The following is a 56020-nucleotide window of genomic DNA, read 5'->3' as shown; positions in this document are numbered from 1 at the left end:
GAACCGCGAGCAGGCGATGCGGATCCTGCGGGCCCGGCTGCTCGCGGCGGCCCAGGAGCAGGCCGACGCGGCGGCCTCGGACGCCCGCAAGGCGCAGGTCCGGACGGTGGACCGCTCGGAACGGATCCGCACCTACAACTTCCCGCAGAACCGGATCACCGACCACCGGATCGGCTACACCGCGTACAACCTCGACCTGGCGCTGGCCGGCGAGCTGGACGGGGTGCTCGACGCGCTGGCCGAGGCGGACCGGGCGGCCCGGCTGGCCGGCGACAGCGAGCTGTCCCGCCGCTGAGTCAGGAGGCCGCGCGGGGACGGGTCTTGGCCCGGAGCATCTCCCGGTCGGCGATCTCGAACGCGGTGCCCAGGGCGTCCCGCAGCGCGGCGCCGCTGCCGGTGACCTCGGCGAAGCCGACGCTGACCCCGACCGGGGTGTCGGGCACCAGCGACTCCCAGTCCTCGTCCCGCACCGCCTGGGTGATCCGGCGGGTGACCTCGGCCGCCTCGGGCATTCCGGCGCCGGGCAGCACGACGACGAACTCGTCCCCGCCGTACCGGGCGACGAAGTCGCCCCGCCGCATCACCCGGTTGATCACCCCGGCGACCCGCTGCAGCACCAGGTCGCCCGAGTGGTGCCCGTGCGTGGTGTTGACCGCCTTGAACCCGTCGAGGTCGCAGACGCCGACCACGGCCCGCTGACCCCGGCTGACCATCATGGTGATGTACCGCTCCAGGCTGCGCCGGTTGGGCAGGCCGGTGAGCGGGTCGGTGAGCGCCTCGCCCTCGAACCGGGCCGCCTCCCGACGCAGTTCCTCGTGGTCGATCCGGGCGGCGATGCCGTCCACGTAGACGTCCCGCAACCGGTCGTTGCGCTGCGCGGCGAGCCGGAAGGCGTACCGGTCGGTCCGGTGCGCGGCGGCGTGGTCGCCGGCCCGGGCCAGGGCCAGGCTGCGCAGTCGGGCGGCCTCGGCGGCGCCCAGCGTCTCGGCGGCGACCCGGGCGGTGTCCAGCCGGGTGATCGCCTCGATCGGCCGGTTCGCCGCGATGGCCAGGCAGACCTCGCCGAGCTGGCGCATGTCCCGGGCCCGCGCGCTGTCGCCGCCCTCGGCGAGCAGGGCCCGCGGGTCGGCGCCGGGCACCGGGTCGGACGTCTCACCCAGGGCCGCGCGGCGGGCCAGGGCATAGCCGTACGCGGTGAGGCCGCTCGGCCGCAGCCGGGTGATACCGCCACCGCGCAGGAAGCGGTTGAGGTCTCCGTCGATGTCCCGCAGCACCCGCAGGCAGCCGTCGCTGTCACCGTTGTGGTCGAGCGCCACCGCGTTGCGCAGCCGGATCCCGGGAGCGGCGAACGTCTCCTCCGGGATGCCCGCGTCGGCGGCGAGCTGCCGGGCCCGCTCCAGCGCGCTCAGCGCGTAGCCGTGGAAGCTGAGGTAGGAGTACGCCATCGCCAGGTCGTGCCAGCCCCAGGCGGTCTCCCGGTCCGGGTCCTCGACGGCGCTCAGCGCGCGGGCCGAGCGGACCAGGTGGCTGACGCACCGGTCCAGCGCGCCCTGGTCGTGGGCGGCCAACGCGGCGAGGGCGTGCAGGTGGCCGTGCAGGTACGGCTCGGCCAGGTCGCGGGCCGCGTCGAAGGCCCGCTCGACGGCGTCGGTGTACTCGGCGGTACGGCCGAGGTTGATCACCGCGGAGACGCGCTGCAACAGGGCGTCGGCGCGCGAATACGGGTCGCCGGTCTCCGCGAGGACCTGTTCGAGCACCGCGTACGCCTCGGCGGACCGGCTGTGCTCCAGGAGGTCGCGAGCGTGCATGAGGAGATCGGCCCGGTCCCTGACCCGGTCGAGCCAGCTCACCCATTACCTCCATCCGCGGCGTTCTGTCGCCGGTGACGCACCCGGGCCGCGCCGGGTGGGGGCGACCCTCATGATTATTGCGTGGCAGATTTTCCTCGACACCCAACCGAAGGGCCAGATCGGCTCCGGGCGTCGGTCGCGGTCGCCCGCGCGGCGACCCGACTGGCCACGGCCGGCATCGGCCCGGCCCGGGCCGAGGCGGAGCAACTCGCGGCGTACGTGCTGGGGGTTTCCCGTGGTCGGCTGGCGCTGGTCGACGGGTTCGGGGCGGCCCAGCTGCACCGGTTCGAGGAGCTGGTGGCCCGGCGGGCCCGCCGGGAGCCGCTGCAGCACCTGCTCGGTTCGGCGGCGTTCCGGCAGCTGGAACTGGCGGTCGGTCCGGGGGTCTTCGTGCCCCGGCCGGAGACCGAGCTGCTCGCCGGCTGGGCGATCGAGGCGGCCCGCGCGGCCACGCCCGACCCGGCGGCCGGTGGCCGCCCGTCCGGATCCGGGGTGACGGTGGTCGATCTGTGCAGCGGTTCCGGGGCGATCGCGCTCGCGGTGGCCGACGAGCTGCCGACCGCGACCGTGCTGGCCGTCGAACGGTCCCCGGCGGCGTTGGCCTGGCTGCGCCGCAACGCCGCCGAGCGGGCCGGCGCGGGGGACCGGCCGATCGAGGTACGCGCGGGGGACGTCACCGACCCCGGCCTGCTGACCGAGCTGTCCGGCCGGGTCGACGTGCTGGTCTGCAACCCGCCGTACGTCCCGGTGGGCACCGAGGTGGGTCCGGAGGTGGCGGACGACCCGGCCGAGGCGGTGTTCGGCGGCGCCGACGGGCTGGCGGTGATCCGGCCGCTGGTCGACCGGGCGGCGCGACTGCTGCGGCCCGGCGGGATGCTCGGCGTGGAACACGACGACACGCAGGGGGAGACGGTGCCGGCGCTGCTCGCCGCGGACGGCCGGTTCGATCGGATCGTCGGTCACGAGGATCTGACCGGCCGGCCCCGGTTCGTCACCGCCCGGCGGGTGGCCGGTCCGTCGTGAGTCCGTGGCAGACTGGCTCACCGTGATGCTCTACGACTGCCGGTCGCTGGCCGAACGGGACCGGGGCGTGGCCGCGGCCGTGGAAGCGGTCAAGAACGGCGAACTCGTGGTCCTGCCCACCGACACCGTCTACGGGATCGGTTGCGACGCCTTCACCCCGTACGCGGTGAAGGCGCTGCTGGCGGCCCGGGACGCGGGGCAGACCGCGCCCGGGGTCCTGGTCGGCTCCCGGCACACCCTGGACGGCCTGGTCTACAGCCTGCCGCAGTCGGCCCGGGACCTGGTGGAGGCGTACTGGCCGGGCCCGTTGACCGTGGTGGTGGAGCACTCGCCGAGCCTGCAGTGGGACCTGGGGGAGACCGGCGGGCGGATCCTGGTCCGGATGCCGCTGCACCCGCTCGCGCTGGAGGTGCTGCGGGAGACCGGTCCGATGGCGCTCTCCTCCGCGAACAAGGTCAATCAACCCGCCGCGCGGGACGCCGAGACCGCCCGCGACCAGTTCGGCTACGCCGTGCGGGCCTACCTGGACGCCGGCCCGTGCGGCAGCTCGTTGACCAGCACCATCGTCGACGTCACCGGCCCGACCCCGCAGGTGCTGCGGGAGGGCGCGCTCAGTTTCGACCAGGTACGTGAGGTGCTGCCGGATGCGGTCCGGGCCTGACGTCCGGCGGGTGAGAGACTTCTGACTCGTGATGTTCTTCGATTGCGGCCGACCGGATGACCGGGAGCGCGGTCTCGCCGCGGCGGTGACGGCGGTCCGGGACGGCGAGCTGGTCGTCCTGCCCACCGACACCGTGTACGGGCTCGGCGCGGACGCCTTCGCACCCGGCGCGGCCCAGCGGCTGCTGGACGCCAAGGGCCGGGGTCGGCACATGCCGCCGCCGGTGCTGGTGGACTCCTGGACGGCCCTGGGCCGGCTCGCGTTGACCCTGCCGGACAGCGCCCGGGACCTGGCCGACGCGTTCTGGCCCGGTGCGCTCACGCTGGTGCTGCGGCACGACCCGGCGGTGCCGCTCGACCTCGGCGACTTCGGCGGCACGGTGGCGGTCCGGATGCCGCAGCACCCGCTCGCGCTGGAGCTGCTCCGGCGGACCGGCCCGATGGCGGTCTCGTCGGCGAACCTGACCGGCCAGCCGTCCGCGACCACCGCGGCGCAGGCCCGTGACCAGCTCGGCGCGGCGGTCCGGGTCTACCTGGAGGCGGGGCCCGCCCCGGATCCGGTGCCGAGCACGATCGTCGACCTGACCGGCGAACGGCCCCGGATGTTGCGGGCCGGGGCCGTACCGTTGGAGAAGCTGGGCGACGTGGTGCCCGCCCTGCTCCGGCCTGATGAGGTGTCCTGAGTGCCGCCGTTCACGGTCCTGCACGTGTGCATGGGCAACATCTGCCGTTCGCCGATGGCCGAGCGGCTGCTGACTCTGGCCGCCCGGCGGCGGCTGGAGCGGCTGCCGGACGCCGATCCCGGGCTGCTCGACGAGCTGCTGCACAGCCACAGCGCCGGCACCGGCGGTTGGCACGCCGGCGAGGAGATGAACCCGCCGGCGGCCCGCCAGGTCCGCACCCGGGGCGGGGACGTCGACGGGTTCGCCGCCCGCAAGCTGCGCTCCGACCAGATCGACGCGGCGGACCTGGTCCTCACCGCCACCGCCGACCAGCAGGAGTACGTGACGGCGCTGCGTCCCGACGCGACCGCCCGGACGTTCGTCCTGGGCGAGTTCGGCCGGTTGTTGCCCACCGTCGACCTGGCCGGCCTGCCACCGGCCGGGGTTGCTCCGGACCTGGTGTACACCCGCGGGACCGCCCTGGTCCGGGCGGTCGACCAGGCTCGCGCCGGTGCGGTGCCGCTGGCCGCCGACGACCTGGACGACCCGTGGGGTCGGGGCGACCAGTGCTTCGGCCGGGTGGCGGACGAGATCGAGGAGACCGTCGAGCCGCTGGCCGCCGCGCTGCTGCCGTAGCCGGCCGGGCGATTGTCGCCCGTCGAGGGAAATTCACGAAATCGGTCCCTTATAGGGCGAAAGCAGGGTGAAAAACCCGAAGACTGGTCATTCTTGACGGGTTCCCGCAGGTGCCGACCGGTCACGCGAGGTGAGCCCGATGATCCACTCCCGACTCGGCAAGCTGTTCACCGTGTTGTTGGCGGGGGTGCTCGGCGGCCTGCTGCTGGCCCTGGCGGCCCTGCCGGCGATGACCCTCTACGGCTTCGGCCTCAACGCGCTCACCGCGCCGTACGGGGGGATGTCCGGCGACCTGCCGACCCCGCCGCCGGCCCAGCGCTCGACGCTGTACGCGGCCGACGGCCGTACCGTGATCACGACCTTCTACGAGGAGGACCGCACGGACGTCCCGCTGTCGGCGGTGGCGCCGGTGATGCGGCAGGCCATGGTCGCCGCCGAGGACACCCGCTTCTACGCCCACCACGGGGTCGACCTGCGGGGGGTGCTCCGGGCGTTCGTCGCCAACCGGCTGGGCGGTGACGACCGGCAGGGCGCCTCGACGTTGACCATGCAGTACGTCCGCAACGTGCGGAAGTCGGACCCGAACCTGACCGAGGCCCAGCGGGCCGCGGCGACCGAGACCACGGTGGGCCGCAAGCTCCAGGAGATGCGGTACGCCGTGGAACTGGAACGGAAGCTGTCCAAGGACGAGATCCTCGGCCGCTACCTCAACATCGCCTACTTCGGGGCCGGGGCGTACGGCATCGCCGCGGCCAGCTACCGCTACTTCGGCAAGAGGGCGTCGGAGCTGACCCTGGCCGAGGCGGCGCTGCTGGCCGGGCTGGTCCGGGCGCCGGACTACTACGACCCGATCAACGGCGACGCCGCGGCCGCGGTGCAGCGGCGCGGCTACGTCCTGGACCAGATGGTCGCGATGGGGGTGCTCGCACCGGCCGACGCGGCCCGGGCGCGGGGCGAACGGTTGGCGCTGCGGCCGCGCAGCACCACCGGTGAGTGCGTCTCGGCCAAGCCCGAGGACTGGGGTTTCTTCTGCGACTGGTTCCGGCAGTGGTGGAGCACCCAGCCGGCCTTCGGCGCCACCCCCGCCGACCGGTTGGCCGCGTTGCGCCGGGGCGGCTACCGGATCACCGCCAGCATCGACCCGGACATCCAGGCCACCGCCGTGAAATACGCCAACTGGGTCTACGACCAGGACAACCCGCGGGCCCTGCCGATCGCGGTGGTGCAACCGGGCACCGGGCGGGTGCTGGCCCTGGCCGTGAACCGGCACTACCAGGCCGGCGGGAACCCGGCCGGGCAGGAGAACTACCCGAACACCGTCAACCAGCTCGTGGCCGGGGGCGGCGACATCGAGGGCTACCAGGCCGGCTCGACGTTCAAGTTGTTCACCATGCTGGCCGCGCTGGAGCAGGGGATGCCGCTGGCCAGTGGCTTCAACGCGCCGGCCTGGCTGATGACGAACTACCCGGTGACCGGCCGGTCCAGCTGCGGCGGCTACTGGTGCCCGGTCAACTCCAACCCGGAGTGGATGGATGGCTACCGCACCATGTGGAGCGCCTTCGGCCGCTCGGTGAACACGTACTTCGCGCACCTCATCGAGCGGGTGGGCGCCGACCAGGTGGTGGCGATGGCGCAGCGGCTGGGCATCCAGTTCCGCGCCGCGAACGACGCCACCATGGCCCGGACCGGCGCCAAGGCGTGGGGTCCGTTCACCTTCGGGGTCGCCTCGACCACCCCGCTGGACCTGGCCAACGCGTACGCGACGGTGGCCGCGGAGGGGATGTACTGCGCGCCCCGGCCGGTGGTCTCGATCATCGACCCGGCGGGTCGCCGGATCGCCGCCGCCGACCCGGACTGCCGGCGGGCGCTCAGCACCGAGGTGGCCCGGGCGGCCACCGACGCGGCCCGCTGCCCGGTGGGCGACCAGTCCGCGTACCAGCGGTGCGACGGGGGGACCGGTCTGCAACTGCACGCGATCATGGAAGGCCGGCCGGTGGCCGGCAAGACCGGCAGCGCCGAGGACTACGCGACGGAGACCGCGGTCGCCTACACCCCGCAGGTGGCGGCCGCCGCCATCGCCGCCAATCCGGACGACCCGCGCGACCTGGTCGGCAAGGACGTGCAGGCCAAGGTCGTCGTCGCGGTGGCCCGGACGATGCAGACGGCGCTGCGGGACAAGCCGGTGCTGCCGTTCACCCCGCCCAACGTCCGGACCGCGTTCGGCGACACCAACCCGTACGCCGTCCCGCCGGCGGGCTCGTACGGCAGCCCGACCGACCCGTACCGCCGCTATCCGACCGACCCGTACGGCTACCCGACCGACCCGTACGGCGGCGCGCCAGCCGGCACGTCCGCCGGCGTCGCCGGCCCGCCGGCCGGCGTCGACGACCGCTCCCCGCTGGACTGAGCGGCCGGCCTCTGAGCCCTCGCGGGCTCGGCGGAGCGTCGCCGGGCGGTGCCGCTTTCGGCGGACGGCCTACCGGGTCCGGGTGCCGGGATAAGAGCCGGCGAGGCGTTCGGCGCCGGCGGCGATGTTGCGGGCCATCCCGCCGAAGACCAGCGTGTGGAACGGGCTCACCGCCGCCCAGTAGGCGTGCCCGGCCAACCCGCGCGGCACGAAGACGGCCCGCTGCGAGTAGCGGCTGGCCCGGTCGCCGTCCGGCTCGGCGCGCAACTCCAGCCAGGCGCGGCCGGGCACCCGCATCTCGGCGCGCAGCCGCAGCAGCTCGCCCGGCACGATCTCCTCCACCCGCCAGAAGTCGAGCGCCTCGCCGACCAGCAGGCGGTGCGGGTGCCGCCGGCCGCGGCGCAGGCCCACCCCGCCGGTCAGCCGGTCCAGCCAACCGCGCACCGACCAGGCGAGCGGGAACGAGTACCAGCCGTTCTCCCCACCCACACCCTCGATGATCCGCCACAGCGCATCCGCCGGCGCGGCGACCCGGGCCTGCCGTACGTCGGTGTAGACCGAGCCGCCGGACCAGTTCGGGTCGCTGGGCAGCGGTTCGGCCGCCGCCTGGTCCGGTCCGCTCGCGGTCGACCACCGGGTCTCCACGTCGAAGTCGCGGATTTTGGTCAGCGCCAGCTCGACCGCCCGGTCGAAGCCGGTCAGCCCGCCCGGCGGGTCGGGCAGGTACCCGGCGATGTCGTGTTCCCGGGCCACCGCCTCCTGCACCAGGCTCTCCACCAGCGGCCGGGCGATGGCGTTCGGCACCGGGGTGATCAGGCCGACCCAGTACGAGGAGAGACCGGGGCTGAGCACCCGGGTGGGCAGGACGACCCGGTGGGACAGGCCGGCCACGGCGGCGTACCGGCGCATCATCTCCAGGAAGGTCAGCACGTCCGGGCCGGCGATGTCGAAGCCGCGGTTGACCCGGTCCGGCAGGGTGGCGCAGCCGACCAGGTACCGCAGCACGTCCCGGACGGCGATCGGTTGGATCCGGTTGTGCACCCAGCGCGGGGTGACCATGGCCGGCAGCCGCTCGGTGAGGTAGCGCAGCATCTCGAAGGAGGCGGAACCGGAACCGATGATCACGGCGGCCCGCAGCACCACGGTCGGTACGCCGCTGTCCAGCAGGATCCGCCCGACCTCGGCCCGGGACCGCAGGTGCGCCGAGGCGTGCCGCTCCCCGGTCGGTGGCACCGGCCCGCCGAGGTAGACGATCCGGCGTACGCCGGCGGCCCGGGCCGCCGCGGCGAAGTGGGTCGCGGCGGCCCGGTCGGTGGCCTCGAAGCCGGCCTGGCCGAGCGAGTGGACCAGGTAGTAGGCGATCTCGATCCCGGCCAGCGCGGCCGGCAGGGTCTCCGGCCGGCTCAGGTCGCCCTCGGTCACCTCGACCTCGCCGGCCCACGGCACGTCCCGCAGCCGGCCCGCGGACCGGGTCAGGCAGCGCACCGCGTGCCCGTCGGCCAGCAGGCGCGGCACCAACCGGCCGCCGATGTAGCCGGTGGCGCCGGTGACCAGGCATCTCATGGGCCTCATTCTGCGGCCGAATACACTCGGCCGCATGAGCATCCGGACCGGAGTACGGGTATGAGCGGGCAGGCCGAGTTCTGGGGGCCCGACCTCGCCGAGCTGCGAGCCACCGACCCGGAGATCGCCGAGGTGGTGCTCGGCGAGCTGGACCGGCTGCGGACCGGCCTGCAACTGATCGCCAGCGAGAACCTGACCTCGCCGGCGGTGCTGGCCGCGCTCGGCTCGACGTTGACCAACAAGTACGCCGAGGGCTACCCCGGGCGGCGGTACTACGGCGGCTGCGCCCAGGTGGACCGGGCCGAGGAGATCGGCGTCGCCCGGGCGAAGGAGCTGTTCGGCGCCGAGCACGCCAACCTGCAGCCGCACTCCGGCGCCAGCGCCAACCTGGCCGCGTACGCGGCGCTGCTGCAGCCGGGCGACACCGTGCTGGCGATGGACCTGCCGCACGGCGGGCACCTGACCCACGGCAGCCGGGTCAACTTCTCCGGCAGGTGGTTCCGGACGGTCGGCTACACCGTCCGGGCGGACACCGAGCTGATCGACTACGACGAGGTACGCGACCTCGCCCGGACCCATCGGCCGAAAATGATCATCTGTGGCGCGACCGCCTATCCGCGCCTGATCGACTTCGCCCGGTTCCGGGAGATCGCCGACGAGGTCGAGGCGTACCTGATGGTGGACGCCGCGCACTTCATCGGCCTGGTCGCCGGCCGGGCCGTCCCGTCCCCGGTGCCGTACGCGGACGTCGTCTGCGCCACCACGCACAAGGTGCTGCGCGGCCCGCGCGGCGGCATGATCCTGTGCCGCGGGGCGCTGGCCGAGCGGATCGACAAGGCGGTCTTCCCGTTCACCCAGGGCGGCCCGCTGATGCACGCCGTCGCGGCCAAGGCGGTCGCGCTGCGCGAGGCCGCCCAGCCGGAATACCAGGCGTACGCCGCCCAGGTGGTGCGCAACGCGCAGGCGCTCGCCGCCGGCCTGGCCGCGGAGGGGATGCGGCCGGTCTCCGGCGGCACCGACACCCATCTGGCCCTGATCGACCTGCGGGAGACCGGGGTGACCGGGCGGGCGGCCGAGGAGCGCTGCGACGCCGCGACCATCACCCTGAACAAGAACGCCATCCCGTACGACCCGCAGAAGCCGATGGTCGCCTCCGGCATCCGGGTCGGCACCCCGAGCGTCACCACGCAGGGCATGCGGGAGGGGCAGATGCGGCAGATCGCCGGCCTGATCGCCGACGCGGTCCGCACCGACCCGGCCGCCGCTGGCGGCGCCGACCGGTTGGCCCGGATCGCCGGTGCGGTCGCCGAGCTGGCCCGCGAGTTCCCGGCGTACCCCCGTGGCTGAGCCGGCCGGCGCGGACCGGGCCGGCGCGGCGGGTGGCGGCGCGGCGGTGACCGCGCCGGACGACCGCCGGTGGCGGGTCGCGCACCTGCCGGCGCTGGTCGTGGTCTCGGTGGTGGCGATCGGCCTGGCCGCCGCGGTCGGCTGGTGGCTGGCCGGCGGTACGGGAGCGGCGGGCGCGGCGGCCGGTGTCGCCGTGGTGACCGTGAGTTACGTGTTGTCCACCCTGGTGGTGGCCTGGGCCGACTCGGTGCACCCCAGGCTGGTGCTGCCGTTCGGCCTCGGCGTCTACGCGGCGAAGATCGCCTTGTTGGGCACCCTGATGATCGCGGTGGCCACGTCCGGCTGGGCCGGGCTGCTGCCGTTCAGCTACGGCATCGCGGCCGGCGTGGTGGCCTGGACCGGCGCGCACATCTGGTGGATCAGCACCGTGCACGCGGCCCGGGTGCGCTCCGGCGAGATCCGCGCGACTGACCGCGCCGACGACTGACCGCGCCGACCGTCCCCAGCGGACGGCCGGCTGTCCTTACCCGATGGTGTGGCCACGCGGGCGGTTTTCGGCAAACGCGAGGTTTTTCCCGGCCGGACCCGCAGGATTCAGGGTGAGCGCCCGATCCGGTGGGGACCCGGGACCCGGCCGGAGAGCGGCGCGACAAAAACTGTCCGTGATCGGTCATTGCGCACCGGCGTGAGCGGAGTAGCGTGCCCAGTTACGAACTCTGCTTCCCGGTACGCCCACACGACCAGGTTGTGCGGGGGGTGACGCACAGCCTCATCCACCCGGCTGATATCGTTCGGCGCGTCATGACCGGTGACCAGACCCCTCCCCCCGCAGGCGATCCAGGCGACCACCGCCCGGATGCCGGCCAGGGTTGGACCGCGCTCAGCTATCTGATCGCGGGCATGGCGGTCTGGGGTTTCGCCGGTTGGCTGGTCGACAAATGGCTCGACACCGGCGGCGTCGCCACCGGGGTGGGCATCGTGCTCGGCATGGCCGGAGGGATTCTCCTGGTCGTCCGCCGAATGGGCACACCGAGCTAGGGGAAGGGACGCGGTGTTCGGACAGACGGTCGCGCTCGCGCAGAGCGAACTTCCGTGGCCACCCAGCGTGGAGGACTTCTTCCTCCCGAGCATCCTGCCGTGGGGCGAGCACAACAACTACTGGTTCACCAAGATCACGCTGATGGTCTGGTTGGCCGTCGGCTTCCTGATCATCTACTTCCTGCTCAGCTATCGTAAGCCGAAGCTGGTGCCGACCAAGAAGCAGTGGATCGCCGAGTCGGTCTACGGCTTCGTCCGGAACAACGTGGCGGTCGAGATGATCGGCCACCGCGGGGTGGCGTTCGCGCCGTACTTCACCACGCTGTTCTGCTTCATCCTGGTGACGAACATCTTCGGCATCATCCCCTTCCTGCAGTTGTCCCCCAACTCGCACATCGCGTTCCCGGCCTTCATGGCGGTGATCAGCTACGTGATGTTCATCTGGGTGGGCATCCGGCACCACGGGTTCGGCAAGTACGTCAAGGCCTCGCTGATCCCCCCGGCGCCGTGGTACATCCTGCCGATCCTGGTCCCGATCGAGTTCGCCTCGACGTTCCTGTTCCGGCCGATCACCCTGGCCCTGCGGTTGTTCGCCAACATGTTCGCGGGTCACATCATCCTGCTGGTGTTCACGGTCGGCGGCTTCGTCCTGCTGAACGCGGAGAGCATCTTCATCAAGCCCGCCTCGGTGATCTCCTGGATCATGGCTATCGCGCTGACCTTCCTGGAAGCGCTGATCGCCGTGCTGCAGGCGTACATCTTCGTCGTGCTGACCGCGAGCTACGTGCAGGGCTCGCTCGCCGACGAGCACTGATCGTCACAACCGCACAGCCCGTCAGTCGTCCCGCGTGAACATCTCACGCGAGATAACCAGGAGGAATCCCGTAATGAACCTCGCAGCCGTCAACATCGTCGGCAACCTGAGCGCCATCGGCTACGGCCTCGCGGCCATCGGCCCGGGCATCGGCGTGGGCCTGATCTTCGCCTCGTACATCCAGTCGACCGCGCGGCAGCCCGAGTCGTCCCGGCTGACCCTGCCGTACGTCTGGATCGGCTTCGCCGTGGTCGAGGCGCTCGCCCTGCTGGGCATCGCGTTCGGTTACGCGTTCAGCGCCTCCTGATCGAACCCCCTCGAACCGGAGGTTTGCCGTGTTCCCACTCGCTGCCGAGGGCGCGCACAACCCGATCCTGCCGATCTGGCAGGAGATCGTGGTCGGGCTGATCGCCTTCGTCCTGCTCTACGTCGTGTTGGCGAAGTTCGTCTTCCCGCGCATGGAGCAGACCTTCCAGGCCCGGGTCGACGCGATCGAGGGCGGCATCAAGCGCGCCGAGGACGCTCAGGCCGAGGCCAACCAACTGCTGGAGCAGTACAAGGCCCAGCTCGCCGAGGCGCGTACCGAGGCGGCCCGGATCCGGGACGACGCCCGGGCCGACGCCGAGGGCATCCGCAACGACGTGCTGGCCAAGGCGCGCGAGGAGGCCGACCGGGTCATCACGGCCGGCAAGGAGCAACTCGCCGCCGAGCGGCAGACCATCGTGCGCGAGCTGCGCACCGAGATGGGTGGCCTGGCGGTCGACCTGGCCAGCAAGATCGTCGGTGAGTCGCTGGCCGACGAGGCGCGTCGCAAGGGCACGGTCGAGCGGTTCCTGGCCGGGCTCGAGACGGCCGGCTCCGGCAACGGCTCCGCCGTAAGGACGAGCTGATGCAGGCCGCCAGCCGGGAGTCCTACGCCGCCGCGGCGGAGCGCCTCGACGCGTACGCGCGGGGCGCCGAGCCGGCGGCGTTGGCCGCCGTCGCCGACGGCCTGCTCGCGGTCGCGGGGCTGCTGCGTGAGCAGCCCCGGCTGCGTCGGGCGCTGAGCGACCCGGCCCGTCCGGGTGCCGACCGGGCGGGTCTGCTGACCGGCCTGGTCCAGGGCAAGATCGACGCGGACGCGGTCGAGCTGGCCGGCGCGCTGGCCGGCGGCCGTTGGTCGGCACCGTCCGAGCTGCTGGAGGCCGCCGAGCGGCTCGGCGTGGAGGCGCTGCTGGCCGGCGCCGACCGGGCCGGCGACCTCGGTGAGGTCGAGGACGAGCTGTTCCGCTTCGGCCAGGTGGTCGCCGCGGACGCCGACCTGAGCAACACGCTGTCCGACCCGATCGCGCCGGTCGCCCAGCGGGCCGAGCTGACCCGCGCTCTGCTCGAGGGCAAGGCGAAGCCGACCACCGTGCGGCTGGTCGAGGTGGCGCTCGCCGGCTTCGGCGGACGCTCCGTCAGCGGCGCGCTGACCCGCCTGGTCGAACTCGCCGCCGACCGGCGGGACCGCCAGGTGGCGTACGTGACCGTGGCGGCCCCGCTCGCCGAGGACGAGGAGCACCGGTTGGGCAGCAGGCTCACCGAGCTATACGGTCGGGAGGTCAGCGTCAAGCAGACGGTGGACCCCGAGATCCTCGGCGGGATGAGCGTGCAGATCGGTGCCGACCTCTACGACGGCACCGTGCTCCGGCGGCTCATCGAAACCCGCAACGCGCTCGCCAAGCGCTGAGCAGCCCCGCGAAGCGTCGCAAGAACTGACAGCCGTACCGACCCGCCGCTCTGAGTTAACTCCGGGCCCCGAATAGAGGAAGCAGAGGATGGCCGAGCTGACCATCTCGACGGAGGAGATCCGCGGCGCCCTGGAGCGCTACGTCTCCTCCTACTCGCCCGACGTCTCCCGCGAGGAGGTCGGCACCGTCGCCGACGCCGGTGACGGCATCGCCCACGTCGAGGGCCTGCCCTCGACCATGACCAACGAACTGCTGGAGTTCGAGGACGGCACGCTCGGCGTGGCGTTGAACCTCGACGTCCGTGAGATCGGTGTCGTCGTCCTGGGCGACTTCGCCGGCCTCGAGGAGGGCCAGCGGGTCAAGCGGACCGGCCGGGTGCTCTCCGTGCCGGTCGGCGACGCCTTCCTGGGCCGCGTGGTCGACCCGCTCGGCGCGCCGATCGACGGCCTCGGCGACATCGCCAACGAGGGCTTCCGCGAGCTGGAGCTGCAGGCCCCGAACGTGATGTCCCGGCAGTCGGTCTCCGAGCCGCTGCAGACCGGCATCAAGGCCATCGACGCGATGACCCCGATCGGTCGCGGCCAGCGGCAGCTGATCATCGGTGACCGGCAGACCGGCAAGACCACGGTCGCGGTGGACACGATCATCAACCAGCTCGACAACTGGCGCTCCGGTGACCCGGCGAAGCAGGTCCGCTGCATCTACGTGGCGGTCGGCCAGAAGGGCTCCACCATCGCGTCCATCAAGGGCACGCTGGAGGAGGCCGGCGCGATGGAGTACACCACCATCGTCGCCTCCCCGGCCTCCGACCCGGCCGGCTTCAAGTACCTCGCCCCGTACACCGGCTCGGCCATCGGCCAGCACTGGATGTACGGCGGCAAGCACGTCCTGATCGTCTTCGACGACCTGAGCAAGCAGGCCGAGGCGTACCGCGCGGTGTCGCTGCTGCTGCGCCGCCCGCCGGGCCGCGAGGCGTACCCCGGTGACGTCTTCTACCTGCACTCGCGGCTGCTGGAGCGGTGCGCGAAGCTCTCCGACGAGATGGGCGGCGGCTCGATGACCGGCCTGCCGATCATCGAGACGAAGGCCAACGACATCTCGGCCTTCATCCCGACCAACGTCATCTCGATCACCGACGGCCAGATCTTCCTGGAGACCGACCTGTTCAACCAGGGCGTCCGGCCGGCCATCAACGTCGGTACCTCGGTCTCCCGGGTCGGCGGTGCCGCCCAGGTGAAGCCGATGCGGAAGGTCGCCGGTTCGCTGCGGCTGAACCTGGCCCAGTACCGCGAGCTGGAGGCGTTCGCCGCGTTCGCCTCCGACCTGGACAAGGCCTCCCAGGACCAGCTGAACCGCGGTGCCCGGCTGGTCGAGCTGCTCAAGCAGTCGAACTACTCGCCGTACCCGGTGCAGGACGAGGTCGTCTCGGTCTGGGCCGGCACCGAGGGCAAGCTGGACGACATCCCGGTGGGTGAGGTCCGGCGGTTCGAGTCGGAGTTCCTGGAGTACCTGCGCCACCAGCACCAGGGCGTGCTCGCCTCGATCGGCGACGGCAAGTGGGACGACGACCTGATCTCGTCGCTCGACGACGCGGTCGCCCGGTTCAAGCAGATGTTCCTCGGCAAGGAGGACGAGCGCCGGGTGAACGAGGCGCCGGCGAAGGCGCTCGAGGGCGACCAGGCCCGGGAGACGGTGACCCGGTTCCGGGACGGCAGCACCGACCGTCCGGTGGAGTCCTCCGGCGCCAACGCCCCGGCCGAGAAGCAGTAGGGCTGATCGATGGCCGCCCAGGTACGCGTTCTTCGCCAGCGGATCCGCTCGGCGAAGGGGATGAAGAAGATCACCAAGGCGATGGAGCTCGTGGCGACGAGCCGGATCGCCAAGGCCCAGGCGCGGGTGACGGCGTCCCTGCCGTACGCCCAGGCCATCACCGGGGTGCTCACCGCCCTGGCGTCCAACGCGCGCATCGATCACCCCCTGCTCACCCCGCGCGAGCGGGTCCGTCGGGCCGGCGTGCTGCTGATCACCTCGGACCGCGGTCTGGCCGGTGGCTACAGCTCCAACGCCATCCGGCAGGCCGAGTCGCTGATCGCCCGGCTCAGGGCGGACGGCAAGGAACCGGTGCTGTACGTCATCGGCCGCAAGGGCGTGACGTACTACAAGTTCCGGGACCGGCCGGTCGAGGCGAGCTGGACCGGCTTCTCCGAGCAGCCGGACTTCGCCAACGCCCGGGAGGTGGGTGAGACGCTGATCAAGGCGTTCACCCACGGCGCGGACGACACCGACGAGCACGGCGGAGTGGACGGGGTGCGCGGCGTGGACGAGCTGCACATCGTCTTCACCGAGTTCAAGTCGCTGATGACGCAGACCCCGGTGACCCGGATCCTCGGCCCGATGCAGGTCGAGAACCGGCCGCGGTCGGAGGCGCCGAAGACCCTGCTGCCGTCGTACGAGTTCGAGCCGGAGGCCGAGGCGCTGCTGGACGCGCTGCTGCCGAAGTACATCAACACGCGGATCTACGCGGCGTTGCTGGAGTCGGCGGCGAGCGAGTCGGCGGCCCGCCGGCGGGCGATGAAGAGCGCGACGGACAACGCCGAAGAGATGATCGAGAAGTACACGCGTGAGATGAACTCGGCCCGCCAGGCCGGGATCACCCAGGAGATCAGCGAGATCGTCGGCGGCGCGAACGCGCTGGCCGCGTCGGGAAGTGAAGTGTGATGACTGTATCCGCAACCGCCGGCGGACCGGCGGAGACCAAGACGGCCACCGGTCGGGTGGTCCGGGTCATCGGCCCGGTCGTCGACGCCGAGTTCCCGCGCGACGGCATGCCCGACCTGTTCAACGCCCTGCACGTGAACGTGACCCTGTCCGGCGGCGAGAAGACGCTGACCCTGGAGGTCGCCCAGCACCTGGGTGACAACGTGATCCGGGCCATCTCGATGCAGCCCACCGACGGCCTGGTCCGCGGCACCGAGGTCCGGGACACCGGCTCGCCGATCACCGTGCCGGTCGGCGACGGGGTCAAGGGCCACGTGTTCAACGCCATCGGCGAGTGCCTGAACCTGCGTGAGGGCGAGCGGCTGGAGGTTTCCGACCGCTGGCAGATCCACCGCAAGGCCCCGGCCTTCGCGGACTTGGAGCCGAAGACCGAGATGCTGGAGACCGGCATCAAGGTCATCGACCTGCTCGCCCCGTACGTCAAGGGCGGCAAGATCGGCCTGTTCGGCGGCGCCGGCGTGGGCAAGACGGTGCTGATCCAGGAGATGATCACCCGGGTCGCGAACAACTTCGGTGGTACGTCGGTGTTCGCCGGCGTCGGTGAGCGCACCCGTGAGGGCAACGACCTCATCGCCGAGATGACCGAGTCCGGCGTCATCGACAAGACCGCGCTGGTCTACGGCCAGATGGATGAGCCGCCGGGCACCCGGCTGCGGGTGGCGCTGTCCGCGCTGACCATGGCGGAGTACTTCCGGGACGTGCAGAAGCAGGAGGTGCTGCTCTTCATCGACAACATCTTCCGCTTCACCCAGGCCGGTTCCGAGGTCTCCACCCTGCTCGGCCGGATGCCCTCGGCGGTGGGTTACCAGCCCACCCTGGCCGACGAGATGGGCGAGCTGCAGGAGCGGATCACCTCGGTCCGGGGTCAGGCGATCACCTCGATGCAGGCGATCTACGTGCCCGCCGACGACTACACCGACCCGGCGCCGGCGACCACCTTCGCTCACCTGGACGCGACCACCAACCTGGAGCGGTCGATCTCCGACAAGGGCATCTACCCGGCGGTGGACCCGCTGGCGTCCTACTCCCGGATCCTGTCCGCCCAGTACGTCGGCGCCGAGCACTTCGCGGTGGCCTCCGAGGTGAAGCGGATCCTGCAGCGGTACAAGGACCTGCAGGACATCATCGCCATCCTCGGCATCGAGGAGCTGTCCGAGGAGGACAAGCTCACGGTGACCCGGGCCCGCCGGATCGAGCGCTTCCTGTCGCAGAACACCTACGCGGCGGAGCAGTTCACCGGCGTACCGGGCTCGACGGTTCCGATCAAGGAGACCATCGAGGCGTTCAAGAAGATCAGCGAGGGCGAGTTCGACCACTTCCCCGAGCAGGCCTTCTTCATGTGCGGTGGCCTGGACGACCTGGAGCGCAAGGCCAAGGAGCTGATGAAGGAGAGCTGAGCCTCTCCGAGGGGTCCACGAAGGACCGCGCCGGCGCAGAGCCGACGCGGTCCTTCGTGCATGGGCACCCGAACGGGATCTTCACACCCGCGAGGTAGCCTCATATCAACGCGCGTCACCGGCCTCCCGCGGTGGTGCCGGCGCCCACCCGGCCGCAGGGCGTGACGAACGGAGAGCTTCGTTGGCAAGCAAGGGCAAGCGGAAAAAGGCCATGCCCAGGGCCAAGGCCGCACCCCGGGCCGAGGCCGGTGCCGACGCCGTACCCGCGGAGCCCACGGTCGCCGACGCCGGGGCCCGGCCCGCGGGCCGACCGGCGGCCACCCGCAGGTCGCCCCGGGCTCCCCGCTGGGCCTGGCTGTGCACGATCTCGGGCGCGTTGCTGATGCTGTTCAGCGGGGGCGTCCTGGTCGGCTCCGAGGTGCTGCTGGCCCGCTACCAGGGCGCGGTCGCCCAGGGAGACCTCTTCGGCGACGAGGCGTTGGGCGCCACGCCGCCGCCGAAGCGCAGTTCCATCCAGGGGCCGCTGAACCTGCTGCTGGTCGGGATCGACCCGCGGCAGGGCCAGGAGAACGAACCGCCCCGGTCGGACTCGGTCATGGTGATGCACGTGACCGAGGGGCTCGACCGGGCGTACCTGTTCTCCATGCCCCGGGACCTGGTGGTCGACATCCCGGCCTTCCCGAAGGCCGGCTTCGGTGGCTCCACCGAGAAGCTGAACGCCGCGATGGCGTACGGCAGCCGGGTGCCCGGCCAGGTCAGGCCCGATCCGGTACGCGGGTTCGAACTGCTCGCCCTGACCGTGAGCAACTACACCGGGATCAAGCGGTTCGACGCCGGTGCGATCATCAACTTCAGCGGTTTCCAGAAGATCGTGGACGCGATCGGCGGGGTCGACATGTACATCGACACCGACGTCAAGTCCGAGCACCGCAGGCCGGACGGCTCGTACCGCGAGGGGAAGAAGTGGGGCGAGGGCTACGTCGGGCCGCAGGCCACGTACACGGTCGGTCCGGCGCACCTGAAGGGCTGGCAGGCGTTGGACTACGTACGGCAGCGCTACGGCCTGCCGAACGGCGACTACGACCGGCAGCGGCACCAGCAGCAGTTCGTCAAGGCGATGGTCGAGCAGGCCTTCAGCCGGGACGTGGTGACCAACCCGCTCAAGCTCGACTCGGTGCTGCGGGCCGCCGGTGAGTCGCTGATCTTCAACGGCCGGGGCAGCAGCGTCGCCGACTTCGGGTTCGCGCTGCGCAACCTGCGGTCGGAATCGATCGAGATGGTCAGGTTCCCGGGCGGCGGGATCGGCGTCGGCGCGAACTACCGCGGCGAGGCGCTGGAACCGGTCGCGAAGCAGTTCTTCGCCGCTATGCTCGCCGGAACGGCGGACGATTTCCTGGCCGGCCACCCGGAACTGGTCAACAAGGACAAGTAGGCAGGATCGGCGACGACCCGCCGCCGGCCGGCGCCCGGTCCCGGGCCGCCCGGCACCCGCCTCGGACGGCGACCCGGGTCGGGACTAGAATTTCCATGTTCCCGTCGGCGCGCAAAGGAGACAGCGTGGCAAAGCAGCTTCACGTCGAGGTCGTGTCCGTCGAGGAGAAGCTCTGGACCGGCGAGGCCGAGATGGTCGTCGCCCGGACGACCGAGGGCGAACTCGGCGTGCTGCCCGGCCACGCCCCGCTGCTCGGCCTGCTGAAGGAGCCGAGCCAGGTACGCATCAAGCGGGCCGGTGGCGAGCAGATCGCCTACGAGGTGTCCGGCGGATTCCTCTCGGTGACCGGTGAGGGCGTCACGGTGCTCGCGGAGAGCGCCACCCCCGCCACCGCTTCGAACCGCTGACCGGGCCACGGCCATGGAGGTTCTGGAAGGGGCAGGGTTAGGGATCCTCTTCCTGGTCGTCGTGACCGTGGCGCTGTTCGTCCGGCGGGCGCTGTTCAGCCGCCGCGGCGGCATCATCCGGCTCAGCGTACGGGTGACCACCCTGCTCGACGGGCGTGGCTGGTCGCCCGGCTTCGGCCGGTTCCGCGACGACGAACTGCGCTGGTACCGGATGTTCAGCCTGGCCCTGCGCCCCAAGCGGGTGCTGTCCCGTCAGGGCCTGGTGGTGGAACGGCGGCGACTGCCCGAGGGGCAGGAACGGCTCTCCATGCCGGCCGACTGGATCATTCTCCGCTGTACCAGCTATCAGGCACCGGTCGAGATCGCCATGGCGCGCTCCACCGTCACCGGATTCTCCTCCTGGCTCGAGGCCGCCCCACCCGGGGCGGCCTCGCCGCGCTTGGCCTCCCAGGACTGGCCCGCGGCCTGACCGGCTCGCGGCCCTCCGCCCAGCCGCCGACCGGGCCGGGCCAGTAACCGGGCCGGCCAGTAACCGGGCCGGGCCAGGTTCCGCCCCGGCCAGGTCGGGTAACCGGTCCCGGTCAGCGGTTGCCGCCGGGGACCCAGAGCACGTCCCCGTCCGGGTTGGCGGTTCTTGCCAGGATGAAAAGTAAATCGGATAGCCGATTGAGATACTTTGCCGGAAGTGGGCCGGTTCGTTCGGGTTCGACGGCGATCAGCGCCCAAGCCGAGCGCTCCGCCCGCCGCGCGACCGTACGGGCCGCGTGCAGCAGGGCCGCCCCCGGGGTTCCCCCCGGCAGGATGAAGGAGTCGAGGTTGGCCAGCCGTGCGTTGAACTCGTCGCACCAGCCTTCGAGGCGGTTCACGTACTCCTCGGTGACCCGCAGCGGCGGGTACGCCGGGTCCGGCTCGACCGGGTTCGCCAGGTCGGCACCCACGTCGAAGAGGTCGTTCTGGACGCTGCTCAGGACGGGTCGCAGTTCGTCGGGCAACTGGCCGAGCGCCAGGGCGACCCCGATCGCCGCGTTGCACTCGTCGACGTCGGCGTACGCGGTGATCCGGGGGTCCGTCTTCGGGACCTGTTCGTTGTTGCTCAGCCTGGTCGTGCCGGCATCGCCGGCTCTGGTGTAGATGCGGGTGAGGTGGACGGCCATGACGCACAGCGTACGGACGACCGGTGCCCGAGTCGCGGAGCGGTGGCCGACCACGGCCGGCGCGCCGGCCGGGTCGGCCGACCCTACGCTGGCCGACGTGGATGTGATCAGAGTGAGCGGCGGGGCCCGGCTGGCCGGTGAGGTGCACGTGGTCGGCGCCAAGAACTCGGCGCTGAAGTTGATGGCAGCGGCCCTGCTCGCCCCCGGCCGCAGCGTGATCACCAACGTTCCCCGGATCACCGACATCGCGATCATGGGTGAGGTGCTGCGCAGGCTGGGTTGCGAGGTCACCTTCTGCGACGACGAGTCCTCGGCGGTGGACCCGGTCAGCATGCCGGTCGACGGGCTGGGCCTGCCGGTCCGGGTGCCGGACCCGGGTGCCGCCGACATCGCGGTCGCCCCGGCCGCCGACGTCGCCGCCTCCGCCGTACGCGATATCGAGGCCGGTGTGGCCGGTGACCTCGCCGCCGCCGCGCCCACCCCGCCCCGGTCCCGCTCGGTGATCATCGACGTGCCGGCGGCGCCCGGCACCGAGGCGGACTCCGACCTGGTCCGTCGGCTGCGCGCGTCGATCTGCATCCTCGGTCCGCTGCTGGCCCGGCGCGGCCACGTCCGGGTGGCCCAGCCCGGCGGCGACGCGATCGGGTCGCGCGGCCTGGACATGCACATCTCCGGCCTGGCCCGGATGGGCGCGGAGATTTCCGGTGAGCACGGCTGCGTGGTCGCCTCGGCGCCGCGGGGACTGCGCGGCGCCGACATCGCGCTGGACTTCCCGAGCGTCGGCGCCACCGAGAACCTGGTGATGGCGGCGGTGCTGGCGCACGGGGTGACCGAGATCGACAACGCCGCCCGGGAACCGGAGATCGTGGACATCTGCACGATGCTGTCGGCCATGGGCGCCCGGATCGACGGCGTCGGCACGTCGACGCTGCGGATCGAGGGCGTGCCCGAGCTGCGGCCGGTGCGGCACGCCACGGTGGGGGACCGGATCGTCGCCGGCACCTGGGCGTTCGCCGCGGCGATGACCCGGGGCGACGTCACGGTGACCGGGGTCGACCCGGCGTTCCTGGAGATCGCCCTGGACAAGGTCGTCTCGGCCGGCGGCCTGGTGGAGACCCAGGCGGACACCTTCCGGGTGCAGATGGACCGCCGGCCCAGCGCGGTCGACGTGGTGACCCTGCCGTTCCCGGGCTTCGCCACCGACCTGCTGCCGATGGCCATCGGCCTCGCCTCGGTCAGCGAGGGGGCCTCCATGATCACCGAGAACATCTTCGACGGGCGGTTCATGTTCGTCAGCGAGCTGACCCGGCTGGGCGCCGAGATCAAGACCGACGGTCACCACGCCGTGGTCCGCGGCCGGGAGCGGTTGACCGGCGCCACCGTCGAGGCGACCGACATCCGGGCCGGTGCCGGCCTGGTGATCGCCGGGCTCTGCGCCGAGGGGATCACCGAGGTCTCCCAGGTGCACCACATCGACCGCGGGTACCCGGACTTCGTGGCCGACCTGCGGGCCCTGGGCGTCCACGTCGAGCGGGCGCTCGCCCCCGAGGAACCCGCCTTCGCCATCTGAGCCGCCCCGCCGCCGGACGCCCGCCGGCACCGTTGGGCGCCCGCCGGCACCGTTGGGCGCCCGCCGGCACCGCCTGACCGGTCGTTCAGGGCGGCCGGTTAGGGTGCTGGCAGAGCTGGCGGTTCCAAGGCGAGGGAGAAGCAGATGGCGGGTCGTCTCGCGGTGATCGGCGCGGGTCTGATGGGTTCGGGCATCGCCCAGGTGGCGGCCCAGGCGGGTTGGCAGGTGACCCTGCGCGACCTGGACGACGCGGCCACCCGGCGGGGCCTGGACGGGATCCGGACGTCGCTGTCGAAGTTCGCCGCCAAGGGCAAGCTGGACCCGGCGGACGTGGACGCCACCCTGGCCCGGATCACTCCGACCACCGAGCTGGAGGCCGCGGCCGACGCCGACATCGTGGTCGAGGCGGTGTTCGAGCGGCTCGACGTGAAGCACGAGGTGTTCCGCGCGCTGGACAAGATCTGCGCCCCGGGAGCCGTGCTGGCCACCAACACGTCGGCGATCCCGGTCACCCAGATCGCCGCGGTGACCGGGCGACCCGAATCGGTGGTCGGCACCCACTTCTTCTCGCCGGTGCCGATGATGAAGCTGTGCGAGCTGGTCCGGGGGTACAAGACCAGCGACGAGACGCTGGCCACCGTACGGGCCTTCGCCGAGGAGATCGGCAAGACCGTGGTGGTGGTCAACCGGGACATCGCCGGTTTCGTCACCACCCGGCTGATCGCCGCGCTGGTGGTCGAGGCGGTCAAGCTGGTCGAGTCCGGCGTGGTCTCGGCGGAGGACCTGGACACCGCCTGCAAGCTGGGCTTCGGGCACGCCATGGGACCGCTGGCCACCACCGACCTGACCGGCGCCGACGTGCTGCTGCACGCCGCGAAGAACATCTACACCGACACCGGCGACGAGAAGTTCTTCCCGCCGGAACTGCTCCAGCGCATGGTCACCGCGGGTGACCTGGGTCGCAAGACCGGCCAGGGCTTCTACTCGTACTGACCGGGGCACGCGAGGAGCAGGGCCCCGGCCGGTGCCCTGCTCCTCGCCGTCAGCCGTCGCGCTTGGTGGTCCACCGGAACGTGGTCAGGCACAACACCAGGCCGATGACGCACCACAGGCCCAGCACCAGGGCCACCTTGCCGAGCTCGAACGACCCGCCCGGTTCCTGCGCCCCGAACGACGCGGGCAGGAACACCGACCGCAGGCCCTGGCACATCCACTTCAGCGGGAAGATCGCCGCCAGCTGCTGCATCCAGCTGGGCAGGCTGGTGAAGACGAAGAACACCCCGGAGACGAACTGCAGCACCAGCGCCACCGGGGTGACCGTGGCCGGGGCGCCCCGACCCGTGCGGGCCAGCGACGAGAAGGCGATGCCGCACAGCGTGCAGGCGGTGATGCCGAGCGCGCCGACCCAGCCGAAGGTGAGCCACTTGCCGGCGGTGTCCGGAAGCTTCAGGTCGAACAGCAGAGCGGCCACGACCAGCAGCAGGGCCGTCTCGGCCACCCCGATCACCGCGACCATGACCACCTTGCCGGCGAAGTAGACCCACTTCGGCATCGGCGTACCGCGCAGCCGCTTGAGCACGCCGCGGTCCCGTTCGATCGGGATCTGGATGGCCAGGCTCTGGAAGCCCACGGTGAGCAGGCCGGTGGCGATCATGCCGGTCACGAAGTACTGGGTGAACTTCACCCCGCCGCCGATGTCGCCCGTGAAGATCGAGGCGAAGATCAGGATCATCACCACCGGGAAGAGCATGGTGAAGACCACCGACTCCCGGCTGCGCAGGAACTGCCGGATCTCCAGCCGGCCCTGGCGCAGGCCGAGCGCCACCGGCCCGACCCGCCGCCGTACCGGCGTGGTCGTGGCCCCGGGCGGGGCCGACGTCACAACTCGCTCGCTCATCGGTGTCCGATCATCCGCAGGTAGACGTCTTCCAGGGTGGGGCGGGTGACGGTCAGGCCCGGCACCTCGCCGTCACCGCCGGTCGACCGGGCCCGCGCGGCCAGCTCGGCCACCAGCGCCGCCGGCGTCGCGGTCCGCTCCTGCCGCGGCGTTCCCTCCGGGGTACGCCAGGAGACCGTCGCCAGGGCGTTCTCCCGGTCGCCCAGCCGGGCCGGCGTGTCCACCTCGATCAACCGACCGCCGGCGATCACGCCCACCCGGTCGGCCAGCGCCTCGGCCTCGTCGAGATAGTGCGTGGTCAGCACGATGGTGGTGCCGGCGGCGGCCAGGTCCCGGATCAGCTCCCAGAACTCGCGGCGCGCCTCCGGGTCGAAGCCGGTGGTCGGCTCGTCCAGGAACAGCAGTTCCGGCCGCCCGATGATGCCCAGGGCGACGTCCAGCCGGCGCTTCTGCCCGCCGGAGAGGGTGTGCGTCCGGGCCCTGGTCTTTCCGGCCAGCCCGACCCGGGCGATCACCTCCGTCGGGTCGTCCGCCGCCGGGTAGAAGGCGGCGAAGTGGTGGACCACCTCGGCGACGGTCAGCTCGTCGAACTCGCCGGTGCCCTGCAGCACGATGCCCACCCGGGCGCGCCAGCCGGCGCTCGGGTGGGCCGGGTCCTCGCCGAGCACCCGTACCTCGCCCGCGTCGGCGTGCCGGTAGCCCTCCAGGATCTCGACCGTGGTGGTCTTGCCGGCGCCGTTCGGACCGAGCAGGGCGAACACCTCGCCCCGGCGGACGTCCAGATCGAGACCGCCGACCGCGACGGTGTCGCCGTACGCCTTGCGCAACCCCCGGACGGAGATCGCGAGTTGGTCATCCATGCCGTCAACTATGCGACCCGCCCTCGGGGCGCCGGTCGCGGGGGTGTGCGGGCCCACATCCCGCTGTGCGCTTTGTCACCGAATGGCGGGCCGACGTGGTCCGGGTCTCCACCCCCAAGGACTTCACCCGCACCGGCATCGTCGACGACCTGGTCACGGTCATCCGGGAGGCTCAGCGCGGGCGGTAGGTGAGGCAGTCGGCGGCGTCGACGTCCGGCCCGATGGTGATGGTGGGGGCGTGGCAGAAGAGCGCGTCGTTGTGCTGGCAGTCGGCCCGCTTGCAGGCACCGACCTGGGCCACCATCCCGCCGTCGCCGACCTTGGTCGGCTGCTCCACGAACGTCTCGCAGTGCGCCCGCGCACTGCTGCCGACCGTGATCGCGAACGCGTGACACCCGTCGTGGTTGTACGAGCAGGACGGGACGCCGCAGGCGCGGACCTGCGGCATCTGGGTCTCCCCGGCCATCGCGCGGCCCCCTTCACGTCGACGCGGACGGTCGGGTGGACGGTAGCAACGCCGACGGCGGGCCCGAGCCGATTCGCGGCCGGCCGCCCCGATCGGCGTACCCGGTCCGACCCGGTCGTGGCCCTGCGTCGCGCGGCGCCGGGGCCCGGACGGCGGGCGGCCCGTCGCCGGTCGGGGGAGCGACCGGCGACGGGCCGGGTCTGCGGCCGGCCCGGGTCAGACCCGGAAGCCGGCGGCGCGGGCGGCCTGACGCTCCCGCCGGCGGTCCTTGCGGCGGCGCACGAACCAGAAGGTGAACCACACCATCCCGAGCAGGAACGCCAGGACCAGGACCGGCAGCAGGATCGCCACCAGCGACATCAGCACGCTGGTGACGTCCTCGACGGTGCTGGCCACCGGCGCGCCGATCCCGGCGGTGGTCGCGTTGATCACCGGTCGGGCGGCGGCCTTGACCCCGTGTACGCCGAAGGCCAGCACGATGCCGGCCACCACGGGCACCCACTGGTGCGAGGTGAAGAACTGACCCGGGTCGCTGACCGTCACCGTGTCCGAACCGGATCCGGCGCCGAAGGCGAGCCCACCGGCGGTGGGCCGGACCACGGTCTGCACCATGTCGTTGACGTGGTCGACCACCGGCACCTTGTCGGCGACCACCTCGACCACCAGCAGCACCGCCAGGATGAGCAGCACCCAACCGTTGGACAACCACTGCGAGCCGGCGGGCAGGTGGAGCAGGTCGGTGTAGCGGCCCAGCAGGCCCATAACGAGCAGGGGTATGTAGGCGTTGAGCCCCGCCGATGCGGCGAGCCCGGTTCCGGTGAGTACTTCAAGCACGGTTCCCAATATCGCACCGGCGCGCCACCCGCGCCCGACTCGCGCCGACCGACGGCTCGGCTACCCTCGTCGGGTGCGGTTGGTGATAGCGCGATGCTCGGTGGACTACGTCGGACGACTCTCGGCGCACCTGCCGCCGGCGACCCGGTTGCTGATGGTGAAGGCCGACGGCTCGGTCTCCATCCACGCCGACGACCGGGCCTACAAGCCGCTGAACTGGATGAGCCCGCCGTGCCGGCTGCACGAGGCGCCCGGCGTGTGGAAGGTCGTCAACAAGGCCGGTGAGGAACTGCGGATCACCCTGGAGGAGATCTTCCAGGACATCTCGTACGACCTCGGGGTCGATCCCGGCCTGCGCAAGGACGGCGTCGAGGCGCACCTGCAGGAGTTGCTGGCCGCCAACCCGGCCACCTTCGGTGACGGCTTCACGCTGGTCCGCCGGGAGTACATGACCGCGATCGGACCGGTCGACCTGCTCTGCCGGGACGGCGCCGCGGCCACGGTCGCGGTGGAGGTCAAGCGGCGCGGCGAGATCGACGGCGTCGAGCAGCTCACCCGCTACCTGGAGTTGCTCAACCGGGATCCGCTGCTGGCCCCGGTGACCGGCATCTTCGCCGCCCAGGAGATCAAGCCGCAGGCCCGGGTGCTGGCCACCGACCGGGGCATCCGCTGCGTGGTGGTCGACTACGACCGGCTGCGCGGCATCGAACGCGACGAACTCACCCTGTTCTGACCCGACCCACTCAACGGCGCGGGCTGCGGCGAGCCGATCGGTTGACCGGACACTTCGGGGTCACTGCCAGGGCACACAGGGTAATTTCGCCTGCTGACAATCTATGGGCACAGCGCAGACATGCCTGCCCTGCCTCGGTACGTTCATAGGGACGTTTCCAGTCCACATCGGAGCGAGGCGAAGAATGAACGACACTCTGCGCGTAGCAATGTCGAATGCAGGCGAAACCTGCGAATCGTTGGCTGAGAAGATCCGGGTTGATCCGAAGACGGTCGCCCGATGGCTGAGCCCGGGACGCGTGCCGCACCCTCGGCATCGCAAGATGGCTGCCGACATCCTGCGCCAGGACGTTCAGAAGCTGTGGCCCAACCGCCGCCGGGAGATGCTCTGGTTCCGGCCATGGCGGGACGTGGAACGAGAGGCCATCTCGCTCCGCTCGTACGAACCGCTGGTGATCCCCGGCCTGCTGCAGACCCCGGCGTACGCCAGGGCGGTGCTCGCCGGCGCCGGGCTGATCGGCCCGGAGGACGTTGACGGACATGTGATCAGCCGGATCGAGCGGCAGGTCATCCTGGAGCGCACTACGCCACCGGTGCTCACCGCCGTGCTCGACGAAGGCGCATTGCGTCGAGGGGTTGGCAGCCCGGATGTGATGCGGGAGCAACTGCTGCACCTGGTCGACGTGGCCGCCGAGCGCCCGCACGTGCGGGTGCACATCGTGCCGTTCTCGGCAGGGGTCTACGCCGGGATCAACGGACCGTTTGTCCTGGCTGACCTGGCGGGACCGCGGGTCGTGGCCCACTTGGACAATCAACTGTCGGGTCAGACAGTCAGCGATGCGGCAGATGTCGCGCGACTGGTCTCGTCGTGGGAGTCTTGTCGCAGCGAGGCACTGCCGCACCGGCAGTCCATCGAGTTGATCAGGGAGTTCGCGGGGACATGGAACTGACCGGAGCCATGTGGCGCAAGAGCACCAGGAGCAGCGGGAACGGCGGCAACTGCGTGGAGATCGCCGACAACCTGCCCGGTCTGGTCGCGGTCCGGGACAGCAAAGACCCGGCCGGACCGACGCTGGTGTTCGGGCCGCGAGTGTGGCGAGCCTTTGTTGCCCAAGTAACGGAACGGTGATCCGATCCCGGTGAATCACCCGGGTTGGTGCGAGGTCCAACCGTCGGCTGGCCGTCAGTCGCCGAGGTGTTCGATCAGGAATTCGCCGGCGTCCGAGAGTGACTTGGCCTGGTTGTCGCGACGGAGGAGGCCGTGGCCTTCGTTGTGGAAGATTTCGTACCGCACCTGCACGCCGCGAGACCGCAGCCGGTTCACGATCTGATCGCTTTCGTGCTGGGGCACCCGAGGAAGACGCCGATCCCCTGTGCGAGTAGGTGCTGGTAGAAGCCGTCGTACATGTAGACCGGTCGCTCCTGCCAGGCCGGACCACCGTGAACCGTGATGAGGATTCCGGCCGGCTCCCGCCGCTTCGGGCGGTAGAGGTATCCGGGGATCTGACGGCCGTCCCTGCCCGGATAGCGGATCAGCGTCGGCTCGACGAAGGTGGTGGGGTCGGCCGCGACCGGCCGGGCGTCACTGAGCCACCTGAGTTCCCCGGTCTCAAGTTCGATCAGGAGAATGTTCCACGGCCGGGTCGCCGTGGAGAGCCGCAGCACGACGAAGCGTCCGTCGGCCGAGACCGTGAGGCCGGTCGCTGCACCGCCAGGCAGTTGCGGCATGTGGATGTCCGCCCCGGTGGCGAGGTCGCGCGCCCGCAACTGGCAGAAGCCGTCTACGTTGACGTTCCACACCAGAACCCGCCCGGTGCCGGACAAGGCGACTTCCTCAACGTCCCATTCCGGGGTATCGAGCCAGGTCAGGGCGCCGGTGTCCGCGTCCATCACCGCTAGACCGGTAAACTCCCGGTCGACGTTCGACATGACCAGGAACCCGCTGCCATCCGGTAGCCACGGGCCCAGCCAATAGGTCGCCACACCGTTTCGCGGGGTCAGCAGACGTGGCTCGGTGCCGTCGAGGGATGCGACGTATACGAGATGATCACTGTTGGTCGTCCGCCACTCGGCGACGGTGATCCTCGTACCGTCGGGAGACCAGTGGCCGGGGTACGCCCTGCCGCCGCCGGCGTACACACGGTGTGTCTCACCGGCCGACAGGTCGTATATCAGTACATCCTGATCGGCCGGAGTCCGATCGTTTCCGCAATATGCGATGAACCGGCCGTCGGGAGAGAACGGATCGCCTTCGGCTGCCGAGAACTGCACGTCCGGTGTGTCGGTCAGTCGCACCGGGGTTCCGCCGCTGGCGGCGATCCGGTGCAGTTGTGTGTTCTCGTCCCCGTTGTCATCGGCGAGGAACAACAGCCATTCGCCGCTGGGGTGCCAGGCGACCCGACGGACTGCGGAATTGCTGCCGGCGGTCAACCGATGCGCGCTGCCATCGGACAACGATTGCGTGACTAGGGTGAACTGGCCGCTTCCGTCGCCGTCGTCGACGTAGGCGATCCGGTCACCGTCGGGGGCGATGACCAGTGTCGGCAGGAATCTCAGGCCTGGCTGGAAGTCGCGGTATCCGGTCATGTAGGGATTCTAGGCAATCGATGCCTGCGGCCTTCGGTTGATGGGAGCCAGGTTAGCGGTTAGGTGGATGGGTAAGCGCGCGGCACGGAAGGGCAGGCAGCACGTCAGACTCTTTCGGATTTCGGTGGTCGAGGGAGGAACGGGGATGGACAGGACTCCGGTGAGTCGGACCTCGGCCGACACCATCGTGCTGATCCACGGCCTGTGGCTGAGTTCGCGCAGCTGGGAGCGCTGGATCGACCACTACCAGGCGGCCGGGTTCCGGGTGCTGGCGCCGGCCTGGCCGGGGATGGACCGGTCGGTCGAGGAACTGCGGGCCGACCCGGCGCCGATCGCCGCGCTGACCGTGCGGAAGATCGTCGACCACTACGACCGGATCGTCCGGGAGCTGCCCAGGCCGCCGATCATCATGGGCCACTCGTTCGGCGGGTCGATCACCCAGGTGCTGATCGACCGGGGACTCGGCGCGGCCGGGGTGGCGATCGACTCCGCCCCGGTGAAGGGCGTGGTGCGGGTGGCGCCGGCCGAACTGCGGTCGGTGTTCCCGGTGCTGCGCAATCCGGCGAACCGCCACCGGGCGGTGCCGCTGACCTTCCGGCAGTTCCACTACGCGTTCACCAACACTCTCGACGAGGGGCAGGCGCGCCCGCTCTACGAGCGGTACCACGTGCCGGCCGCCGGGCACGTCCTCTTCGAGGGTGTGCTGGCGAACCTGGACCCGCACAGCGCGCTGGACGTCAGCTTCGGCAACAACCACCGGCCGCCGTTGCTGCTCACCGCCGGCACCGCCGACCACGTGGTGCCGTTCTCGGTGACCCGGTCCAACGCCCTGCACCACCGCAGGTCGAGCGCATTGACCGGTTTCCGGCAGTTCCCCGGCCGCAGCCACTTCCTGGTCGGCGAGCAGGGCTGGGCGGAGATCGCCGACTACGCCCTGGAGTGGGCGATCGAGGCCACCTCGCCGCACCTCACGCTCAGCGGGTGACCGGTCACCAGTGCGAGGTCGCCGGCCGGCGGGCCGGGACCGGTGCGCCGGCCGGTCGCGGGGCCGGCACCCCGCCGCGGACGGCGATCAGTGACTTCGGCAGGCCGGCCAGCCGTTCGACCCGGATGGCCGAGCGCGGGAAGTAGTCCCGCATCTGCGTGAGGCCGAGCAACTCGGTCCACCGCACCGCGCCGGCCGGGTCCGCCCGGTCCGGCTGGCTGAGGGCGGCCGGTGGCCAGTGCCGGGCCACCGCGATCCGGGCCGGCAACGGCAGGAACTGCAGCCCCGGGGCCGCCCAGTGCGGTTCGATCGGGAAGTACCGGTACGGCGTCTGGATCCAGTGCGCGCGAGCCAGCGCGTGGACGTTCTCGGCGAACCGCAGCCGTCGTTCGTGGCCGCCGAGGTGCTCGATGACGGAGTCGGAGAAGACCAGGTCGTACCGGCGGACAGCGATGTGGGCGGGCAGCTCGCAGACGTCAGCCTGCTCCACCTCGGCCCAGTCGGGCACCTCGGCCGGCGCCGGTTCGAGGGTGATCACGTGGACGTGCCGGGGGCGTACCGGGGCGCGTCGCCAGTCGTCCAGCCGGCCGCCGAGGTCGACCACCGACATCTCGGCCAGGTCCGGGAACGCCTGGCGGAGCCAGCGGGCTCGCCGCGCGCGCCGCCGGGCTCCCCAGGAGTTCACCTCGTCCACCAGCAGGAATCGCAGCGCGCGCAGGTTCATCTGACCGAGGGTAATGAAGGGTTATGTCCGTCGGTATGCCGATTTGGCGGACATGTGAGGCCGGACGGTCAGGCCCGCCTCACCGTCCGTACATTTTTTTAACGATCTTGGCGATCCGCGTCACCTGCTCCGGCGTGCGCTCGAACGTCATGGCGGGCAGCAGCGACGGGCCGCGCCGTCGGGTGACCGCCTTCGCCCGGCCGAACTCGCGCAGGCCGTCGTCGCCGTGGATCCGGCCGAAGCCGGAGTCGCCGACCCCGCCGAACGGCAGGGTGGACATCCCGACGAAGGTGAGCGTCGAGTTGATCGCCGCCATCCCGGAGCGCAGCCGGCGGGCGACGGCCACCGCCCGCCGCCTGCCGAAGACCGAACCGCCCAACCCGTACGGCACCGCGTTGGCCAGCGCGACCGCCTCGTCGGCGTCCCGCACCCGGCGTACGGTCAGGGTCGGTCCGAAGGTCTCCTCGCGGACCGCGGCGGCGTCCTCCGGCACGTCGACCAGGATCGTCGGCCGGACGAACGGCGGTTGCACCGCGTCCGGTCCGCCCAGCACGGCCCGCCCGCCGGCGGCGACGGCGTCGGTGATGTGCCGCCGGATCACCGCTATCTGGGCCGGCATGGTGATCGGCCCGATGTCGGCGCCGTCGCCGGCACCCACGGTGAGCCGACCCGCCTTCTCGACCAGCTTGCCGAGGAACGCGTCGTAGACCGGCTCCACCACGTAGGCCCGCTCGATCCCGATGCAGGTCTGCCCGGCGTTGGTCAGCGCGCCCCAGACGCAGGCCTGGGCGGCCGCGTCCAGGTCGGCGTCCTCGTCGACGATCATCGCGTCCTTGCCGCCCGCCTCCAGCAACACCGGCGTCAGCGACTCGGCGCAGGCGGCCATCACCTTCTTGGCGGTCGCGGTGGACCCGGTGAAGGCCACCTTGTTCACGCCGGACCGGCACAGTGCGGCGCCCACCTCGCCCAGCCCGTGCACGGCCGAGAAGACCGGCTGCTCCGGCACCACCTCGGCGAACGTGTCGACCAGCCACTGCCCGACCACCGGGGTGTACTCGCTCGGCTTGAGCACCACCGCGTTGCCGGCGGCCAGCGCGTAGGCGGCGGAGCTGACCGGGGTCAGCACCGGGTAGTTCCACGGGCCGATCACCCCGACCACCCCGTACGGCTGGTACTCCAGGTGCGCGGCGAACTCGGCGACGACCAGTCGGGACCGGACCCGGCGGTGACCGAGCACCCGACGGGCGTTACGGGCGGCCCAGTCGATGTGCTCGACGGCCGACGCGATCTCCACGATCGCGTCGGCCACCGGCTTGCCGCCCTCCAGGTGGGCCAGCTCGGCGAGTTCGGTCAGCCGGTTGGCCAGCACCGCCCGCCACCGCAGCAGCCGGGCCCTGCGGCCGGCGAAGCCGAGTCCGGCCCACCAGTCGGCGGCGACCCGGGCGCGGTCGACGGTGGCTCGCACGGCTGCCGGATCGGACACCCGCAACCGGCCGGCCTCGACCCCGGTGGCGGGATTGGTGGAGATCAACTCGCCGTTTTCAACCCGCGGAACGCCGGGCGTGTGCACAGCCGTCATGGCGGGAGTCTAGACCCGTGATTACCCGTCAGTAAGATCTCGCCGCACATCAATCGACATCCACCGATTGAATGGGTGGGTCGACCCGTTCGGTCGATGGGGACATCAGGCCGACAATCCCTGATCGGATGGCGGACAGCTAGCCATGTTTCGCCGAATCGGCCAAGGGGCGTCGGCCGACAGACCGGTCAACGCGAACCGTGGGGTCGTGGAGTTGATCGCCGACGTTTGTCACTCTGTGCGAGGGGATCGGGACGTCTAGTCGCGTTGGGGTGGGAGCAGCCATGTCGGAGGCACCGAACTTGTCGCCGTTGTTGAACGTGATCGGCGGCCCGTCACGGGGGACCGGTTTCCGGCTCTCCACCGGAACCAGCGTCATCGGCCGCGAGGAGGGGGTGGACATCCTGCTCGCGGACATCAAGGTGAGCCGGCAACACGCCACAGTGGAGCTGACCGGCGGCCGGACCGTGCTCACCGACCTGCGGTCGACGAACGGGACCTGGGTCAACGACGAGCGGATCAGCGGATCGCGGGAGCTGCGCGAGGGCGACCGGATCCGGCTCGGGCAGGTGCTGCTGCGGTTCCACGACCCGGCCTCCGCGCCCACCGACCCGATCGGCACGCCGGCGTTCGTCGTGCTCCAGCACGCCCGGGTACGCGGCGGGGACGCCCCGCCCGCGCGACCGGCCATCCCGGCGCAGCCGTCGACCGCGCTGTCCGCGCTGTCCGGGCCGACCTCGGCCGTCCGCACGTTCCGGGCCCGGCCGGCCCGCACCCTGCTGCTGGTGATCGGTGGCTGTGTCGCGCTGGCGAGCTGGGTGGCCTGGACGTACCAGTGGTTGCAGTGACCCGTCGGCCGGGGACATGTGTGGCGCGTACCCCTGGTGGTGCCGGTGGTGCCCTGGCAGGATCCCCCGGATGGAAACCGAGGAGATCACCCGCACGGTACGGGGAATCTCGCACCACGTACTGGTGGCCGGCCCGACGGACGGCGTCCCGGTGCTGCTGGTGCACGGCAACTGCTCGTCGGCGGCGTACTGGCAGCCGTTGATCCGTCAGTTGCCGGCCACCCTCCGGGTGGTCGCCCCCGACCTGCGCGGCTACGGGCGGACGCAGCCGGCACCGGTGGACGCCCGGCGCGGGCTGCGGGACTTCTCCGACGACCTGGCCGCCCTGCTCGACGAGCCGGCGCTGTTCGGCGGCCCGGCCGCCCGGCCGGTGGTGGTCGGGCACTCGCTGGGTGGCGGGGTGGCGATGTCGCTGCTGGTCGACCGGCCCGACCGGGTCGCCGGTCTGCTGCTGGAGTCCCCGGTGTCGCCGTACGGCTACGGCGGCACCCGGGACCTCGACGGCACGCCGACCACGCCCGACTTCGCCGGGACCGGCGCCGGCACGGCCAACGCGGACTTCGTCGAGCGGCTGGCCGCCGGGGACCGGTCCGCCGACGCGCCGACCAGCCCCCGTTCGGTGCTGCGGGCCAGTTACGTGGCCGATCCGGCCTCCCTCGGCGCCGACGAGGACCTGCTGCTGGAGACCGTGCTGTCCACAGTGGTCGGCCCGGACAACTACCCCGGCGACGCCGTCGACTCGCCGCACTGGCCGGGCGTGGCCGCCGGTGACCGGGGCGTGCTCAACGCGCTGGCGCCCCGGCACTTCCGGCTCGCCGACCAGTTGCCCGCCGTACCGGACAAACCGCCGGTCACCTGGGTACGCGGCGACGCCGACGTGATCGTCTCGGACACCGCGCTGATGGACCTGGCCTACCTGGGTTCGCTCGGGCTGGTGCCCGGTTGGCCGGGGGAGCGGGACTGCCCGCCGCAACCGATGGTCGGGCAGACCCGGGCGGTGCTGGAGCGGTACGCCGCGGCCGGCGGCAGCTACCGGGAGGTCGTCTACCCGGGCTGCGGACACAGCCCGCACATCGAGCGGACCGGCCGGTTCGTCGCCGACCTGCTGGCGCTGACCACGCTGGCCGGCGGGTGAGTTACCCCACGCCGTCTCGACACCGCATCGTCACATGGCAGACTCGCCCGCATAACCTTAGTGGCCGTTCACCCGGCCGTCCGGAGGATGTGGGAGGACCGGTCGTGGCACGCGAGTTCACCAGCATCGGCGTCGTCGGGCTGGGCACGATGGGCGCCGGCATCGTCGAGGTCTTCGCCCGCAACGGCCTGGACGTGATCGCGGTGGAGATCTCCGAGGGCGCCCTGGAGCGTGGCCGGGCCACCCTCACCCGCTCCACGGACCGGGCGGTTGCCAAGGGCAAGCTCGCCGCCGCCGACCGGGACGCGCTGCTGTCCCGGGTCACCTTCGCGGTCGGGCTGGAGGCGCTGCACTCGGTCGACCTGGTGATCGAGGCGGTCCCCGAGCACCTGGACCTCAAACAGCGGATCTTCGGCGCGCTGGACCGGATCTGCAAGCCCGAAGCGATCATGGCGACCAACACCTCTTCGCTGAGCGTCACCGAGATCTCGGTGGCCACCTCCCGGCCGCACCAGGTCATCGGCGTCCACTTCTTCAACCCGGCGCCGGTCATGAAGCTGGTCGAGGTGGTCCGGACCGTGGTCACCGCGCCCGAGGTCGTCGCCGACGTCGAGGCGCTCTGCGCCCGGCTCGGCAAGGTGGACGTCACGATCAACGACCGGGCCGGCTTCATCGCCAACGCCCTGCTCTTCGGCTACCTCAACCACGCCGTCGGGATGTACGAGGCCCGCTACGCGACCCGCGAGGACATCGACGCGGCGATGAAGCTGGGCTGCGGTCTGCCGATGGGCCCGCTGGCCCTGATGGATCTGATCGGCCTGGACACCGCGTACGAGATCCTGGACACCATGTACCGGCGCGGCGGACGGGACCGTCGGCACGCGCCGGCACCGCTGATCAAGCAGATGGTCACCGCCGGGCTGCTCGGCCGCAAGTCCGGCCGCGGCTTCTACACGTACGAGCGGCCGGGCTCACCGGTGGTCGTACCGGACGACCAGACCCCGGCCCCGGCGGAGCCGGCCGCCGGCGACGGGGCCCGCGTCATCGCCAAAATTGGTGTCATCGGGTCCGGCGCCATGGCCACCGGCGTCATCGAGGTCTTCGCCCGGGCCGGCTACGAGGTCGTCTCGGTGACCCGCGGGGCCGAGAAGTCGGCCCGGGTCCGCGAGGCGGTGGAGACCTCGCTGGACAAGGCCGTGGTCCGCGGCAAGCTCGACGAGGGCGACCGGGAGGCCGCGCTGGGTCGGGTCACCTGGACGGCCGCCCTGGACCAGCTGGCCGACGTCGACCTGGTGGTCGAGGCGGTGGTCGAGGAGCTGAGCGTCAAGAAGGCGCTGTTCGCCAGCCTGGACGAGATCTGCAAGCCGGGGGTCGTGCTGGCCACCACCACCTCGTCGCTGCCGGTCATCGACGTGGCCATGGCCACCCGCCGACCCGCCGACGTGGTGGGGCTGCACTTCTTCGACCCGGCGCCGGTCATGCCGCTGGTGGAGATCGTCCGCACCATCCGTACCTCGCCGGAGACCACCGCCACCGCGCGGGCGGTCTGCGCGGCGCTGGGCAAGACCGCGGTGGTCTGCGGCGACCGGTCCGGGTTCGTGGTCAACGCGCTGCTGTTCCCGTACCTGAACGACGCGGTGAAGATGCTGGAGGCGTCGTACTCGACCGCGGACGACATCGACCACGCGATGAAGCTCGGCTGCGGCTACCCGGTGGGACCGTTCGAGCTGCTCGACGCGGTGGGTCTGGACGTGTCGCTGACCATCCAGCGGGGGCTGTACCTGGAACTGCGGGAGCCGGGGTTCGCCCCGGCGCCGCTGCTGGAGCACCTGGTGACCGCGGGCTACCTGGGCCGCAAGAGCGGCCGGGGCTTCCGAGACCACACCGGCCGCTGACCACACCGGCCGCTGACCGGCCCGCCGGCGCCGGCGGCGGTCGTCCGGCCGGGGACGGCGGGCCGGTCATCTGGCCGGGGCGGGATGGCGGGCCGTCACGTCGGCGGCCACCAGCAGGTTGATCAGGAAGGCCATGGTCGCGGCGTCCGCGTCCCGCCGGCCGGCCAGCAACTCGTCCAGCCACGCGTCGCGGACCAGCCCGACCTCGCGCAACGGGCGGACCACCGTCGGCTCGGCGCGCCAGTGCCGGACCACCAGCTCGGCCAACTCGGCGGCGCCGAGCTGCGGTCGCCGGCCGCCGGCGACCCGCTGCCGGAGCTTGCGGACCAGCTTGCCGGCGCTCACCCGGGCGACGGCGGTGCTGGTGGCCACGCTCCGCCGACCCAGCCGGGCCGGGACCAGGCCCGAGTCGAGCGGGACGGCCGCGAGTCGCGGATCGAGTCGGTGGATCAGCCGACCCGTGAGGTACGAGTCGCGTTTGTCCGCGGCGGGTGCGGTCAGCGCGAGTTGGAGGAAGCGGCGGTCCAGCATCGGGTTGACGAACCACCGTTCCACCGCGGCGACCGAGCTGTGCGTACCGGCCCAGCGCTGGGTGCGCTGCCACAGGTAGAACTCGTCGGTGGCGCGCAGCCAGTCGTCCGACAGCCCGGCGAAGCTCGCGGTCACGGCGTCCAGGGCGGCGGCCCGGGCGGCGGCGGCGAACTCCGGCCGCAGGGCGCCGGGATCGGCCCGCTCGTTGCTGAACAACCGCCAGCGGGCCAGCCGCTGGGCGAGCTGCGGCGAGGTGCCGGCGTGCCGCGGCTGCCCCAGGTAGTAGAAGCCGCGGGCGACCTCGCCGCCGAGACCGGACAGCCGGTGGTTCTGCGGCAGGTCGTCCTCGACCAGAGAGATCGGGGCCAGCGCCAACGGGCTGGCCATGCAGCCCAACGCGGTCGCCGCGGCCAGCGCGAGCCGGTGGGCCAGCGCCGGATCCACCGTCGCCCCCTCGTCGCGCCAGCGGATCCGGTGGTCCAGGCCGCACAGCCCGCTGAGCCGGGCGGCGATCCGGGACTCCACTCCACCGGGTACGTCGATGGTCAGCGCCGCCAGACCGGGCCGGCGGTACGGCGGTACGGCGGCCAGCAGCAACCGGGAGTCCTGCCCGCCGGTCAGCTGCAGCACGGTGTCCGGGTGGTCGGCGAGATACCGCTCGTGGAAGTCCCGCAGCAGCTCGGCCATCTCGGCGACGGTCTCCTCGACCGGTGGCACCCGGCCGGGCACGGCCAGCGCCTGGTCGGCGTACCGGTGGATCGCGACGGTGGCCCCGCGCAGCACCGCGACGCCGCCCGGCGGCAGCTTGCCGACGTCCCGGAACGGGGTGGCCAGGCCGATCTGCCAGCCGACCAGGCTCTGCACCCCGAGCGCGGTGGTGTCCAGGCCGGTGCCGGCCAGCGCCGCCAGCGCCGGTGCGCTGGTGCAGACGGCGGCGATACCGTCGCCCTGCCACCAGAACAGTTGCCGTAGCCCGAGCCAGTCGCAGGCCACCACGACCGGCGCGCCGGGGCCGGCGTAGTGCGCCGCCCCGAACGGGGGTAGCAGACCGGCCAGCCGATCGCCGTCGACCGCCCGCCCGTCGCCCAGCATCGCGCCGACGGCCACCATGTCGACGTCGCCCGTACGCTCCCGGACCGCCCGGGTCAACCGGCCGGTGAAGCCGAGCGGGGGATTGCCCATCGGGTCGGCCGGGTCCGGCGCGGTGTACGCGATCCAGCCGTGCTCCACCTGGTGCACGGCGGCCGGCCCGGGCCCGGCCAGGAGATCCAGGACGTCCGCCGGCGGGCCGGAGCCGGCCGGGTGCGCCGTGCCGGGGGTCAGGGAGACCGCCAGAAATGCCTTCACGATCCGGACCTCCGGAGCGGGGGGACGTCGGGCCGGGAATGTCGCACGGTGGATGGCCTTTCGTGAGGGAACGGCGCGGACCGGGTCGGGAGCTGCCCGCCCCGGCGACCGCACTGCTCAACGACCCGCCACCCCGGTCTGTCGTGGCCCCGGACGCGGCAGGCCGGCCGGTGCGGGCGACGCGGGTCGCTCAGCGGGTGAAGGTGATGGTCACCGCCGCGTTCCGGCTGCGCCCGTCGTCGGTGAGCCGGTAGACCAGCCGGTCGGCCCGGCCGCCACCCGGGTCGGGCGTGTAGACGATCCTGCCGCGGGAAACCACGGCCCGGCCGTACGCCGGTGGGGTGACGATGCTGACCGTCGCCCGGCGGGTGGCGAGGTCGTTGGCGAGCACCGCGATGACGGCGTTGGCCCGCCCGGCGGTGCGGCGGATGCTGACCCGGTCCGGGCTGGGCCGGGGGCCGGCCACGAAGGTGCCGTCACCGTTGCCGAAGAAGTGGGTGACCGTGCCGTGGTCGTCGGTGGTGACGACGTCGTCGCGACCGTCCCGGTTGAAGTCGTCCACGCCGACCGCCCAGGTACGGTCCCCGAAGGTGTCGCGCTGGAGGTCCACCTGCCGGCCGTCGTCCAGGATCACCACGACACCGGTGGTGTAACCCGGGCAACCCTCGATGTAGCCGAGTACCACGTCCGTGGCCCGGTTCCGGTTGAAGTCGGCCAGATGCGGGTCGGGCCGGCCCGAGCAGTACCGGACCGGCCCCCGGGTGAGCGTCCCGATCCCGCTGGTGAGAAAGGTCTGGAAACCGTCGCCTTGATCGGTCCACTCGTAGACGTCCTGTCGTCCGTCACCGTTGAAGTCGGCGGAGCCGATCACGCTGGGCTGGAAGATGCCCATCGCGCCGCCGACGACCCGGAAGTCCCGGATCACCAGTAGGTCGCTACCCGCCTCCGGCGGGCGGCCGGAGAACCACCCCACCACGAGATCGGTCCGGGTGCTGGAGACCCGTACGGCGGTGCCGAGGTCGGGGCAGTAGTTGCGCGCGCCCGGAAGCGTCAGGTAGACGTGCGGCTGCGGCGCCTGGTAGCCGCCGCCGGGTTTGGCCAACTCCACCACGACGGCGCAGTTCGTGACCGGGCCGGGAACCGCGTCCAGGGTGACCCGGTCGGTCAGCCCGTCACCGTTCAGGTCCGCGGCGATCGGGTCGTTCCGGCCGTCGGCGCTGGCCGGCGCCGCCGCCACACCGACCGCGAACAGCACCGCCGCCAGCACGGTTATCCACTTGCTCGGCATCGGTCGTTCCCTCCGAGTGTCGTCTGCCAGCTCGGGTGGGCTAGCTCCATTTGGCGACCATAGGAGAGCTTTATGGCTATTAGCCCGGTGCTGACGGCGATCCGACACAGGCTGACCGCCTGCCCGCTGCCCGGACGCGGTCAGGAGACGAACCTGATCCGTACCGTCGCTTTGCTGGTCTTGCCGTGGTCGTTGACCTGGTAGACGAATCGGTCGTTGTTGGCGTGGTGGGGGTTGGGGGTGTAGATGACGGCCTGGCTGGAGGTGACGTGGGCGGTGCCCTGGGTGGGTGGGGTGGTGATGGTGATGGTGGCTTGGTCGGTGACGTAGTCGTTGGCGAGGACGTCGATGGCGGTGCGTCGGCTGTCGGTGATGACGGCGAAGTCGTCGACGGCCTTCGGGGCCTTGACGAAGGTGCCGTTACCGGTGTTGATGAAGTAGTCGACCCGGCCGGTGACGAGGTTGACGGTTCGTACGTCGGGAAACTTGTCGCTGTTGGCGAACACCACTCTGGCGCTCCAGGTGATCTCCCCGCTCGGGTCCAACTGGAGCTGCCGCACGGCTCCGTCGTCGAGCACCACCACGACCCCGTTGCTGAAGTCCGCGCAGCCCTGGATGTAGGAGATCAGCACGTCCTGGGCCCGGTTGTGGTTGAAGTCCCGTAGCTGGTAGGTCAACGGGCCGGCGCACCAACTCTCCGGGCCCGGGGACAGGGTGCCGTCGCCGAAGCTGAGCATGGTCTCGAAGCCGGCGCCCTGGTCGGTGACCAGATAGATGTCCGTGCGTCCGTCGCCGTTGAAGTCCGCGTCATCCATGAAGTTGGGTAGCGCGACCCGCGCGTTCAGGCCGAACGTCGGCTGGAAGCCGCGGAGCACCAGCAGGTTGTACGGGATGGTCCCAGGCGGACCGGCGAACCAGGCGACCACGAGTTCGTCGTGTGGGTGCCCCGGATCCAGTTCGACGGCCGTTCCGATGTCCGGACAGGGCACGAGTGGACCGCCCATGTTGCCGGGGTTGAGATAGATGTAGGCGACCGGCGGGCCGAAGGTGCCGGGGCCGGTGCCGTACCGGACGACCACCGAGCAGAAGGTGGGCGGGACCTCGCCGAGGAACGCCTCGTCGAGGAACTGGTCACCGTTGAAGTTGCCGAAGATGGGCTGACCTCGGCCACCGGCCTGGGCGGCCGGGGCCCGAGCGTCCGCCGCGACCAGGGTGACCAGCAGTGCCACCATCGCGATCAGCTTGCGCCACATGGCCGGTCACCCCTGGAACCTGATTCGGACAGTGGCCATGCTGGTCCTGCCGTGGTCGGTGACCTGGTAGACGAATCGGTCGTTGTTGGCGTGGTGGGGGCGGGGGGTGTAGATGACGGTCTGGCTGGAGGTGACCTGGGCGGTGCCCTGGGTGGGTGGGGTGGTGATGCGGATGGTGGCCTGGCTGGTGACGTAGTCGTTGGCGAGGACGTCGATGGCGGTGCGGCGGCTGTCGGTGATGACGGCGAAGTCGTCGACGGCTTTGGGGGCCTGGACGAAGGTGCCGCTTCCGGTGTTGATGAAGACGTCGACCTGGCCGGTGTTCAGATTCGTGGTCTGCACGTCGGGAAGCTTGTCGCCGTTGGCGAATACGACCTTGGCGCTCCAGGCGGTCTTACGGGTGGGATCGAGCTGAAGTTGGTCGACGGCACCGTCCTCGTTCACCACCACCACGCCGTTGGCGGCGTCGGTGCACCCGTTCGTGTAGGACACCAGGGCGCTCTGGGCGCCGTTCAGGTCGAAGTCCCGCAGGTGCACGGCGGGAGTGTCGACGGAGCACCACCGCTCCGGGCCGAGCCCCTGGAAGGTCGGCGTGATGATGTAGGTCGCGTAGCCGCCCTTGCCGTACGAGTAGGGGGTGGGTATGGCGCCGGGGACGAACACGGCAGTCCCCAGGAACACCGGGGTGATCGGGCTCAGGAAGGTGGCCACCATCTGGAAGTTGGCGGCCGGGGCGAGAACGATGCGGTTGTAGGTCAGGCCCGCCGGTGGCGGCTGGCTCCAGCCGATCCACAACTCGTCCAACGCGTCGGCGTTGAAGTCGAACGCGGTGCCGACGTCCGGGCAGTTCGTGCCGACCCCGCCGGGCCGCAGGTAGATGTAGACCACCGGCGGGCTGAAGACACCGGGGGCGGCGCCGTAGGTGACGATGACCGAGCAGTAGTTGGGCGACGTGGAGCCGAGGAACGCCTGGTCGGGGAACTGGTCACCGTTGAAGTCGCCGTAGATCGGCTCGTTGACGAAGCCGGCCCGGGCCGCCGTGGCCGGCCCGGTGACCCCGGTGAGCACGGCCACCACCGACAGCATCGCCACCCGCGTGACTCGTCTCATCCGCATGGTCGACTCCCTGGGTTGCTCGCCGCGCCCGGGACGACGCACGGGCACCTGTTCGCGAACGTAGTCCTTACAATCGGATATTCGGTTCATGCTGACCGTGATCTGACATGTACGCTCCGTATCCCCCGTGCCGGGGTGCCGGCCATCGGGCCGTCGGCGACCGGGCCGTACCCTGGAAAAGTGAGTCCGCGTCGAAACCGTCCCCGCCGGGAGGACGCCAGGCCGCTCGACGGTGACCGGGCCCGGCAGGGTGTCGACGCGGTCCAGTCCTGGCGGGACGGCGAGTGGCAGGTGCGCGGCGTTTCGGGCGGCGGCGCCACCAAGACGTATCGGTGTCCGGGTTGCGACCAGGAGATCCGGCCGGGTGTCCCGCATCTGGTGGCCTGGCCCGCCGACGACCGGGGTGACCTGACCGACCGGCGGCACTGGCACGCCGGCTGCTGGCGCGCGCGCGACCGGCGTGGACCCAATCCTCAGCGCGGGCACGGCGCGCCCCGCTACGGCTGATCAGGGATCTTGGTCACCTCATGGCCGCTCGACCTGACGGGCCGGCCGGATCCGGGACAGACTTGTCCGGTGAGCGAAGTCATCCGCGCCTCGTCCATCCTGCCCGGCCGCCGGGAGGACATCGAGCTGCACACCGCCGACGGCCTGCGGCTGGTCGGCGAACTGGCCCGACCGGCCGACCGGGACCCGGTGGGCACGCTGATCTGCCTGCACCCGCTGCCCACCCACGGCGGGATGATGGACAGCCACGTCTTCCGCAAGGCCGCCTGGCGGCTGCCCGCGCTGGCCGATCTGGCCGTGCTCCGGTTCAACACCCGGGGCACCAGCAGCGTCCGGGGGACCAGCGAGGGGGCGTTCTCCGGCGCGGTCGACGAGCGGTACGACGTCGCGGCGGCGATCGAGTACGCCGAGTTCGCCGACCTGCCCAACCGCTGGCTGCTCGGCTGGTCGTTCGGCACCGACCTGGCCCTGAAACACGGCTGCGACCCGGCGGTCGAGGGGGCGATCCTGCTCTCCCCGCCGCTGCGCTTCGCCGAGCCCGCCGACCTGGCCGCCTGGGCGGAGTCCGGCAAGCCACTGGTCGCCCTGGTCCCGGAGTTCGACGACTACCTGCGCCCGGAGGAGGCCCGACGCAAATTCGCGGCGGTGCCGCAGGCCGAGGTGATCGGGGTGCCGGGGGCCAAGCACCTGTGGGTGGGCGACGCCGAGACCGTGCTCGACGAGGTGGTCCGCCGGGTCAACCCGGCGGCGCCGGTGCCGCTGCCGCAGACCTGGGACGGTCCGATGGAGACCGGCGACGCCAGCGCGTACGCCGACCGGACGGTGGCCGCCTTCGCCGACCGCCCGGTGGACGGTCCGCCCCAGCGCCGGGCCGACGCCGCGGACTGACCGTCGGGGCCGTCGGCGGTGTGCCGAGCCGCGCGGTGGCCCGTGGGTGAAACCGACCGGCTGCGACGAGATCGTCACGTGGTCGGCGCGTCCGTCGGGTGCGGGGTGACGAGTCGTACGGCCGGGAGGTGCTCCGGCGGCGGCCAGCCGGCCAGCCACTCGGCCCGCCGGTGCCACACCTCACGCCAGTAGCCGGCCCGTCCGGTCAGCCGGGCGCCGGCCGCGCGGGCCGCGACGCCGGTGGCCAGCAGCGCCCGCCCGGCCGCTGCCCGGGGCACCGACCAGTGCGACCGCAGGTACGTCACCTTGCCGCGCAGCACCATCACCCGCTTGCCGCCGCTGGTGGAGGCGCCCCCACCGACGTGCAGCAACCGGGCGGTCGGCACCAACGCCGGTCGGGCGCCGCGCCGCGCCGCCCGGACGCACAGGTCGATGTCCTCGCTGTACATGAAGTACTCCGGGGCGAAGCCGCCCAACTCGGCGAAGAGCGCCCGCTCCACCAGCAGCAGGCAGCCGGACACCGCCGGCACGGTGGCCGCCGTGGACCGGGACAGGCCGGGCAGTTCCTCCGGGTTCACCAGCCGGGAGCGCCGGAACAGGGTGGACAGGCCGACCGCGAAACAGGCGTACGACCAGAGGCCCGGCAGGCCGAAGACCGAGTGCCCGTCGTCGGTGCCGTCCGGGCGCAGGGTGCGGCCGGTGTAGATCCCGTGCTCCGGGTTGGCCGAGGCGAACCGCACCAGCTCGGCGATGACGTCGCCCACCGGCTCGGTGTCCGGGTTGACCAGCAGCACCCATCGACCGTGGGCCCGTTCCGCGCCCACGTTGACGGCGCGGCCGAAGCCGACGTTACGGGCCAGCCGGACCACCCGTACGGCGGGGAACTCGGCGCGGATCGCCTCGGCCGAGCCGTCCGTGGAGGCGTTGTCCACCACGATCACCTCGTACGGCACGGCGGACGGGGTGCCGAGCAGCCCGGTCAGCGCCCGTCGGGTCAACTCCCGGGTCTGGTAGGTCACCATGACCACGCTGACCGCCGGCGTCATCGGTTCCGCCGGCGTCATCGGTTCTGCCCGGCGGCGAGCGTGCGGCTCGACTCGTCGCGTCCCCAGTTGGCCCGGGTGGCGGGCCGGCGCGACGACCGTTCGGCGATCAGCGTCAGCACCGCGTAGCAGGCGCCGGCCGGCAACAACCAGGGCCGGGGCAGCACCACGTCGAACAGCCAGGAGGCCCGCCGGGAGCCGCGGACCGTCGGGCCGGTGGTCCGCAGCATGGCGTTGCCCGCGCGCAGCCGGCCCAACCGGCGCAGCAGATGCCGGGTCCGCAACGGGGTGGCCACCACGGACACCGCCCCGGCCACCTCCCGCTTCTCGGCCGGCGCGAAGAGCGAGTCGAGGAACAGGTCGTCGGCGGTGATCGCCGGGAAGCACTCGAACCGGGCCCGCCCGGCCCGGGACAGCGCGATCACCCCGCGCCCGAACAGCGCCTGCCGGAAGGCAGGCAGTCGCCCGTTGACGGCGTAGTAGGCCCGGACCAGCAACGGCCGGCCGGCGGTGTCCAGCACCCGCCGCGGCACCGCCGCGAGCACCGGCCCGCCCGTACCGGCCGGGTCCCCGCCACGGTCCGGCCCGGCGGTGTCCGGCTCGGCGGTGTCCGGTCCGGTGGCGGTCGGTCCGGTGGCGGTCGGCCGGGTGTCGGTGAGCGCCGCGGCCAGGGCGCGGGCGCCGGCGGTGGTCAGCTCCACGTCCGCGTCCAGGTAGATCCGCGGGAAGGCCGCCGCCACCTCGTCGGCGGCGTTCAGGGCCGCGGCCTTCGAGGCCACCGGGATCTCGACGACGTCGACCCCGGGTACGGTCCGGGCCACCAGCGCGGTGTCGTCGGTGCACCCGTTGGCGGCGACGATCACCTCGAACTCGCCGGGCGTCGCGTCGGCGAGTAGCCGGGCCAGGCACCGGCCCAGCAGGGCCGCCTCGTTGTGCGCGGGAATCACCACGCTGGCCGTCACCGCGCCGGGCGTCACCACGGTGCCCGTCCGGTCAGGGCGAACCGCAGCCGGCGCGCGGCGTTGCGGCGGCGCATCCGCCAGCCCTCGAGGTCCCGCAGGTCGAGGCTGGCCTCCTGGACCAGCCGGGCCGACCGGCGCATGTGCTCGGTCCATTCCCGGATCGTCGTGACGCCGGTGTCGCGCGCCGACAGCGGCCGGCGGGCCATCAGGTCGGCGTCGGTCCGGTAGATCGTGTTCGGGCTGCGCGGATCGTCCATGTGGTCCTCTCGGATGAACGGGTGGTACCAGCCGTTGACCCAGCCGAGCCGGGCCGCGCGCCGGCACCAGCGGGTGAACGAGTCGTCCGCGCCGATCGGACCGACCTGCCGGACCACCTCCCGCTTGACCAGGTAACCGCTGCCCTGCACCCAGTGGTTGCGCATCAGCCGGTGACCGCCGGGGTAGCCGGCCAGCTTCCGGTCGATCAGGTCCGGCACGGAGTCCTCCTCGGGGAACCGCCAGGCGCCGATCGCGCCGAACTCCGGTACGTCCTCGTGCGCCCGGCGCAGCACGGTGACCCAGTCTGGCCGCTCCAGGCAGTCGTCGTCGACCTTGCCGAGCAGGCTGCCGGTGGCCTCGGCCCACAGCCAGTTGGTCGGCTCCCGCAGCCCGGCGTTGGCCTCGCTGTGCCGGAACCGGTGCAACCGAGGGTGGTTTCGGAACTCGCGGATCACCTCCAACGTGGCCCGGTCGGTGCCGTTGTGCCAGAGCCAGACCCGGGCGTCGGACGGGCAACTGGCGAGCAGGCCGGGCAGCGAGATCCGGACGTACTCGGCCCGGTTGTAGGTGATCATCAAGATGTCGACGCCGGTCATCCGCGCGTACCTCCGTTCATCCGTTCGGCCCGGGTCACCCGCCAGAGCGCCCCGGTGAGGCCGAGGAGCAGGTGCAGGGTGATGAAGTAGGTGGTGAAGTAGAGCGCGTCGTAGGTGAACGCGGTGGTGGCGGCGACGCCGAGGGCGACCGCAAGCACCGCGGCCAGGTCCCGGTCGCGCGGGTCGGCGGCGAACCGGCGGACCCGGCCGGCGAGGACGATCCCGGACAGGAAGAACAGGGCCAGCGCGACGACCCCGACGATGCCGGTGGTGACCAGGGTGCCCAGCCACTGGTTGTCCAGCAGTTGGTACAGCTCGGGCAGCCAGGTGCCGGTGCCCCGGCCGAGCCAGGGGCGTTCCCGGACGAACGGGGCAACGAAGGCGTAGTCCTCCAGCCGTCCCCGTACGCTCGGGTCCCGGTCGCCGGCCAGGATCAGCGACCGCAGGGTGGCCAGCAGGCCCGGCCGCAGGACCTGCACGGTGGCCGCCAGGCCGACCCCGACCAGCACCACGTTGACCGTGGTACGCAGCGGCCAGCACAGCGCGAACAGCAGGATGGCCGCGGCCAGGGCGAGCACCCCGGTACGGGACAGCGAGATCGGCACCACCCCGGCCAGCAGCATGGCCAATCCGCCGTAGAGCTGCCGGTCCCGCCGGGCGGTCGAGAAGCGCGCGTAGTGGACGGCGACCACCAGACCGATCACCATCAGCACGCTGAATTCGATGTAGTGCCCGGCGGTGCCCGCCACCCGGAACAGCCCGTCGCCGCCCCGGGCGTTCAGACCGATCAGCGCGTCGCGTTGGAACACCAGCAGCGGTGGGAGGCGGATGTCGGCCGTCAGGTCCCGTTTCAGCGTGAACTGGCTCAACGCGAACAGCGCCATCACGCCGCAGCACCAGCACAGCCCGCGCAGCACCCGGTCGATCCGCTCCCGGGTGCGCAGCCCGTCGGCGGTGGCCAGCAGCACGCCGGCACCGGCGAGCGCGATCAGCATGGTCCGGTCCGCGCCGTTGGACTCCAGCCGGGACAGGCCGCGGGCCTGCCCGACGAGGTAGGAGACGGCCAGGGTGGCGAGATAGCCGGCCAGCACCCAGCGCATCGGCTGCCGGCCCCGGGTGACCAGGTGGGGGTGCAGCCGGCTGAGCGACCACCAGACCAGCAGGCCGAGGCCGACCAGGATGCCCGGCTTCCCGACGATCGCCAGCGGCGGGAAGATCAACCGGGAGGGCAGGACGTAGGCCAGGACCACCGCCGCGAGCACCCCGGCCGTCGCGTCGGGGAGGCGCCGGACGACCGGCGTCGTCCCGTCGTAGACGGTGCCGGCCGGTCGGACGGTGCCGGCCGGTTGATCGGTGCCGGTGGGTTGGCCGGTCCCGGTGGGTTGGCCGATGCCGGCCCGGCGGGCCGCAGGTGGGGTCTGCACGTCGATGGCTCCGCAGCGCGCCGTCGTGGTGGACTCAGCGGTCCGGGGTCTCGCCGGCCCGGCGGGCGGCGGTGAACAGCGCGTGCTGTCCGCTGCCCGGCGGCTGCGGCCGCCGGCCGGTACGGGCCGCCGGTGCCACGGCCGGCACCGGCTTGCGGGCGTTCGTCGGTCGGGCATTGGTCGCCTGGCCGGCGGTGGCCTGGTCAACTGTCGCCTGGTCAGCGGTCGCATGGTCAACCGTCGCCTGGTCGGCGGCTTCCGCGGGGGTCGGTCCGGCGGGCAGCGGGGACGGCGTCCGGGCCGCCACGGCGGTCTGCCCGGCCGGTCCGGACGCGGGTACGGCCGGCCCCGACCCGATCGCCGCCGGGCCGGGGTCCGCCCGCCGTGGGCCGACGCCGGCCCGGCCGGTGTGCTCACCGGCGGCCCGCCGGGTCCGCCGGGCCGCCGTCCGGCGCTCCGCGCGGCGCCGGGCCACGGCGTCGAAGACGGTGGCGGCGGCCGCGGCGAGCAGCAGCCCGATGACCGCCGCCACGATCTGGAACCGGAGCACCCGGGAGGTGGACCGGGTGACGTTCAGCCCCGAGTCGAGCACCTCGGTGGTGATCTGCTCACCGGCCTTGGGCTCGTACCCGGCCTGTTGCCGGGCGACCTCGTCGGCGATCAGCTTGTTGACCGCCTGGATGGTGGTCGCCGCGGTCGACCGGTCGGCCGCCGTGACGTCGACGGTCAGGATCGAACTGCGGCTGACCAACGCGACGGTGTAATCCGGGTCGCCACCGAGGGCGGCCACCCGGGTGCGTACGTCCTGGGCCGAGACGGCGATCTGGACGGCCTGCGCCATGGCGTTGACCCCGACCGCCAGCCACGGGTTGCCGGGCCTGGGTGTCCCGGTGGTCGTCCGGGCCGGCGCGACGGTCGGCGGGACGAGGACCACCGCGGCCGACCCCTTGTACTCCGGGGTGATCGAGACGCCGAGCGCCACCGCCGTCGCGAGGGTGAGCACGACGGCCGGCACCGTGACGTACCACCGTCGGGCGACGAGCTTCAGCAGGTCGAGCAGGTCCATGGGGGAGGGCCCTCCAGTGGTCGCAATGGCGCCGGACCGGTCAACGGGGTTGACCCGGGATATGGCGCACGGAATCGGTCCCGTTACTCAGAGCAGTCGAGTTGTAACGCAAATCCGATGGCGTCAGCAATCGGCGCCAGAGTCGGATGTATGACTTCACCTGGTGGTCCCAGGCGAGTTCCTCGGTGAACCGCCGCCGTGCCACCTCCCGCATCGCGGTCCGTCCGGCCACGTCGCTGAGCAGTTGGTCGAGCGCCCGGGCCAGCTCGTCCGGGCTGCCGGTGGGCACGTACCGGGCCGCCGAACCCGCGGTGCGGCGGGTCTCCAGCAGGTCGGCGGCCACCACCGGCAGGCCGCGGGCGACGTACTCCACGGTCTTGGCCATTGTGGACAGCTCGGCCATCGGGCTGGGCGGATCCGGTTGCAGGGCGATCGAGGCCGACCGCAGCAGCGCGTCGACCTGGTCGGCCTCCAGCCAGCCGGTGAACGCCACCACGTCGTCCACGGCGCGCTCGGCGGTCAGCCGCCGCAGGTCGGCCAGCGAGTCACCGTCGCCGGCCACCACCAGGCGCCAGTCGTCGGCCGGGCGCAGGGCGCGCAGCCGTTCGGCGGCCAGCACCGCGAGGTCGACGTGGTCCTGCGGGTTGATCACGCCGAGGTAGACGATGGTGTGCCGGGTCGCGTCGGCGGTGGTCGCCCGGGCACCGCCGGTGCCGGCGGGGCCGCGCGGCGCCGGCACGGTGGAGCCGACCGCACCGACCTCCGCCAGGGTCGGCCCGTTGCGCACCACGACCACCCGGTCGGGATCGCAACCGCCCCGGTTGATCGCCAACTCCCGGTACGACTCGTTGGTGGCCACCACGGCCGAGGCGCAGCGCCAGGAGAGCCGTTCCAGCAGCCGCAGTACGGCCAGCACCGACCGCCGGGGCCGGTCGGTCTTGCACTGGTACAACTCCGGGCTCAGGTCGTGATGATCGAAGACGAACGGCCGGCCCAGCGCCCGCACCACCAGCCCGACCACCCAGAAGACGTCCGGCGGGTTGCACGCCTGGACCCCGTCCACCCGGTCGCGCAGCATGATCCCGATCAACCGGCCGGTCACGGCGAGCAGCGCCCAACCGAACTCGGCGGCGAAGGAGAGCACCCCGGCGCCGGCCAGGGGTTGCGGGAACGACCGGATCCGGGTGGCCGTGGTGCCGGGCAACCGGGTCAGCCCGCGCGGACCGCGCGGGCAGATCACGCTGACCCGGTAGCCGGCGGCCTCCAGCGCCTGGCACTCCCGGATGACCCGGCGGTCCCGCTCGGCGGGAAGGTTGACCACGATGATGACGACGTGCTGGCGCCGGTCGGCCATGTTCTGCTACCTCGCATCGTCCCTGCGGCGGCGGACGAACTACGGCTGGAAAATGCGGCTGACCAGCCGCTTCGTCCCCTGCATGCCAGCACGAACCTTGCTCGATCGGGGTGAACAGGGCAAGTTACCGAGTTAGCGAGTCTTGTCGCTTTATTTACAGATCAACACCGCTAATCCGGCACATCACGTCCGATCGTCGACTAAGAGCGCGTCGCTCCCGCGACAGCGCGCGACCTCGTCCGGCGCCGACGCTGATGCTCGACCGCACCGCGTCGACCAGGAAGAACGCGGCAGTACCGGTAGAGGAGCAGGAGATGTCCCGAGCGTTCCGCCGCATCCTGACGGCGATCGTCGCCGTCGCTCTCGGCGTACCGGTGATGGCGGCACCGACCGGGGCGGCACCGACCGGGGCGGCCGCCGGCCGCGTGCCGGCGGATGGCTCGGCGCTGCCGCCCGGCTTCGTCGACCAGACGGTCTTCACCGGGCTGGTCGCGCCGACCGCGGTGGCCTTCTCGCCGGACGGACGGGTGTTCGTCGCGGAGAAGCGCGGCACCATCAAGATCTTCCACGGCCTGACCGACACCACCCCGATCGTCTTCGCGGACCTGAGCCGCAACGTGTACGACTACGAGGACCTCGGCCTGATCGGGCTGGCTCTGCCGGCCGGCTTCCCGCGCGACCCGTACGTCTACGTCAGCTACACCTACGACGCCCCGATCGGCGGTGTCGCACCGGTCTACAACGACACCTGCCCGGCGCTGTACAACTGCCTCGCCAGCGGGCGGCTCTCCCGGCTGCGGATCTCGGGCAACACCTTGGTCGGATCCGAGCAGGTGTTGCTGAACGACTGGTGCCAGCAGAGCGACACGCACTCAATGGGTGACGTGCTGTTCGGCCCGGACGGGTCGCTCTACGTCGCCGGTGGCGACGGCGCCTCCGGTGACGCCGTCGACTACGGGCAACTCGGCCATCCGACCAACCCGTGCGGCGATCCACCGGCCCCGGTCGGCGGCATGATGATGCCGCCCACCGCGCAGGGCGGCGCGCTCCGGTCGCAGGATATCCGCACCCCCGCCGACCCGACCGGATTGTCCGGCACGGTGATCCGCGTCAACCCGCCCAGCGGGGCGCCCCTACCCAGCAACCCGCTCTACGGCAGCCGCGACCGCAACGTCCAGCGGATCGTGGCGTACGGGCTGCGCAACCCGTTCCGGCTGACCTTCCGGCCCGGCACCGGTGAGATCTGGATCGCCGACGTCGGCTTCCGTACCTGGGAGGAGATCGACCGGATCGTCGATCCGGTCGCCGGACCGGTCCACAACTACGGCTGGCCCTGCTACGAGGGAATGCTACGGCAGCCGGTCTACGACGCGGTCAACCTCAGTCTCTGCGAGAGCCTGTACGCGGCCGGCCCGGCGGCGGTGACCCCGCCGTTCTACACCTACGCGCACAACCAAATGATCACCCCGGTCGACACCTGTGCGGCCAACCGCGGCGCGATCGGCGGACTGACGTTCTCCCCGACCACCGGCGGCGGCTATCCCGCGACCTACCGGGGAGCGTTGTTCTTCACCGACTACCTGCGTACCTGCGTGTGGGCGATGCTGCCGGGCGTCGGCGGCGTACCGGACCCGACGCAGATCCTCGCCTTCGGCCGCACCAGCGGCCTGCCGGTGCAACTGGTGACCGGACCCGGCGGCGACATCTACTACGTGAGCATCACCGGCGGTGCGGTCCACCGGTTCGTCTACCGGTGAGCCGGTGCCGCCCGCTCCGGCCGGCGCGACGCGGCGCCGCGTGCGGGGGCGGCCGCGCCAGCCCGGCGCTGCACCGGGCGCCATGAGCGACGACGCGCCGCGTGCGGGGGCGGTCGGTGTCCGACCGGGTGCCGGGAATGCCGGTTCGGCCGATCGCCGGCGCCCCGGTCGGTGACCGAATGTGTCCGGTCACCCCACCCGCCCGGGTCCGCCACCCGACAGCCGGCCGACGGTCCGCCGTAGATGCTCTGATCAGGTAATTCACCGGATTCCCCTGCCGGTGTCCGACCGGGTCGACCGGGGGGTTCACGATGTTCCGTACCACGAGCCGCGCACTGTCCGTCACGCTGGCGGCCGCGTTGTCGGTGAGCACGCTGACCGGGTTGCCGCCCGGCGGCGCCGAGCCCGCCGGCGCGGCCCCGCCGGCGGGCTTCACCGAGCAGGTGGTGCTGTCCGGGCTGACCCGACCCACCAAGCTGCTCTTCGCGCCGGACGGGCGGGTGTTCGTGGGGCAGAAGAACGGCGTGATCAAGGTCTACGACAGCCTGGCCGACACCACCGCCACCGTCGTGGCCGACCTGAGCTCCGAGGTGTACGACTACGAGGACCTGGGCCTGATCGGGCTGGCCGTACCGCCGGACTTCCCGGCCAACCCGTACCTGTACGTCAGCTACACCTACGACGGGCGGATCGGTGGCCCGGCGCCGGTCTACAACGACCGCTGCGGCTCGGCGAACAACTGCGTGGCCAGCAGCCGGCTGTCCCGGTTGCGGTTGAACGGGGACGTGATGACCGGCGCCGAGCAGGTGCTGCTGCACGACTGGTGCCAGCAGATCGAGAGCCACTCGATCGGTGCCGTCGGCTTCGGCCCGGACGGCAAGCTCTACGTCAGCGGCGGCGAGGGCGCCTCGGCCACCTTCGTGGACTACGGCCAGGCCGGCAGCCCGAGCAACCCGTGCGGCGACCCGCCGGCCGCGGCCGGCGGCCCGATGACCCCACCCACCGCCGAGGGCGGTGCGCTGCGCAGCCAGGACCTGCGTACCCCCGGCGACCCGACCGGGTTGTCCGGGACGCTGCTGCGGCTCGACCCGGTCACCGGCGCCGCCCCGCCGGACAACCCGCTGGCCGGCAACGCCGACCCGAACACCCGGCGGATCGTCGCGTACGGGTTGCGCAACCCGTTCCGGTGGACCTTCCGACCGGGTACGAGGGAGGTGTGGGCCGGTGACGTCGGTTGGCGTACCTGGGAGGAGATCGACCGGATCGCCGACCCGGCGGCCGGTCCGGTGCGCAACTACGGCTGGCCCTGCTACGAGGGGAACAACCGGCAGAACGGGTACGACGGCGCCAACCTCAACCTGTGCGAGAGCCTGTACGGCGCGGGCGGTTCGGTGGTGACCCCGCCCTACTACACGTACCAGCACAGCCAGCAGGTGGTGGCCGGGGAGAGCTGCCCGACCGGCGGCTCGTCCCCCAGCGGGGTGGCCTTCTACCCGGCCACCGGCGGCAACTACCCGGCCTCGTACGCCGGGGCGCTGTTCTTCGCCGACTACTCGCGCGGCTGCATCTGGGCCATGCCGACCGGCGCGAACGGCCTGCCCGACCCGGCCCGGATCATCTCCTTCGCGCCGACCGCGGCCACCCCGGTGGACCTGCAGATCGGGCCGGACAACGACCTCTACTACGTCGACCTGGCCGGTGGCACGGTACGCCGGTTCCACTACAACTCCGGCAACCAACCGCCGGTGGCCGACATCACCGCCACCCCCACCTCGGGCACGGCGCCGCTGCGGGTGACCTTCGACGGCACCGGCTCCACCGACCCGAACGCCGGGGACATCCTCAGCTACCGCTGGGACTTCACCTCCGACGGCAGGTACGACGCGACCGGCGGCACCGCCGCGTACACCTACTCCGTGCCGGGCACCTACTCGGCCACCCTGCAGGTGACCGACCTGGGTGGACTGGTCAGCACCAGATCGGTGCAGATCCTGGTCTCCACCGGCGCACCGGTGCCGGTGATCGACACCCCGGCCAGCACGCTGCGCTGGCGGGTGGGCCAGACGGTCCGGTTCAGCGGGCACGCCACCGACCCGCAGGACGGCACGCTGCCCGCCAGCAAACTGTCCTGGGAACTGGTCAACCGGCACTGCGACAACACCGGCAGCTGCCACACACACGTCGTCCGGAGCGATGTCGGGGTGGCGGCGGGCTCGTTCGTGGCGCCGGACCACGAGTACCCGTCGCATCTGGAGTTGACCCTGACCGCGACCGACAGCGTGGGCCTGACCGGCAGCACCACCCTCCGGCTGGACCCGCAGACGGTCAACCTGACCGTGGCCACCGACCCGCCCGGGTTGCAGGTGACCGCCAACGGCGCGAGTTACACCGGTCCCGCGGCCGTCACCGTCATCGTCGGCTCGACCAACACGCTCAGCGCGCCGAGCCCGCAGTCGACCAGCAGCACCGCGTACGTCTTCAACGGCTGGTCGGACGCCGGCGCGCAGACCCACGTGGTGACCGCCCCGGCGACCGCGACCGCCTACACGGCGGCCTTCACCAGTTCCGGCGGCTGCGCGGACAGCTTCGGCTACACCTGCGCGACGGCGGCCCGGCCGTTCGAACCGGCCGACACCACGGTGCTGCCGTTGACCGGCGACGACGCGATCATTAAGGTCACCCTGCCGTTCCCGGTCCGGTTCTACGGGCAGAGCTACACCAGCGCCTGGGTGGACATCAACGGCAAGCTGTCGTTCACCGACCCGGGCCGCTCGTGGGGGGTGAACACCGCCGTCCCGGACCCGGCCGTGCCGAACGCCGTCGTCTACCCGTTCTGGGACGACCTGCGGGTGTGGCCGGACTCCAGCGTCCGTACGGCGGTGATCGGGGCCGCGCCGGACCGCCGGTTCGTGGTCGAGTGGCACAACGTCGGGATGTACGGCTCGACGTCGGCCCGGATCAGCGTCGAGGCGAGCATCGCCGAGTCGGGTCAGATCGTCTTCAACTACGCCGACCTGGCCGGGAACCGGGAACGGGGGGACTCGGCCACGGTCGGGATCGAGAACGCCACCGGGACGGTCGCCCTGCAGTACTCGCTCAACCAGCCGGTGCTGGCCAACAACCGGGCGGTGATCTTCACGCCGCCGGCGCCGCCGCCGACCACCGGCACCGTCACCGGCGTGGTGACCGACGCGGTGACCGGCCAGCCGATCCAGGGCGCGGCGGTCAGCCTGACCCCGGGCGGCCGGTCGGAGAGCACGGCGGCGGACGGTACATACACGTTCGGCGAGGTGCCGCCGGGGGCGTACACGGTGTCCGCCTCGGCGGCCGGCGACCTGCGCGGCTCGGCCATGGTGACCGTGGTCGCCGGGGTCACCCGCCGGGTGGACCTGGCGCTGACCGGGGCCCCGCCGACGCTGACCACGTACACCAGGACCACCGAGCCGCGACCGTTCCTGCCCGCCGACGACACCGTGTTGCCGCTGACCGGCGACGACGCGGTCACCCAGGTGAGCTGCCCGTTCCCGGTGCCGTTCTACGGCAAGACGTACGCCGGCGCCTGGGTGTCCACCAACGGCTTCCTGTCGTTCGCCGGCCCGGGCGGAGCGCAACCGGTCAACACGTCGGTGCCCACCGCCG

54 protein-coding genes (1 of these 54 cut by a window edge) are annotated in these 56020 nt (G+C 72.0%); 33 read left to right on the top strand and 21 right to left on the bottom strand.

Features of this window, described 5'->3' with window-relative positions; genetic code table 11:
• On the top strand, positions 1–295 hold the final stretch of the coding sequence (gene prfA / locus ACFOX0_RS24790; RefSeq protein ID WP_377550189.1) for a peptide chain release factor 1. 794 nt of this gene lie to the left of the window's left edge; only the last 295 of its 1089 coding nucleotides appear in the window; its start codon lies off the left edge, out of view; its stop codon occupies positions 293–295.
• A 1-nt stretch (position 296) separates the two neighbouring features.
• Here the strand turns inward: prfA and ACFOX0_RS24785 are convergent, their stop codons facing one another.
• Positions 297–1850, bottom strand: a complete 1554-nt coding sequence (locus tag ACFOX0_RS24785; RefSeq protein ID WP_377550186.1) for a diguanylate cyclase domain-containing protein — start codon at positions 1848–1850, stop codon at positions 297–299.
• Between the two features lie 81 nt (positions 1851–1931).
• On the opposite strand from ACFOX0_RS24785, the gene prmC reads away from it, so the two are divergent.
• From prmC to ACFOX0_RS24760, 5 genes are all read left to right on the top strand, one after another.
• Positions 1932–2873 carry a peptide chain release factor N(5)-glutamine methyltransferase gene (prmC, locus tag ACFOX0_RS24780; RefSeq protein ID WP_377550184.1) on the top strand — a complete coding sequence of 314 codons (942 nt, stop codon included), beginning with the start codon at positions 1932–1934 and terminating at the stop codon, positions 2871–2873.
• A 25-nt stretch (positions 2874–2898) separates the two neighbouring features.
• On the top strand, positions 2899–3534 hold the full coding sequence (locus tag ACFOX0_RS24775; RefSeq protein WP_377550304.1) for an L-threonylcarbamoyladenylate synthase: 636 nt from the start codon (positions 2899–2901) through the stop codon (positions 3532–3534).
• A 31-nt stretch (positions 3535–3565) separates the two neighbouring features.
• The gene (locus ACFOX0_RS24770; RefSeq protein ID WP_377550302.1) at positions 3566–4216 is read left to right on the top strand and encodes an L-threonylcarbamoyladenylate synthase; all 651 of its coding nucleotides are present in this window, start codon (positions 3566–3568) and stop codon (positions 4214–4216) included.
• Positions 4217–4831 (top strand): arsenate reductase/protein-tyrosine-phosphatase family protein, encoded by a 615-nt coding sequence (locus ACFOX0_RS24765; protein WP_377550182.1) that lies wholly within the window; start codon positions 4217–4219, stop codon positions 4829–4831. It begins immediately after the preceding gene.
• A gap of 139 nt (positions 4832–4970) precedes the next feature.
• Positions 4971–7238: a transglycosylase domain-containing protein gene (locus tag ACFOX0_RS24760; protein WP_377550180.1), complete on the top strand. Its 2268-nt coding sequence runs from the start codon at positions 4971–4973 to the stop codon at positions 7236–7238.
• Positions 7239–7307: 69 nt separating this feature from the next.
• Here ACFOX0_RS24760 and ACFOX0_RS24755 read toward each other — a convergent pair whose 3' ends face one another.
• Complete coding sequence (locus ACFOX0_RS24755; RefSeq protein ID WP_377550178.1) at positions 7308–8801, bottom strand: SDR family oxidoreductase; 1494 nt, start codon at positions 8799–8801, stop codon at positions 7308–7310.
• 60 nt (positions 8802–8861) lie between these two features.
• On the opposite strand from ACFOX0_RS24755, the gene ACFOX0_RS24750 reads away from it, so the two are divergent.
• The 13 genes from ACFOX0_RS24750 (at position 8862) to ACFOX0_RS24690 (ending at position 20195) form a co-directional block, all read left to right on the top strand.
• A complete protein-coding gene (locus ACFOX0_RS24750; RefSeq protein WP_377550176.1) occupies positions 8862–10148 on the top strand; it encodes a serine hydroxymethyltransferase in 1287 nt (428 codons plus the stop codon).
• 46 nt (positions 10149–10194) lie between these two features.
• On the top strand, positions 10195–10635 hold the full coding sequence (locus ACFOX0_RS24745; RefSeq protein ID WP_377550300.1) for a hypothetical protein: 441 nt from the start codon (positions 10195–10197) through the stop codon (positions 10633–10635).
• 314 nt (positions 10636–10949) lie between these two features.
• Positions 10950–11186: an AtpZ/AtpI family protein gene (locus tag ACFOX0_RS24740; RefSeq protein ID WP_377550174.1), complete on the top strand. Its 237-nt coding sequence runs from the start codon at positions 10950–10952 to the stop codon at positions 11184–11186.
• A gap of 13 nt (positions 11187–11199) precedes the next feature.
• On the top strand, positions 11200–12000 hold the full coding sequence (gene atpB / locus ACFOX0_RS24735) for a F0F1 ATP synthase subunit A (RefSeq protein WP_377550172.1): 801 nt from the start codon (positions 11200–11202) through the stop codon (positions 11998–12000).
• Between the two features lie 73 nt (positions 12001–12073).
• The gene (locus ACFOX0_RS24730) at positions 12074–12307 is read left to right on the top strand and encodes a F0F1 ATP synthase subunit C (protein WP_377550170.1); all 234 of its coding nucleotides are present in this window, start codon (positions 12074–12076) and stop codon (positions 12305–12307) included.
• Positions 12308–12335: 28 nt separating this feature from the next.
• Entirely contained in the window at positions 12336–12890 is a 555-nt protein-coding gene (locus ACFOX0_RS24725) for a F0F1 ATP synthase subunit B (RefSeq protein ID WP_377550168.1), read from the top strand.
• A complete protein-coding gene (locus ACFOX0_RS24720; RefSeq protein ID WP_377550166.1) occupies positions 12890–13711 on the top strand; it encodes a F0F1 ATP synthase subunit delta in 822 nt (273 codons plus the stop codon). The genes ACFOX0_RS24725 and ACFOX0_RS24720 overlap by 1 nt, the downstream gene beginning before the upstream one ends.
• 88 nt (positions 13712–13799) lie before the next feature.
• Positions 13800–15482, top strand: a complete 1683-nt coding sequence (gene atpA, locus ACFOX0_RS24715; protein ID WP_377550164.1) for a F0F1 ATP synthase subunit alpha — start codon at positions 13800–13802, stop codon at positions 15480–15482.
• A gap of 9 nt (positions 15483–15491) precedes the next feature.
• Complete coding sequence (locus ACFOX0_RS24710; RefSeq protein ID WP_377550162.1) at positions 15492–16430, top strand: F0F1 ATP synthase subunit gamma; 939 nt, start codon at positions 15492–15494, stop codon at positions 16428–16430.
• Positions 16430–17887, top strand: a complete 1458-nt coding sequence (gene atpD, locus ACFOX0_RS24705; protein WP_377550160.1) for a F0F1 ATP synthase subunit beta — start codon at positions 16430–16432, stop codon at positions 17885–17887. The genes ACFOX0_RS24710 and atpD overlap by 1 nt, the downstream gene beginning before the upstream one ends.
• A 211-nt stretch (positions 17888–18098) precedes the next feature.
• Positions 18099–19319 (top strand): LCP family protein, encoded by a 1221-nt coding sequence (locus ACFOX0_RS24700; protein ID WP_377550158.1) that lies wholly within the window; start codon positions 18099–18101, stop codon positions 19317–19319.
• A 125-nt stretch (positions 19320–19444) separates the two neighbouring features.
• Positions 19445–19726, top strand: coding sequence for a F0F1 ATP synthase subunit epsilon (locus tag ACFOX0_RS24695; RefSeq protein ID WP_377550156.1), 282 nt, complete (start codon positions 19445–19447; stop codon positions 19724–19726).
• 13 nt (positions 19727–19739) lie between these two features.
• On the top strand, positions 19740–20195 hold the full coding sequence (locus ACFOX0_RS24690) for a DUF2550 domain-containing protein (protein WP_377550154.1): 456 nt from the start codon (positions 19740–19742) through the stop codon (positions 20193–20195).
• 112 nt (positions 20196–20307) lie between these two features.
• On the opposite strand, the gene ACFOX0_RS24685 is transcribed toward ACFOX0_RS24690, so the two are convergent.
• Entirely contained in the window at positions 20308–20880 is a 573-nt protein-coding gene (locus ACFOX0_RS24685) for a cob(I)yrinic acid a,c-diamide adenosyltransferase (RefSeq protein ID WP_377550152.1), read from the bottom strand.
• Here ACFOX0_RS24685 and murA point away from each other — a divergent pair.
• Both murA and ACFOX0_RS24675 read left to right on the top strand, forming a co-directional pair.
• Positions 20879–22450 (top strand): UDP-N-acetylglucosamine 1-carboxyvinyltransferase, encoded by a 1572-nt coding sequence (murA, locus tag ACFOX0_RS24680; RefSeq protein ID WP_377550149.1) that lies wholly within the window; start codon positions 20879–20881, stop codon positions 22448–22450. The genes ACFOX0_RS24685 and murA overlap by 2 nt on opposite strands.
• 144 nt (positions 22451–22594) lie before the next feature.
• Positions 22595–23443 (top strand): 3-hydroxyacyl-CoA dehydrogenase family protein, encoded by an 849-nt coding sequence (locus ACFOX0_RS24675; RefSeq protein ID WP_377550147.1) that lies wholly within the window; start codon positions 22595–22597, stop codon positions 23441–23443.
• A 49-nt stretch (positions 23444–23492) separates the two neighbouring features.
• On the opposite strand, the gene ACFOX0_RS24670 is transcribed toward ACFOX0_RS24675, so the two are convergent.
• Positions 23493–24347, bottom strand: a complete 855-nt coding sequence (locus tag ACFOX0_RS24670) for an ABC transporter permease (protein WP_377550145.1) — start codon at positions 24345–24347, stop codon at positions 23493–23495.
• Complete coding sequence (locus ACFOX0_RS24665) at positions 24344–25207, bottom strand: ABC transporter ATP-binding protein (protein ID WP_377550143.1); 864 nt, start codon at positions 25205–25207, stop codon at positions 24344–24346. The genes ACFOX0_RS24670 and ACFOX0_RS24665 overlap by 4 nt, the downstream gene beginning before the upstream one ends.
• Before the next feature lie 65 nt (positions 25208–25272).
• Here ACFOX0_RS24665 and ACFOX0_RS24660 point away from each other — a divergent pair, with 65 nt between their 5' ends.
• Positions 25273–25395: a hypothetical protein gene (locus tag ACFOX0_RS24660; protein WP_377550141.1), complete on the top strand. Its 123-nt coding sequence runs from the start codon at positions 25273–25275 to the stop codon at positions 25393–25395.
• Here the strand turns inward: ACFOX0_RS24660 and ACFOX0_RS24655 are convergent.
• Both ACFOX0_RS24655 and ACFOX0_RS24650 read right to left on the bottom strand, forming a co-directional pair.
• Complete coding sequence (locus ACFOX0_RS24655) at positions 25380–25673, bottom strand: DUF1540 domain-containing protein (protein WP_377550139.1); 294 nt, start codon at positions 25671–25673, stop codon at positions 25380–25382. The genes ACFOX0_RS24660 and ACFOX0_RS24655 overlap by 16 nt on opposite strands.
• A gap of 216 nt (positions 25674–25889) precedes the next feature.
• Positions 25890–26507, bottom strand: a complete 618-nt coding sequence (locus ACFOX0_RS24650; protein ID WP_377550137.1) for a DUF4126 domain-containing protein — start codon at positions 26505–26507, stop codon at positions 25890–25892.
• A gap of 73 nt (positions 26508–26580) precedes the next feature.
• On the opposite strand from ACFOX0_RS24650, the gene nucS reads away from it, so the two are divergent.
• From nucS to ACFOX0_RS24635, 3 genes are all read left to right on the top strand, one after another.
• A complete protein-coding gene (gene nucS / locus ACFOX0_RS24645) occupies positions 26581–27240 on the top strand; it encodes an endonuclease NucS (RefSeq protein WP_377550135.1) in 660 nt (219 codons plus the stop codon).
• A 184-nt stretch (positions 27241–27424) separates the two neighbouring features.
• Positions 27425–28189 (top strand): Scr1 family TA system antitoxin-like transcriptional regulator, encoded by a 765-nt coding sequence (locus ACFOX0_RS24640; protein WP_377550133.1) that lies wholly within the window; start codon positions 27425–27427, stop codon positions 28187–28189.
• Positions 28180–28368, top strand: coding sequence for a DUF397 domain-containing protein (locus ACFOX0_RS24635; protein ID WP_377550131.1), 189 nt, complete (start codon positions 28180–28182; stop codon positions 28366–28368). Before ACFOX0_RS24640 ends, ACFOX0_RS24635 begins: the two co-directional genes overlap by 10 nt.
• A gap of 54 nt (positions 28369–28422) precedes the next feature.
• Here the strand turns inward: ACFOX0_RS24635 and ACFOX0_RS24630 are convergent, their stop codons facing one another.
• Together ACFOX0_RS24630 and ACFOX0_RS24625 are read right to left on the bottom strand one after the other, a co-directional pair.
• Positions 28423–28563, bottom strand: a complete 141-nt coding sequence (locus ACFOX0_RS24630; RefSeq protein ID WP_377550129.1) for a prolyl oligopeptidase family serine peptidase — start codon at positions 28561–28563, stop codon at positions 28423–28425.
• Complete coding sequence (locus ACFOX0_RS24625; protein ID WP_377550127.1) at positions 28560–29825, bottom strand: S9 family peptidase; 1266 nt, start codon at positions 29823–29825, stop codon at positions 28560–28562. The genes ACFOX0_RS24630 and ACFOX0_RS24625 overlap by 4 nt, the downstream gene beginning before the upstream one ends.
• A gap of 145 nt (positions 29826–29970) precedes the next feature.
• Between ACFOX0_RS24625 and ACFOX0_RS24620 the strand changes: the two genes are divergently transcribed.
• Positions 29971–30810, top strand: a complete 840-nt coding sequence (locus ACFOX0_RS24620; RefSeq protein ID WP_377550125.1) for an alpha/beta hydrolase — start codon at positions 29971–29973, stop codon at positions 30808–30810.
• 4 nt (positions 30811–30814) lie between these two features.
• Here the strand turns inward: ACFOX0_RS24620 and ACFOX0_RS24615 are convergent, their stop codons facing one another.
• Entirely contained in the window at positions 30815–31534 is a 720-nt protein-coding gene (locus ACFOX0_RS24615; protein WP_377550123.1) for a class I SAM-dependent methyltransferase, read from the bottom strand.
• A gap of 79 nt (positions 31535–31613) precedes the next feature.
• On the bottom strand, positions 31614–33113 hold the full coding sequence (locus tag ACFOX0_RS24610) for an aldehyde dehydrogenase family protein (RefSeq protein WP_377550121.1): 1500 nt from the start codon (positions 33111–33113) through the stop codon (positions 31614–31616).
• 284 nt (positions 33114–33397) lie between these two features.
• Here ACFOX0_RS24610 and ACFOX0_RS24605 point away from each other — a divergent pair, with 284 nt between their 5' ends.
• The 3 genes from ACFOX0_RS24605 to ACFOX0_RS24595 all read left to right on the top strand — a co-directional run bounded on the left by ACFOX0_RS24605 (position 33398) and on the right by ACFOX0_RS24595 (position 36991).
• Positions 33398–33961 carry an FHA domain-containing protein gene (locus tag ACFOX0_RS24605; protein ID WP_377550119.1) on the top strand — a complete coding sequence of 188 codons (564 nt, stop codon included), beginning with the start codon at positions 33398–33400 and terminating at the stop codon, positions 33959–33961.
• Positions 33962–34031: 70 nt separating this feature from the next.
• On the top strand, positions 34032–35096 hold the full coding sequence (locus ACFOX0_RS24600; protein ID WP_377550117.1) for an alpha/beta fold hydrolase: 1065 nt from the start codon (positions 34032–34034) through the stop codon (positions 35094–35096).
• Positions 35097–35200: 104 nt separating this feature from the next.
• Complete coding sequence (locus ACFOX0_RS24595; protein WP_377550115.1) at positions 35201–36991, top strand: 3-hydroxyacyl-CoA dehydrogenase family protein; 1791 nt, start codon at positions 35201–35203, stop codon at positions 36989–36991.
• Between the two features lie 66 nt (positions 36992–37057).
• On the opposite strand, the gene ACFOX0_RS24590 is transcribed toward ACFOX0_RS24595, so the two are convergent.
• From ACFOX0_RS24590 to ACFOX0_RS24575, 4 genes are all read right to left on the bottom strand, one after another.
• Complete coding sequence (locus tag ACFOX0_RS24590; protein WP_377550113.1) at positions 37058–38869, bottom strand: hypothetical protein; 1812 nt, start codon at positions 38867–38869, stop codon at positions 37058–37060.
• A gap of 190 nt (positions 38870–39059) precedes the next feature.
• Positions 39060–40157, bottom strand: a complete 1098-nt coding sequence (locus ACFOX0_RS24585; RefSeq protein ID WP_377550111.1) for an FG-GAP repeat domain-containing protein — start codon at positions 40155–40157, stop codon at positions 39060–39062.
• Positions 40158–40297: 140 nt separating this feature from the next.
• Positions 40298–41410, bottom strand: coding sequence for an Ig-like domain-containing protein (locus ACFOX0_RS24580; protein ID WP_377550109.1), 1113 nt, complete (start codon positions 41408–41410; stop codon positions 40298–40300).
• Positions 41411–41416: 6 nt separating this feature from the next.
• Entirely contained in the window at positions 41417–42520 is a 1104-nt protein-coding gene (locus tag ACFOX0_RS24575) for an Ig-like domain-containing protein (protein ID WP_377550107.1), read from the bottom strand.
• A gap of 186 nt (positions 42521–42706) precedes the next feature.
• On the opposite strand from ACFOX0_RS24575, the gene ACFOX0_RS24570 reads away from it, so the two are divergent.
• A complete protein-coding gene (locus tag ACFOX0_RS24570) occupies positions 42707–43033 on the top strand; it encodes a hypothetical protein (protein WP_377550105.1) in 327 nt (108 codons plus the stop codon).
• A 69-nt stretch (positions 43034–43102) separates the two neighbouring features.
• Entirely contained in the window at positions 43103–43921 is an 819-nt protein-coding gene (locus ACFOX0_RS24565) for an alpha/beta hydrolase (protein ID WP_377550103.1), read from the top strand.
• A gap of 74 nt (positions 43922–43995) precedes the next feature.
• Here the strand turns inward: ACFOX0_RS24565 and ACFOX0_RS24560 are convergent, their stop codons facing one another.
• Genes ACFOX0_RS24560 through ACFOX0_RS24535 form a run of 6 tightly spaced genes read right to left on the bottom strand, consistent with a single transcriptional unit; the run spans position 43996 to position 50624 of the window.
• Positions 43996–44985: a glycosyltransferase family 2 protein gene (locus ACFOX0_RS24560; protein WP_377550101.1), complete on the bottom strand. Its 990-nt coding sequence runs from the start codon at positions 44983–44985 to the stop codon at positions 43996–43998.
• Positions 44982–45944 (bottom strand): glycosyltransferase family 2 protein, encoded by a 963-nt coding sequence (locus tag ACFOX0_RS24555; protein ID WP_377550099.1) that lies wholly within the window; start codon positions 45942–45944, stop codon positions 44982–44984. The genes ACFOX0_RS24560 and ACFOX0_RS24555 overlap by 4 nt, the downstream gene beginning before the upstream one ends.
• Positions 45938–46780: a glycosyltransferase family 2 protein gene (locus ACFOX0_RS24550; protein WP_377550098.1), complete on the bottom strand. Its 843-nt coding sequence runs from the start codon at positions 46778–46780 to the stop codon at positions 45938–45940. Before ACFOX0_RS24550 ends, ACFOX0_RS24555 begins: the two co-directional genes overlap by 7 nt.
• Entirely contained in the window at positions 46777–48204 is a 1428-nt protein-coding gene (locus ACFOX0_RS24545) for an O-antigen ligase family protein (protein WP_377550096.1), read from the bottom strand. Before ACFOX0_RS24545 ends, ACFOX0_RS24550 begins: the two co-directional genes overlap by 4 nt.
• A gap of 34 nt (positions 48205–48238) precedes the next feature.
• A complete protein-coding gene (locus tag ACFOX0_RS24540) occupies positions 48239–49270 on the bottom strand; it encodes a hypothetical protein (RefSeq protein WP_377550094.1) in 1032 nt (343 codons plus the stop codon).
• A 40-nt stretch (positions 49271–49310) separates the two neighbouring features.
• Positions 49311–50624, bottom strand: coding sequence for a glycosyltransferase family 4 protein (locus ACFOX0_RS24535; protein WP_377550092.1), 1314 nt, complete (start codon positions 50622–50624; stop codon positions 49311–49313).
• Positions 50625–50938: 314 nt separating this feature from the next.
• Between ACFOX0_RS24535 and ACFOX0_RS24530 the strand changes: the two genes are divergently transcribed.
• Positions 50939–52381 carry a PQQ-dependent sugar dehydrogenase gene (locus ACFOX0_RS24530; RefSeq protein WP_377550090.1) on the top strand — a complete coding sequence of 481 codons (1443 nt, stop codon included), beginning with the start codon at positions 50939–50941 and terminating at the stop codon, positions 52379–52381.
• Between the two features lie 311 nt (positions 52382–52692).
• On the top strand, positions 52693–56020 hold a 3328-nt coding region (locus tag ACFOX0_RS24525), incomplete at its 3' end, for a PQQ-dependent sugar dehydrogenase (RefSeq protein ID WP_377550088.1).

This window comes from Micromonospora zhanjiangensis (genome assembly GCF_042650605.1).
GTDB lineage: Bacteria > Actinomycetota > Actinomycetes > Mycobacteriales > Micromonosporaceae > Micromonospora_J > Micromonospora_J zhanjiangensis.
This window is presented reverse-complemented; position numbering and strand designations above follow the sequence as displayed.

Bases quoted from the DNA above. Each gene is read 5' to 3' on its own strand.
- ACFOX0_RS24775 (WP_377550304.1), top strand. From the start codon at position 2,899: ATGCTCTACGACTGCCGGTCGCTGGCCGAACGGGACCGGGGCGTGGCC.
- ACFOX0_RS24770 (WP_377550302.1), top strand. From the start codon at position 3,566: ATGTTCTTCGATTGCGGCCGACCGGATGACCGGGAGCGCGGTCTCGCC.
- ACFOX0_RS24760 (WP_377550180.1), top strand. From the start codon at position 4,971: ATGATCCACTCCCGACTCGGCAAGCTGTTCACCGTGTTGTTGGCGGGG.
- ACFOX0_RS24755 (WP_377550178.1), bottom strand. From the start codon at position 8,801: ATGAGATGCCTGGTCACCGGCGCCACCGGCTACATCGGCGGCCGGTTG.
- ACFOX0_RS24750 (WP_377550176.1), top strand. From the start codon at position 8,862: ATGAGCGGGCAGGCCGAGTTCTGGGGGCCCGACCTCGCCGAGCTGCGA.
- ACFOX0_RS24740 (WP_377550174.1), top strand. From the start codon at position 10,950: ATGACCGGTGACCAGACCCCTCCCCCCGCAGGCGATCCAGGCGACCAC.
- ACFOX0_RS24730 (WP_377550170.1), top strand. From the start codon at position 12,074: ATGAACCTCGCAGCCGTCAACATCGTCGGCAACCTGAGCGCCATCGGC.
- ACFOX0_RS24720 (WP_377550166.1), top strand. From the start codon at position 12,890: ATGCAGGCCGCCAGCCGGGAGTCCTACGCCGCCGCGGCGGAGCGCCTC.
- atpA (WP_377550164.1), top strand. From the start codon at position 13,800: ATGGCCGAGCTGACCATCTCGACGGAGGAGATCCGCGGCGCCCTGGAG.
- ACFOX0_RS24710 (WP_377550162.1), top strand. From the start codon at position 15,492: ATGGCCGCCCAGGTACGCGTTCTTCGCCAGCGGATCCGCTCGGCGAAG.
- atpD (WP_377550160.1), top strand. From the start codon at position 16,430: ATGACTGTATCCGCAACCGCCGGCGGACCGGCGGAGACCAAGACGGCC.
- ACFOX0_RS24700 (WP_377550158.1), top strand. From the start codon at position 18,099: ATGCCCAGGGCCAAGGCCGCACCCCGGGCCGAGGCCGGTGCCGACGCC.
- ACFOX0_RS24690 (WP_377550154.1), top strand. From the start codon at position 19,740: ATGGAGGTTCTGGAAGGGGCAGGGTTAGGGATCCTCTTCCTGGTCGTC.
- murA (WP_377550149.1), top strand. From the start codon at position 20,879: ATGACGCACAGCGTACGGACGACCGGTGCCCGAGTCGCGGAGCGGTGG.
- ACFOX0_RS24685 (WP_377550152.1), bottom strand. From the start codon at position 20,880: ATGGCCGTCCACCTCACCCGCATCTACACCAGAGCCGGCGATGCCGGC.
- ACFOX0_RS24675 (WP_377550147.1), top strand. From the start codon at position 22,595: ATGGCGGGTCGTCTCGCGGTGATCGGCGCGGGTCTGATGGGTTCGGGC.
- ACFOX0_RS24670 (WP_377550145.1), bottom strand. From the start codon at position 24,347: ATGAGCGAGCGAGTTGTGACGTCGGCCCCGCCCGGGGCCACGACCACG.
- ACFOX0_RS24665 (WP_377550143.1), bottom strand. From the start codon at position 25,207: ATGGATGACCAACTCGCGATCTCCGTCCGGGGGTTGCGCAAGGCGTAC.
- ACFOX0_RS24655 (WP_377550139.1), bottom strand. From the start codon at position 25,673: ATGGCCGGGGAGACCCAGATGCCGCAGGTCCGCGCCTGCGGCGTCCCG.
- ACFOX0_RS24640 (WP_377550133.1), top strand. From the start codon at position 27,425: ATGAACGACACTCTGCGCGTAGCAATGTCGAATGCAGGCGAAACCTGC.
- ACFOX0_RS24635 (WP_377550131.1), top strand. From the start codon at position 28,180: ATGGAACTGACCGGAGCCATGTGGCGCAAGAGCACCAGGAGCAGCGGG.
- ACFOX0_RS24625 (WP_377550127.1), bottom strand. From the start codon at position 29,825: ATGACCGGATACCGCGACTTCCAGCCAGGCCTGAGATTCCTGCCGACA.
- ACFOX0_RS24620 (WP_377550125.1), top strand. From the start codon at position 29,971: ATGGACAGGACTCCGGTGAGTCGGACCTCGGCCGACACCATCGTGCTG.
- ACFOX0_RS24615 (WP_377550123.1), bottom strand. From the start codon at position 31,534: ATGAACCTGCGCGCGCTGCGATTCCTGCTGGTGGACGAGGTGAACTCC.
- ACFOX0_RS24610 (WP_377550121.1), bottom strand. From the start codon at position 33,113: ATGACGGCTGTGCACACGCCCGGCGTTCCGCGGGTTGAAAACGGCGAG.
- ACFOX0_RS24605 (WP_377550119.1), top strand. From the start codon at position 33,398: ATGTCGGAGGCACCGAACTTGTCGCCGTTGTTGAACGTGATCGGCGGC.
- ACFOX0_RS24600 (WP_377550117.1), top strand. From the start codon at position 34,032: ATGGAAACCGAGGAGATCACCCGCACGGTACGGGGAATCTCGCACCAC.
- ACFOX0_RS24585 (WP_377550111.1), bottom strand. From the start codon at position 40,157: ATGCCGAGCAAGTGGATAACCGTGCTGGCGGCGGTGCTGTTCGCGGTC.
- ACFOX0_RS24580 (WP_377550109.1), bottom strand. From the start codon at position 41,410: ATGTGGCGCAAGCTGATCGCGATGGTGGCACTGCTGGTCACCCTGGTC.
- ACFOX0_RS24575 (WP_377550107.1), bottom strand. From the start codon at position 42,520: ATGAGACGAGTCACGCGGGTGGCGATGCTGTCGGTGGTGGCCGTGCTC.
- ACFOX0_RS24560 (WP_377550101.1), bottom strand. From the start codon at position 44,985: ATGACGCCGGCGGAACCGATGACGCCGGCGGTCAGCGTGGTCATGGTG.
- ACFOX0_RS24550 (WP_377550098.1), bottom strand. From the start codon at position 46,780: ATGACCGGCGTCGACATCTTGATGATCACCTACAACCGGGCCGAGTAC.
- ACFOX0_RS24540 (WP_377550094.1), bottom strand. From the start codon at position 49,270: ATGGACCTGCTCGACCTGCTGAAGCTCGTCGCCCGACGGTGGTACGTC.
- ACFOX0_RS24535 (WP_377550092.1), bottom strand. From the start codon at position 50,624: ATGGCCGACCGGCGCCAGCACGTCGTCATCATCGTGGTCAACCTTCCC.
- ACFOX0_RS24530 (WP_377550090.1), top strand. From the start codon at position 50,939: ATGTCCCGAGCGTTCCGCCGCATCCTGACGGCGATCGTCGCCGTCGCT.